33 protein-coding genes (1 of these 33 running past the window's edge) are annotated in these 50,081 nt (G+C 62.4%); 20 read left to right on the forward strand and 13 right to left on the reverse strand.

Going from position 1 to position 50,081, the window contains the following annotated elements; genetic code table 11:
• Window positions 1–296: the 3' portion of a lytic transglycosylase domain-containing protein gene (locus BM269_RS11835; RefSeq protein WP_170860353.1), read on the forward strand. It extends 187 nt beyond the left edge of the window; the window shows 296 of its 483 coding nt (coding positions 188–483); the start codon falls outside the window, past its left edge; the stop codon is at window positions 294–296.
• 16 nt (window positions 297–312) lie between these two features.
• On the opposite strand, the gene BM269_RS11840 is transcribed toward BM269_RS11835, so the two are convergent.
• Window positions 313–1,002 carry a response regulator transcription factor gene (locus BM269_RS11840; RefSeq protein ID WP_090437208.1) on the reverse strand — a complete coding sequence of 230 codons (690 nt, stop codon included), beginning with the start codon at window positions 1,000–1,002 and terminating at the stop codon, window positions 313–315.
• 200 nt (window positions 1,003–1,202) lie between these two features.
• Between BM269_RS11840 and BM269_RS11845 the strand changes: the two genes are divergently transcribed.
• Complete coding sequence (locus BM269_RS11845; RefSeq protein ID WP_090437209.1) at window positions 1,203–2,297, forward strand: type IV pilus twitching motility protein PilT; 1,095 nt, start codon at window positions 1,203–1,205, stop codon at window positions 2,295–2,297.
• Window positions 2,298–2,338: 41 nt separating this feature from the next.
• On the opposite strand, the gene BM269_RS11850 is transcribed toward BM269_RS11845, so the two are convergent.
• Together BM269_RS11850 and BM269_RS11855 are read right to left on the reverse strand one after the other, a co-directional pair.
• On the reverse strand, window positions 2,339–4,540 hold the full coding sequence (locus BM269_RS11850; protein ID WP_090437210.1) for a hypothetical protein: 2,202 nt from the start codon (window positions 4,538–4,540) through the stop codon (window positions 2,339–2,341).
• A gap of 56 nt (window positions 4,541–4,596) precedes the next feature.
• Window positions 4,597–5,109, reverse strand: a complete 513-nt coding sequence (locus tag BM269_RS11855) for a CesT family type III secretion system chaperone (RefSeq protein WP_090437211.1) — start codon at window positions 5,107–5,109, stop codon at window positions 4,597–4,599.
• A gap of 208 nt (window positions 5,110–5,317) precedes the next feature.
• Between BM269_RS11855 and BM269_RS11860 the strand changes: the two genes are divergently transcribed.
• Entirely contained in the window at window positions 5,318–6,070 is a 753-nt protein-coding gene (locus tag BM269_RS11860) for a hypothetical protein (RefSeq protein ID WP_139232720.1), read from the forward strand.
• Here BM269_RS11860 and BM269_RS11865 read toward each other — a convergent pair.
• Genes BM269_RS11865 through BM269_RS11875 form a run of 3 tightly spaced genes read right to left on the reverse strand, consistent with a single transcriptional unit; the run spans window position 6,067 to window position 9,498 of the window.
• Window positions 6,067–6,669, reverse strand: coding sequence for a PqiC family protein (locus BM269_RS11865; protein WP_229204607.1), 603 nt, complete (start codon window positions 6,667–6,669; stop codon window positions 6,067–6,069). The genes BM269_RS11860 and BM269_RS11865 overlap by 4 nt on opposite strands.
• Entirely contained in the window at window positions 6,666–8,303 is a 1,638-nt protein-coding gene (locus BM269_RS11870; RefSeq protein WP_090437213.1) for a PqiB family protein, read from the reverse strand. Before BM269_RS11870 ends, BM269_RS11865 begins: the two co-directional genes overlap by 4 nt.
• Entirely contained in the window at window positions 8,296–9,498 is a 1,203-nt protein-coding gene (locus BM269_RS11875; protein WP_373994388.1) for a paraquat-inducible protein A, read from the reverse strand. Before BM269_RS11875 ends, BM269_RS11870 begins: the two co-directional genes overlap by 8 nt.
• Before the next feature lie 177 nt (window positions 9,499–9,675).
• Between BM269_RS11875 and BM269_RS11880 the strand changes: the two genes are divergently transcribed.
• Together BM269_RS11880 and BM269_RS11885 are read left to right on the forward strand one after the other, a co-directional pair.
• A complete protein-coding gene (locus tag BM269_RS11880) occupies window positions 9,676–10,284 on the forward strand; it encodes a hypothetical protein (protein WP_139232721.1) in 609 nt (202 codons plus the stop codon).
• Window positions 10,285–10,340: 56 nt separating this feature from the next.
• A complete protein-coding gene (locus BM269_RS11885; RefSeq protein WP_090437216.1) occupies window positions 10,341–10,580 on the forward strand; it encodes a hypothetical protein in 240 nt (79 codons plus the stop codon).
• A 6-nt stretch (window positions 10,581–10,586) separates the two neighbouring features.
• Here BM269_RS11885 and BM269_RS11890 read toward each other — a convergent pair whose 3' ends face one another.
• Entirely contained in the window at window positions 10,587–11,510 is a 924-nt protein-coding gene (locus BM269_RS11890) for a TIGR03571 family LLM class oxidoreductase (RefSeq protein ID WP_090437217.1), read from the reverse strand.
• 14 nt (window positions 11,511–11,524) lie between these two features.
• Complete coding sequence (locus BM269_RS11895) at window positions 11,525–12,700, reverse strand: MFS transporter (RefSeq protein WP_090437218.1); 1,176 nt, start codon at window positions 12,698–12,700, stop codon at window positions 11,525–11,527.
• Window positions 12,701–12,875: 175 nt separating this feature from the next.
• On the opposite strand from BM269_RS11895, the gene BM269_RS11900 reads away from it, so the two are divergent.
• Window positions 12,876–14,369 carry an ATPase domain-containing protein gene (locus tag BM269_RS11900; protein ID WP_090437219.1) on the forward strand — a complete coding sequence of 498 codons (1,494 nt, stop codon included), beginning with the start codon at window positions 12,876–12,878 and terminating at the stop codon, window positions 14,367–14,369.
• Window positions 14,362–15,897 carry a hybrid sensor histidine kinase/response regulator gene (locus BM269_RS11905; RefSeq protein ID WP_090437220.1) on the forward strand — a complete coding sequence of 512 codons (1,536 nt, stop codon included), beginning with the start codon at window positions 14,362–14,364 and terminating at the stop codon, window positions 15,895–15,897. Before BM269_RS11900 ends, BM269_RS11905 begins: the two co-directional genes overlap by 8 nt.
• 8 nt (window positions 15,898–15,905) lie before the next feature.
• Here BM269_RS11905 and BM269_RS11910 read toward each other — a convergent pair whose 3' ends face one another.
• Window positions 15,906–16,715: a pre-peptidase C-terminal domain-containing protein gene (locus BM269_RS11910; protein WP_211482684.1), complete on the reverse strand. Its 810-nt coding sequence runs from the start codon at window positions 16,713–16,715 to the stop codon at window positions 15,906–15,908.
• Between the two features lie 94 nt (window positions 16,716–16,809).
• Complete coding sequence (locus BM269_RS11915; protein ID WP_229204608.1) at window positions 16,810–19,170, reverse strand: family 20 glycosylhydrolase; 2,361 nt, start codon at window positions 19,168–19,170, stop codon at window positions 16,810–16,812.
• Between the two features lie 232 nt (window positions 19,171–19,402).
• Between BM269_RS11915 and BM269_RS11920 the strand changes: the two genes are divergently transcribed.
• Window positions 19,403–20,062 carry a DUF3108 domain-containing protein gene (locus BM269_RS11920; protein WP_090437222.1) on the forward strand — a complete coding sequence of 220 codons (660 nt, stop codon included), beginning with the start codon at window positions 19,403–19,405 and terminating at the stop codon, window positions 20,060–20,062.
• A gap of 17 nt (window positions 20,063–20,079) precedes the next feature.
• Window positions 20,080–20,415 carry a copper-binding protein gene (locus tag BM269_RS11925; RefSeq protein WP_090437223.1) on the forward strand — a complete coding sequence of 112 codons (336 nt, stop codon included), beginning with the start codon at window positions 20,080–20,082 and terminating at the stop codon, window positions 20,413–20,415.
• Window positions 20,416–20,418: 3 nt separating this feature from the next.
• On the opposite strand, the gene BM269_RS11930 is transcribed toward BM269_RS11925, so the two are convergent.
• Window positions 20,419–20,937 (reverse strand): Lrp/AsnC family transcriptional regulator, encoded by a 519-nt coding sequence (locus BM269_RS11930; protein ID WP_229204609.1) that lies wholly within the window; start codon window positions 20,935–20,937, stop codon window positions 20,419–20,421.
• 122 nt (window positions 20,938–21,059) lie between these two features.
• Between BM269_RS11930 and hppD the strand changes: the two genes are divergently transcribed.
• Window positions 21,060–22,127 (forward strand): 4-hydroxyphenylpyruvate dioxygenase, encoded by a 1,068-nt coding sequence (gene hppD / locus BM269_RS11935; protein ID WP_090437224.1) that lies wholly within the window; start codon window positions 21,060–21,062, stop codon window positions 22,125–22,127.
• Here hppD and BM269_RS11940 read toward each other — a convergent pair whose 3' ends face one another.
• Window positions 22,128–22,964 (reverse strand): universal stress protein, encoded by an 837-nt coding sequence (locus BM269_RS11940; RefSeq protein WP_090437225.1) that lies wholly within the window; start codon window positions 22,962–22,964, stop codon window positions 22,128–22,130.
• 93 nt (window positions 22,965–23,057) lie between these two features.
• Between BM269_RS11940 and BM269_RS11945 the strand changes: the two genes are divergently transcribed.
• Genes BM269_RS11945 through BM269_RS11965 form a run of 5 tightly spaced genes read left to right on the forward strand, consistent with a single transcriptional unit; the run spans window position 23,058 to window position 29,776 of the window.
• Window positions 23,058–23,783, forward strand: a complete 726-nt coding sequence (locus tag BM269_RS11945) for a substrate-binding periplasmic protein (RefSeq protein ID WP_090437226.1) — start codon at window positions 23,058–23,060, stop codon at window positions 23,781–23,783.
• Window positions 23,784–23,801: 18 nt separating this feature from the next.
• Window positions 23,802–24,122: a hypothetical protein gene (locus tag BM269_RS11950; protein WP_090437227.1), complete on the forward strand. Its 321-nt coding sequence runs from the start codon at window positions 23,802–23,804 to the stop codon at window positions 24,120–24,122.
• A 54-nt stretch (window positions 24,123–24,176) separates the two neighbouring features.
• Window positions 24,177–25,406 (forward strand): TolC family protein, encoded by a 1,230-nt coding sequence (locus tag BM269_RS11955; protein WP_229204610.1) that lies wholly within the window; start codon window positions 24,177–24,179, stop codon window positions 25,404–25,406.
• Window positions 25,403–26,599 (forward strand): efflux RND transporter periplasmic adaptor subunit, encoded by a 1,197-nt coding sequence (locus BM269_RS11960; RefSeq protein WP_090437228.1) that lies wholly within the window; start codon window positions 25,403–25,405, stop codon window positions 26,597–26,599. Before BM269_RS11955 ends, BM269_RS11960 begins: the two co-directional genes overlap by 4 nt.
• Window positions 26,600–26,608: 9 nt before the next feature.
• Window positions 26,609–29,776 carry an efflux RND transporter permease subunit gene (locus BM269_RS11965; RefSeq protein WP_090437229.1) on the forward strand — a complete coding sequence of 1,056 codons (3,168 nt, stop codon included), beginning with the start codon at window positions 26,609–26,611 and terminating at the stop codon, window positions 29,774–29,776.
• On the opposite strand, the gene BM269_RS11970 is transcribed toward BM269_RS11965, so the two are convergent.
• Window positions 29,736–30,614 carry a LysR family transcriptional regulator gene (locus BM269_RS11970; RefSeq protein WP_170860355.1) on the reverse strand — a complete coding sequence of 293 codons (879 nt, stop codon included), beginning with the start codon at window positions 30,612–30,614 and terminating at the stop codon, window positions 29,736–29,738. The two genes, BM269_RS11965 and BM269_RS11970, sit on opposite strands and share 41 nt — an antisense overlap.
• 103 nt (window positions 30,615–30,717) lie before the next feature.
• On the opposite strand from BM269_RS11970, the gene BM269_RS11975 reads away from it, so the two are divergent.
• The 5 genes from BM269_RS11975 (at window position 30,718) to BM269_RS11995 (ending at window position 50,018) form a co-directional block, all read left to right on the forward strand.
• On the forward strand, window positions 30,718–31,776 hold the full coding sequence (locus BM269_RS11975; RefSeq protein ID WP_090437231.1) for an alkene reductase: 1,059 nt from the start codon (window positions 30,718–30,720) through the stop codon (window positions 31,774–31,776).
• 269 nt (window positions 31,777–32,045) lie between these two features.
• Window positions 32,046–33,698 (forward strand): ShlB/FhaC/HecB family hemolysin secretion/activation protein, encoded by a 1,653-nt coding sequence (locus BM269_RS11980; RefSeq protein WP_229204611.1) that lies wholly within the window; start codon window positions 32,046–32,048, stop codon window positions 33,696–33,698.
• A 5-nt stretch (window positions 33,699–33,703) separates the two neighbouring features.
• A complete protein-coding gene (locus BM269_RS11985) occupies window positions 33,704–48,925 on the forward strand; it encodes a hemagglutinin repeat-containing protein (protein WP_090437233.1) in 15,222 nt (5,073 codons plus the stop codon).
• Window positions 48,910–49,287, forward strand: a complete 378-nt coding sequence (locus BM269_RS11990; RefSeq protein ID WP_139232722.1) for a hypothetical protein — start codon at window positions 48,910–48,912, stop codon at window positions 49,285–49,287. Before BM269_RS11985 ends, BM269_RS11990 begins: the two co-directional genes overlap by 16 nt.
• A 20-nt stretch (window positions 49,288–49,307) precedes the next feature.
• The gene (locus BM269_RS11995; RefSeq protein ID WP_090437235.1) at window positions 49,308–50,018 is read left to right on the forward strand and encodes a hemagglutinin repeat-containing protein; all 711 of its coding nucleotides are present in this window, start codon (window positions 49,308–49,310) and stop codon (window positions 50,016–50,018) included.
• Window positions 50,019–50,081 lie beyond the last annotated feature (63 nt).

Here is a 50,081-nt window from a genome sequence, read left to right on the forward strand (position 1 = left end):
ACGGCAGCTACGATATCGGCCTGATGCAGATCAACAGCAGCTGGCTGCCGACCTTGCGCAAATACGGCGTGGAGGAAAAGGACCTGTACGATGCCTGCACCAGCATCCAGGTCGGCGCCTGGATCCTGGCGCAGAACATGCAGCGCATGGGCGTGACCTGGGAAGCGGTGGGCGCCTACAACGCGCGCGATCCGGCCAAGCGCATCAAGTATGCGCTGAAGGTGCGCAAGAACCTGCCGGAAGCGGCCCTGGCCGAACAGGCTGGCGGGGGAGGGGCGAACGATGCGGCGTACTGATGGCAAGCTGGCCGTTTTACTCCGGCGTGCACAGCTCCAGGCGGTAGCCCTGGGTGTAGGCGGTGCGGATCATGACGATGCGCTTGTCGCCGACCTGCAGCTTCTTGCGCAGCTTGTAGACGTGCTGCTCGATGGTGCGGCCGGCCACTTCGCTGTCCGTGCTCCAGATCACGGCGCCGATGGTGCTGCGCGAAATATAGACGCCGGGCGACGAGAAGAACAGCCACGCCATGCTGAATTCGCGCGGCGTCAGCTCGATCTGCCGGCCAAGGAATTGCAGGCGTCCGCTGTCGCGCTCCAGGTTGTAGCCGGCGTATTCGATGCTGCGCCGCTGCGGCGCATTGCCGCTGCGGCGCAACAGGGCGTTGGCGCGTGCCAGCAGTTCCACCGCTTCGAAAGGCCGCGGCACGAATTCGTCGGCACCGGCGTTCAGCACCTGGGCCGCCAGTTCGGCGCTGCGCATAGGCGACAGTATCATCACCGGGGTCGCATCGCCGTTGCGCATGTTCAGCCAGGACAGCAGGCTGTTGTCCGCCTCCGGCTCGCTGGCAAGGTCGATCAGGATCAGGTCGACGTCGTCGCGGCGCACGCCCCGCAGCAACGCAGTTTCCGAAGCAAAGCGCTGCACCTCGAAGCCGGCCCGCAGCAGAACGCTATGTACCAGTTCGTAGACTTCAGCACTTTGGATATGGCATGCGATCTTCATGTTCGTCCAAACTTAATAGTCACTCCGGCCTGCACGTGCTCAACAGAATTTAATTGGCAATAGTAAACACAATCTTGTATTTTTGCTGCCGCTTCCGCTATCGTGTGCGGGCGTCAGCGCAGGGCGAAGGAATGTGCCTTGCATGCGCAACTGTGTAGAATTACGTAGCCTGAATCATTTTCATCTTAGAGGTGACCCTGATGTCCAACGATACTTCGCGCGCCAGCGACTTCCAGCAGAAGTTCATGCAGCTGGTGAGCGGGCAGCAAAGCTTTTCCGATATTCACCTGGAGCAGGGTGCTGCCGCCATGGTGAAAACACCGCGCGGCTGGCAGCAATTCCATGAAGGCCCGCTGACGCTGGGCGAGCTGCGGCCTTTGTTGGACAGTATCGACGAAGACTGGGAAGACAAGATCGTCGAGAAGGCGCTGGACCGCCCCTTCGTGCTGCAGAATTGCCGCCTGCGCTGCAACGTCTACCGCCTGGGCGCCGGCGCCAAGGTAGCGCTGTCGGTGCGCCGGCTGCCGCTGGAACCGTTGCCGCTGGAGCGCACGGGGTTGCCGTCGTATGTGCGCACCATGCTGGAATCGAACAAGGGCTTGATCCTGGTGACCGGTCCGACCGGGTCGGGCAAGACCACCACCATCGCCTCCATGCTGGACTACATCAATACCAACCGTAACGGCCATATCGTCACCATCGAAGAGCCGATCGAATACACCCTGCAGCGCAAGCAGTCGATCATCTCGCAGAAGGAAGTGCCGGTCGATACCGCCAGCTTCTCCAGCGGCCTGCGCGAAGCCTTGCGGCAGAAGCCCGACGTGCTGATGGTGGGCGAGATCCGCGATTACGATACGGCCGAAACCGTGCTGCACGCCGGCGAATCCGGCCACCTGGTGCTGGCCACCATGCACACCGGGAATGCGGTCGGCGCCATCAGCAAGCTGCTCAGCTTCTTCCCTGTCGACCAGCGCGCCCAGCGCTCGGCCATGCTGGCCAGTTCCCTGATCGGCGTGATCTTCCAAAGCCTGCTGCCGTCCGAGAATGGCGAGAATTATGTGCTGGCCAGCGAGATGGTGTTCAACCACAACCAGCAGATCGCGCCTTACATCGTCGATCCGGACAAGCTGCACATGATCAGCGACTATATGAAGCGCAAGGAAGACAGCATGTCGCGGCCGCTCAACGAAGTGCTGCAGCAGCTGGTTGCGCGCAAGGAAATCAGCGCGCGCGATGCGCTGCGCGTGGCCTACAACCGCCTCGAACTGCGCGAAATGCTGGGCAATACACGCTAATGAAATGAAAGAGGTCCGGCGCTGGCCGGACCTCGCATACCCTATGGCTGCTGCGTGCTGCGCCCTTGCTCTTCGTCCGGGGGCGGCGCTTGTTTATGACGCATTTTCCCGATCGCCTTCGCCGCGCCCTGGCCAGCTTTCTCGGTCAGCACCGCGCCGGTCTGGGCCGGGAACGATGAAATGCCGCGCAAAACGTTGTGGGCGCCCTGCGGAATGCGCTTGAAGCCTGGTGGCGCTGTGTGCGTCGCCTTAGCGCCGTCCTTGAGGTAGACCGGCGAAGCGGCGTTTAGCGGGCCGGATAGCACCCGGTTGGTCAAGTCCGAGGTGCCTGCCGGATTGAGATTCTTGCCCTCAGCTGAGGCAACGATGCCGGCGAAGAATGGCATCAAGGTCAGGTAGGACTTGAAGCCTTCCAGAACAGCGTGGCAAAGCCGGTTTGCCGTGTTGCCGCCGTTCGGATCGCGGGCGCGGTCCAACGCATCGCTGGCGTAGGTCTGGACGGCAGTGGCCATGGTCATGCCGACACCGGCGCCCCAGATCCTGCTGTACAAATCCACCCGGTTGGCCGATTGGGTCAGGTCAAGCTTCTGCGACGAATTCCACATGCGCTGCAAGGCTGAACGCGGGTTGGTATGCTTGGAAAACACTCGCGTGGGCAAACCGTCGTGATGGTCCGACAAGGCCATCAGGTTCTGCGCGGTGGCCATGGCGCCGCCGCCCGCGAAGGATGCGGAAGCCCTGGCATGGATCGAGTTGGCCAGTTCCGTCGCATTGCTCAAAGCATCGCGGATCGCGTTGGCTGAAGCGAAGGAGGCGAAGCCGGCAAAGTCGCCCTTGAGGGTGCCGAAGCCGCCCTTGAGCGCGTGGTCCTGGAATTCCTTCCTATCCTTGATGCTGGCGTCGTTCAGTGCAGCGTGCTCGTCGTCGGAATGCACCTGCAAGCTGCCCTGGGTGTTGAACTCGATGCGCGGCGCATCGGGGAAGTAGACATCCGCCTGCACCGATTCGATGGGACGTATCCAGCCCCCCACTTCGGTGAGGCTGTGCAAGCCGTCGCGTGCGATATCGCCGACCAGCTTGTGCGCCGTGCCCAGCGCAACGGCTTGCGCCAGTACGCCCGCCACCAGTTCGACGGGACGGTTGACATGTCCGTTCAGGACAGCGGTGGAGGCCAGGAGCGCAGCGTTGCGAGCATAGCCCCAGTGCGCAGCGGAGGAAACGGCTTGCGGCAAGCCTTGGCCGATGGCTACCTTGGCGATCTTGGGCACGTTCTCCTTCAGGCCCTGTTCCTTGATGTTGATGGCACGGCTTTTCAGGCTTTCCAGATGCTCGGCATGCAGAATGAAGTTGCTGGCCTGGTGGAATTCCTTGAGCTCCGCTTTCGCCGCATCCAGCTTGGGTTTGGCGACTGCCGTATCGGCCTCGCGCTTCGTTTCGGGCCGCACTCCTGGCACTGGGACCTTGTTCGACGCTTTCTCCATGTCGATCTGGCAGGCGAGTGCTTTCAGTTCCAGCTGGTTTTCGCGGTCGGCGACGCGCACCTTGAAAGCCGTCTGGCTCAACTTGACGTTGCCGATCATGGCCTGGTTGCGCGGATCATCCGCTTCCAGCTTGGCGATGACGTGCCTGTAAGCGGAATCCAGCGCGGTGGCGCGGTTCGCTTCGAGGGTGACCGAACCGGGTGCACCCAGGCCTGGAGCAATCGTCGCCAGGGCCTCGGGCGGCAAGGGCGGTGGCAATTCGGGGTGGCCTTCCGGATTGATGATGGCATCGAGGGTTTCTTCGCTGACGGCGCCGCGCGTGCCGAGTGCCACCTGGCCCGATACAGCGCGCTGCAATACCGCACCTGAAGCCAGGCTGTCCAGGGCTTCCTTGCCGAGGCTGCCGCGCAGGGCCTGGCCTTCCAGCGCAAACTGGCGCGCCAGGATGTCCAGGTTGAGCGGCCCATGGCGTTCAAGGTCTTTCAGCAACGGGCCTTTAACGGCGGCCAGCTCGGCGTCGCGCGCACGCAGGGCGTCGGCAATCTCCTGGATGTGCGGCGGCAGCTGGGCATGTGCCGTAGCGCCGGCATGCGCCGGGATGCCCGGCTGCGCGCTCGAAGAGGGTTGCAGGCTCTGGTTGGTCGGCGCGTGCCTGACGGGGAGGGCACCTTGGCCCGGGTTTGCCTGGTTCTGGTTTTGCAGCCATTGGTGCATCGCGATCGTGTTGTTCAGCGAAGCGATGCCGGGGAAATTTCCAAACATGGGATCTCCTTCGGGACGAATGTATAAGGACGGTGAAAGAAAAAGCGCGACGTGTCTTATGCCGGGCTGCTTTCCGCCCCGTTACCGGATTGGCGCAACTGCGCGTCAAGGCGCGAGCGCGCGCCCTGGGCCGTCTTGCCCCCCTTGTCGTTCGAGGTGTCCTTTTCGTCCAGGAAGTAAGTTGTGCGCCACTGTTCGGCGACGGCTGCGAAGTGGCGCAGCATGGCCAGCGTGAGCATGCCGCTGGACTGGTCCAGCGGCAGCATGCAGTACAAGACGACCTGTTTGATTTCGGTGTTGTAGCCGAAGGTGGCGTTGTGGCCTGACCCGGCCAACAGGAGGTTGGTCTCCAGCAGCCGTTGCAGCACGAGTTCGCGCGACTCCGCCGGTAACGGGCCTAGGCCGCAGTAGATGTTGACGATATGCGGCGCCTGCTCGCCGCCATGGCGCAGCAGGAACTGGGTGCCGCCGATATCGAGTTCGGCCTTGTCGTACAGGGCGCGCGGGTCGGGGATCTGCGCGTGCTCGCAGATCTGGTTGATCAGGTTGCGGTAGACGTCGATGCTCATGTTCACTCTCCAGTGATGGGTTGGGGGACGCGATGCTGGAGATGAGTAGGGAATGCGCGGCGCCGGTTCCACCGGAGACGGAGGGGAACTTTCCGCCGCTCCGCGCTACACATGGGGAATGCCTCGTCACCGAAAGAAAGGACGCACCATGCTAGGTAGGCTTGCAACCGCTGTGGGAACGGCCGCCGCAGGCGCCGTGCTGGATCGAATGGCCCATCGCAACGAAGCGCAGCAACAGCAGCAACCGGCGCAGCCGCAGGCATTGCCGCCAAGGCCGCCGCATGCGGTCCAGCAGTCGGGCACCGGCAACGAACGCTTGGGCAGGCTCGGTGACGCCATTCGTGGACCGATAAATGGATCGCCGTTTTCCAGCGGTGTCAGCGGGCAGTTCGGCAAGATGCAGCAGCTGGGAGAGGATGCCAGGACGGTGGCGCAGAATCCCGTCTTCACCGCCGAGGAGCTCAAGCAGTTGGCAGAACGCGTGCAGGATGACGCCAAAGCCACATTCGGCGCGGCCAAGGTAGTCAGCGGCCACGCGCCACTCACCGGCGGCGATGCCGCGCGGCTCGGCAAGGCCGCAGTGAAGGACGCGGTGGACAATTTCGATCCCACCAAGATGGTGGAGACCGCGAAGAAGGTTGGTGATACGGCCTACGCCGCAGCGACCACCAGCAAGGAGGGCATCGACCAGGTGACGGGCGCGATGCAGGACAGGTTGAAGTTCGAAGCGCAGGCAACGGCGGCGGGCACCGCGGCCGTCCACATCGGCGCTACCGCGATCAGCATGCTGCCGTTTCCCGGTGCGCCACTGGTCGGCGCCGCGGTGCGCACGGTCGGCACCATGGCCGCCGGCGCCCATATGTCGGCAATGATGCGCGAGATCGGCGGCGAAGGGCAGGGCAAGGACAGCGCCCTGCGCCAGGAGGCGACGAAGATCCTGATCGAAAAGTCCGGCAGCTAGGAAGGGCAGGCCGCCTTGCCCGCCGCGTGACTGCGCACGGCCGTGGCGATGTCCGCCGCAAGCCTGGCCACGGCGCGGCGGTGGCCCATCACCAGGGCGTCGTAGCCGGCGCCGACTTCTTCACGGGCGGTGCTGCGGCAGGTCAGGACCTGCGCGCTGCCCGCCAGGCGCACGCTCCAGACGGCGTCGAGCAGCGCATATTTCCCGGGTGCCGATTCGAAACGCTGCACATTGGTGCTGATGCGGTAGACCGTTGCTTTTTCCGGCGGCTGTGTGCGGAATACGTCGATGGCGCCAAGTTCGCCGGAGATTGCCAGCGACAGCGCCTGCCCGATTTCCGATGCAGGGGGTGAAGACCAGCGCTCCTGCTCCAGCAAATCGATGCGGCCTTCGCCGGAGGTCACCACCAGTTGGCTGCGCGCCACCTGCTGCGGCACGGTAACGTTCTGCACCTCGATGTAGTAGCCGGGATTCGGCACGCTGGCGGCGGCCTGCATGCCGTTGCTGAGGCTATAGAAGCGTTCCGGCGGCGGACTTGCACAGCCGGCCAGCGACAATGCAAGCACTACACATCCAGACAGGGCATGCCGGCGCATCATTTGTTCTCCTTCGCGGGCTGTGGTTTGGCGCGGATCAGCGCTTCCGGGTGGCGCTGAAGATAATCGGACAGTTCGTTCAGCGATTGCAGCGTTTGCGTCAACTGCTGCAAGGCCGCGCGCAGGTCGGACTGCACCGGCGAATCCTGCTGCAGTACCTGCTGCGCGGCGCCGAAGGTCTGGCGCGCTTCGCCCAGCGTGGATTGTAGTTCCGGCACAAGCTGCGAGTCGACCTTCTTGAACAGGTTGTCTGCGCTCTTCAGCGAGTCGCGCAGGTTGTTGCCGATCTGGTCGAACGGCACCTTATCCAGCTTGCGCGCGATGCTGGCGATCTGCGCCTGCAGTTCATCCAGCGCGTTCGGCACGGTCGGCACTTCGATCGGATAGGCATTCATATCCAGCTTGACCTGTGCCGCGTTGGGGAAGAAGTCCAGCGCGATATACAGTTGGCCCGTCAGCAGGTTGCCGGTGCGCAGCTGGCCGCGCAGGCCGTGGCTGACCATGCGTTCGAGCACCAGCGGGCCGGCGTTGCGGTCCTTGTCGTCGGTGACGGTTTCCTGGAAGCGTCTGCCCAGGCGGCCCGGGTACATGTCCACCGTGACCGGCATCCGGAAGTCCTTCTTGACCGGATCGAACTCGACGCCCACCGAACGTACTTCGCCCAGCACGATGCCGCGGAAATCGACCGCCGCACCGGGCGACAGGCCGCGCAGCGACTGGTTGAAGTAGAACACGGTCGTAATCGGGGCACCATCCGGCTCGCGCATGGCACGGGACTGGTCGGCGGCTAGCGGGAATTCGGTGTTGGGGGCAGCGACGGTATCCGGCTTGCGGCCGGTAACCGATTCGAAACCGATACCGCCCACCAGCAATGCCGCCACCGATTGGGTATTCAGTTTGAAGCCGCCGGAATCGAGCTGCAGGTCGACCCCGCTGGCATGCCACCAGCGCGTATTCTTGCCCACGTACTGGTCGTACGGCGCATTGACGAAGACCTTGATCGCCACGCCCTTGCCGTTATTTTCCAGGTCATAGCTGATGACCTGGCCGGCCGGGATGCGGCGGTAAAAGACCGGGGAGCCGGTGTCGATCGAGCCCAGCGACTCGCCGTGCAGCGTGTAATACGTGCCTTTCTGGTCGCCCGCCACTTGCGGTACCTTTTCCAGGCCGGTGAACTCGCTGCTGCTGTCCTTCGATTTGCCGGCATCGACGCCGATGTAGGCGCCGGACAAGAGCGTGCCTAGGCCGGATACGCCGCTCACGCCGATGCGCGGTTTCACTACCCAGAACCGCGTATCGGTGGCGGTGAAGCGGCGCGCGTCCTTGTTCATGTCGATGGTCACCAGCACCTTGCTGAGGTCCGGCGACAGCGAGATTGCACGCACCTGGCCCACGTCCACGTCCTTGTACTTCACCTTGGTCTTGCCGGCTTCAAGCCCTTCGCCGCTGCGGAAGCTGACCACCACCGTCGGCCCCTCGTCGAAGTAGGACCTGGCGACCAGGCCGATGCCGATCAGTGCCGCAAGCAGGGGCACCAGCCACACCAGCGAAGGCAGCCAATGGCTGGCCTTTTCCAGCTGTGGTTCGGGCAGGGGAGCACCGGCGGTGTTGGCTGGGGTGCCGTCGTGTTCAGGCATGTTTTTCTCCATTGGGCGGGACCGGGTCCCAGATCAGGCGCGGGTCGAACTGCATCGAAGCCAGCATGGTCAGCACCACGACGGCGCAAAACGCCAGGGCTCCGGGCCCGGCGGTGATGGTGGCAAGGGTCTGGAATCGCACCAGGGCCACGGTCAGGGTAATGACAAAGATGTCCAGCATCGACCAGCGGCCCACGAATTCCACCATGCGGTAAAGCATCGTGCGCTGCAAAGGGCGCCAGCGCGAGCGGCGCTGCGCTGTCCATGCCAGCAGGGACAAGGCGGCAAGCTTGAGCAGCGGTACCACGATGCTGGCGACGAAGATGATCGCGGCCAGCGCGGGCGAGCCGCTGTCCCAGAAATACAGCACGCCGCTGATGATGGTGTCGTCCTCCGTCCCGAACAGGGAATGGGTGTACATCACGGGCAGCAGGTTGGCGGGAATGTACAGGATGGCGGCGGCAATCAGCAGGGCCCAGGTGCGGCCCAGGCTATCCGGCTGACGGCGGTGCAGCCGCGCGCGGCAGCGAGGGCAATCCTGGTGCGACGTGCCGTTGTCCGCGGAAACCAGCCCGCAGACGTGGCATGACAAGGCAGCTTGTGGAACGGGCGGCGGAACGTCCGGCTGCGGCGTCATGGTGTCGCCCAGGTTCCATAACATTTTCGGATCGAACGACACCACGATGGCCAGCATCAGGGTCAGCGCGGCGAAGGCAAACAGGCCGGGTTCCAGCACCACTGTGGCAAGGCTGGTCATCTTCACGATGGTGATGAGGATGCCGATCATCAGCACCTCGGTCATGCCCCAGCGCCGCGCAAGGTGAATGGCATACAGCAGCAGATTGAACGATTTCGGCTTGTGGCCGCCCGCCAAAGACAGCGTCACGTGCAGCAGGGACAGCAGCTCGATGGCCGGCAGCAGGATGGTAAACAGGAAGACCGCCGCAGCCACCAGCGGCATATGCCCCTGCCACAGCACCACGATAGCTCCCAGCAGCGTGGCGCGCGAGGCGTTGCCGTTCACGTCCAGTTCGACGATTGGAAAACACTGGGCGATCAGGTACACGATCAGGGTCGCCAGGGTGATGGCCGCCATGCGTCCTGCGTCGGAATGGATGCCGCGATACATCACCGAGCGGCAGCGCACGCAACGGGCCTTCTCGCGCGGACGCACCGGGCGCCGGCGATGCAGCACGCCGCAGTCATGACAGCTAATCAGATCGTATCGATGCACACGTTCAGGGCAAGTTCAAATATGCCAGCATGATACGACATTTGATACGCAAGCCCGGAGTCGTGACTATTCGATAGACTTCCAGGGTCCCGGTTCGGCTAAAGTCTGCGCCCACCGAAAGCTTGAACCGGAACGCCATTGAAACAGGCGCAAAAAAGAATGAAGAATATACGCTTGGTTTCGTCCGGAATTGAATTTGCGCTCTACGCCAGCTTTTGCCATGCCGCCGACTTCGGCGGCAAATCATGGGGCTATGCATGGGCCGATACGCCCCAAGGCAAGTTCGAATGCATCAACGACGATAGCACGGACAACTTCCAGGTGCTGAAGCTGAATGGCCGGGTCGTTTTTCGCCAGACGGTCGAGTCGAGCTGGATCTCGGAAGGCGATACGCTGGCCAACGGTATCCGGCAAAGCGGCGTTGGCTGCCCTTCGATCATTGCAAATGAACGTGGCTACGTGGTGATCGTGCGCGACACCCAACCGCCGCACTATGGCGTGCAGGGCTATGCCATCATCGACTTCAACGAGAAAGAGCCAATCCTGATCACGCTCGCCGAAGGGCAGCGTCCCCAGGACGAAAAAGTCGCGCGCAGCCAGCGCTTTGGATGGTCCGCCAAGGGCCTCAGGTTCCGCTATTTCGGCTATTTGCCGGATCAACCGAGCAGCACTGCCGGCTCTGCAAAACCGCGTCACCACGAGCTTTTCCTCGATTTTTCTTCAGATATTGTCGACGTTACCAAATAAGATGAACCGCCGCGCCTACCTCGTGAGCGAACAGCCGGACGGCATGGACGACGGGGGTGTGGAAGGTATATGCGGCGAATGGAAAGCTGTCCTGGTCAGGCTATGACTTTATCCCCGCCAGCGACCCGAATTACCGGTACGCGGACCTGAATACGCCAACCTGGATGCCCAACGGCGAATTGGTGGCAAACGCCTCGTGCAGCTCCGACCCGGACCGTAAATGGAAGGTCAAACTGGTCAAGAACAATGAGCAATGGGACTGGGCACCCCGCAAGAAGTGCCCGGCCTCGAAATAACACGGCTTAAGCGTGGAACAGCGGTAATACGTGTTCGGCGATCTCGTGGAAGGTTTCGCCAAGCGGGCGGCGGTTGCGGCGGAAGTGCAGGCCGACATGGCCGATGCCGGCCGCGCGCAGCGCGCTCAATTCACCGATCAGGGCTTCGCGGCCGCCGCGGAAGCCGAAGCGCCAGCGCTGCATCGGTTCATCGGCGCGTTCGCTCAAGTCCAGGTGGATGAAGGTGGCGTAGGGCTTGTCGCCGGCCACGGCGCGCCAGGCCGCCACGCGCCGGGCGTGGTCCTCCGGGGTGCCTGGATAGGCCAGCGTGCCGTCCATATGACGGCCGACCCAATCCGGACTTTGCTGGGCCAGGCCCGCAACCAGCAGCGGCAAGGGCGCTTCCATGCGCGGCAACACATCCAGGCCACGCGAAAGGCTTGACTGCGCTCCGTCGCGCAGCAGTGCGAGCTGTTCGCGGAAGCTGTCCCCGCGCTGGGCGAAGTCGCGGCCGAACAGCGGATACTCCACCGGCCGGTCGCCGCTGGCCACGCCCAGCAACAGGCGGTTGCCGCTCAGACGCTGGATCGTAGCCGCCGATTTCAGCGTGAGCAGCGGTTCGCGGATCGGCAGCACCACGGCAGCCGTGCCAAGCCAAATATCCTTGGTGATGCCGGCCAGGTAGCCGAGATAGGAAAACACTTCGAACACCTGGGCCGCATCGCCAAACGAAGCGTCGTACATTGGCACGTCGCGTACCCACAAGGCGCGAAAACCCAGGCGGTCCGCCAGTTGGGCCAGATCCGCGTGGCGCTGCAGGTCCGGTTCGCCCGGCAGGCGACCGGCCTGTTGCCTTGCCTGCTCGCCGGCATGCGTCCAGTCGTTGTCCAGCGGAGCCTCGATGCCGATGCTGAAGCCGCCCTCAGTCAGGCGAGCCAAGGTAGCACTCATGGAACTCCCCTGGTTCAGATGGAGGAAGTGGCGGAAGGCGATGCGCTGCGGCGCCCAGCATTGCCAAGCCAGACCAGCGCCAGGCCGCCCGCAGCCAGTGCCGCGCCAACCAGTGGCACCGCGGCATAGCCCAGGCCCTGGCCGATCACCACGCCGCCGAGCGCAGCGCCAAGCGCGTTACCCAGGTTGAAGGCTCCCACGTTCACCGACGAGGCCAGGCCGGGCGCCTGTGCTGCTGCCTGCATCACCCGCATCTGCACCGGCGGCACGATGCCGAAAGCGGCAGCGCCCCAGACCACCAGGCCGATGGCGGCGCCAACTTCAGTCGTCATCACCAGCGGCAGGACAGCCATGGTCACGGCAAGCGCTGCGAGAATCAATTTGGTGGCGCCATCGAGGGACCAGTCGGCCAGGCGTCCTCCCAGGCTGTTACCGAGAGTGAAACCGATGCCGATCAATACCAGGGCGAAAGCCACGAAACCGGGGCTGGCATGGGTGATCTCGGCCAGGATCGGCGCGACGTAGGTGTAGAGCGCGAACATGGCGCCGGAACCCATCACGGTCGTGCCCATCGCCAGCAGCACTTCGGGGCGCGTCAGCACTTTCAGCTCACGGCGCAGGTTCGGCGGCGTGCCCGCTTCACCCTTGGGCAAGGCCAGCCAGAGCGCGGCAATGGTGACCAGCCCCAACACAGCGGTGCCGGCGAAGGCCACACGCCAGCCGACTTGCTGGCCGATCCAGGTGGCGGCCGGCACGCCGCCGATGTTGGCAAGGGTCAAGCCCATGAACATGGCCGCAATCGCGCTGGCCTGCTTCTCTTTTGGCACCACGCTGGCGGCCACCACGGCGCCGATGCCGAAGAAGGCTCCATGGTTGAGGCTGGTGACCAGGCGCGACAGCAGCAAGGTGGTATAGCTCGGTGCGAAGGCCGACAGCAGGTTACCGACCGTGAAGATCAGCATCAGCGCCATCAGGGCGGCACGTTTGCCGAAACGGCTGAACAGCAAAGTCATCACCGGTGCGCCGGCCATGACGCCAACGGCATACGCTGATACCAGCATGCCCGCAGTGGGAATGCTGACGGTGACGCCGTCGGCAATCACGGGCAGCAGGCCCATCGGAGTGAATTCGGTGGTGCCGATGGCGAACGCGCCAGTGGCAAGTGCTAACAGGGCGGTAGAGGATCGCATTGTGAGGTCTCGTAGAGTTTTTCAATGGATCGCAGTGTACCGGCGCAATATTTGCAGATTAAGCCCTGTATTTGCTAAATACTTTTGATTCAAAATCAAATATGCGGCAATCGAAACAAGCCATTCGGCAACAGGTGCTAAAGTGTCTTATCGACAATCTTCGTGCAGGATCGACATGCTCCAGCCGCAGAACCAGCAGACCAATGTTTTCATTTCAACCGGCATCACCGGCCTGGATTCGATCCTGGCGGGCGGCCTGACCAAGGACCGCTTGTACCTGCTCGAAGGCGAGCCTGGAACCGGCAAGACCACCATGGCACTGCAGTTCCTGGTGGAGGGGGCACGGCAAGGCGAACGTGTGCTCTATATCACGCTGGCGGAAAACGAAGTGGAACTGCGTGCGGTCGCGCAGTCGCACGGCTTTTCGATGGAAGGTATCGCCGTGCACGAAATCATTCCTCCCGAAGGGGTGCTTGATCCTGAAGAGCAGTACACGGTATTCCATCCGTCCGAGGTCGAATTGAGCGAAACCAACCGGCTGATCCTGACGCAGATCGACCGTCTCAATCCCACCCGCGTGGTGCTCGATTCACTGTCGGAATTGCAACTCCTGGCTGGCAACCCTTTACGCTACCGGCGCCATGTGCTGGCCCTCAAGCAGTATTTCGCCAGGCGTGCCTGCACCGCGCTATTCCTGGATGACAAAACGGCCGTGGGCGGCGACCAGCAGGTGCGCAGTATCGCCCATGGCGTGATTTCGCTGCAACAGGTCGAATCGGGGTACGGCGCCGAACGCCGCGTGCTGCGCGTCGTGAAGTACCGCGGCATCGATTACCGGCGAGGACCGCACGACTATGCGATCATCGCCGGCGGCGTTATTGCGTATCCGAGGCTGATAGCTTCCGAGTCGCGCGAGATCGCGCTGCGGCAAAAGGTACCAAGTGGCTTGTCGTCCCTTGATACCTTGATTGGGGGCGGGTTGGAAGAAGGCTCAAGTACCCTGGTCTCCGGTCCGCCCGGGACCGGCAAATCCAGTCTCGCGGCCCAGTTCGTCAAATCCGTCACGGACCACCAGCAGAAGGCAGCCATGTTCGTCTTCGAAGAGTCTTTCAACACTTTGCTGAATCGTACGGACGGCATCGGCATGGACTTGCGCAAGCCGCTGGCAGCGGGCCTGCTGCAGGTAAACCAGATTGACCCGGCCGAACTGTCGCCTGGGCAGTTCGCGCATATGGTGTGCAAGGCGGCTGACGAAGGCGCCAAAGTAGTGGTGATCGACAGCCTGAACGGCTACATGAATGCGATGCCGGAAACGCGCTTCCTGACCACCCATTTGCGCGAGATACTGACGTACCTGGGGCAGCGCGGTGTCGTGACCCTGCTGGTCGGCGTTCAACATGGCGTGATCGGCCCCATGGGCAGCACGGTGGACGTGAGCTACCTGGCCGACAACGTGCTGCTGTTGCGCTATTACGAGGCTGGCGGTGCGGTGCATAAGGCCCTGTCGGTATTCAAGAAGCGCGGCAGCAAGCACGAGACCACGTTGCGCTCCTTCGCCATTACCGAAAAAGGCATTGAGGTAGGGCCGGTGCTGAAGGGCTTCCGCGGAATTCTGACAGGGGTTCCGGTGAAAGTTGCCCAAGGCAGGGACGAACCAGAGCATGAATGACCTGGAGCAGCGCATTGTCGTTTTCGCCCCGATCGGCAAAGACGCACGCCTGATCGAGGAGGTATTGACCCCGGTACGCCTGGTCTGCCATAACTGTCCGGCACTGGGCGACGTGGTCAATGAATTGCAGCAGGGTGCTGCGGCACTGTTCGTCATCGAAGAAGCCTTCAACGACGATTTCCTGCGCGAGCTTACCGGTTTCCTTGCCGCACAGCCGGCCTGGTCGGATTTGCCGGTGCTGGTCTTGAGCAAGGAAGGGCTGGATTCCCCCGGTATCCAGAGAATCTTCGAGCGGGTCGGCAACGTCACTTTGCTGGAACGGCCCGTGCGACGGGCGACCCTGGTGAGCGCCGCGCTGTCGGCCAGGCGGGCGCGCCGGCGCCAATACGAAATGCGCGAAGTCGACCGCCGCAAGGATGAATTCCTCGCCATCCTCGGCCATGAGCTGCGCAATCCGCTGGCGCCGATCCGCACCGCGATGGACGTGCTGAATACCATACCGAACAGCGATCCCAAGGTGCGCAGCATCACCCAGGTGGTTGAACGCCAGGTCGTTCACCTGACCCGCCTGGTGGACGACCTGCTGGACGTGGCGCGCATCACCAACGACAAGGTTGCCTTGAAATGCGAGCGCGTCAGCGTTGCGACCGTGCTGCAGCATGTGGTGGAAATCTGCCGCCAGCAGATCGACGCGGGCGGCCATACTCTCGACCTGCGCCAGCCAACGGGCAGCGTTCTGCTGTTTGGCGACCGGGCGCGCTTGGTCCAGAGCCTGGCCAATGTGTTGGGCAATGCGGTCAAGTTCTCCCCGCCGCGCTCGACCATCCACCTGCGCGCCGAAGCGGATGGCGAGGATATTGTGTTCGTGGTGCGCGACCATGGCGCCGGGCTCGAGCCGGAGGCGCGTTTACGCATCTTCGACCTATTCGTGCAGGGGCAAGCAGGACGCGTGCATTCACTCGGCGGCTTGGGTATCGGGCTTAGCCTGACCCAGCGTTTTACGCGCATGCATGGAGGGAATGTCTCCGTTACCAGCGAGGGCAGCGGCAGGGGCTGCGAATTTGTGCTGCGCATGCCGATTGTGGTGCCGGAGCGGCGCAGCAGGGAGCGGCCGGCTTCTGGCGCCGCCAAAATCCATGCCGACGATACTTTGCGCATCATGGTCGTCGACGATAATGAAGACGGCGCTGACATGCTGCGGGTGATGCTGGAAATGGAAGGCTACACGGTCGCCAAGGCCCACGATGGGCAGGGGGCGATTGCACTGGCCCCGCGCTTCCACCCGCACGCCGTCCTGATGGATATCGGCCTGCCCGATATGCCGGGCTATGAGGCGGCGCGCCGCATCCGTGAAATGGAAGGCTGCGAGGACATTATTTTCATCGCCATGACGGGGTGGGGGCATGAGGAGGCGCGCCAGCACGCGTCCGACGCCGGCATGCAGCATTACCTGGTCAAGCCGGTGGACTTGAACGTGCTGCGCAAATGCCTGTCCGAGATCTCCGCACAGGCATTGCAGCGCGCCTGACCGCGTGCTTACTGGACCGCGCTGGCGTTCAGCGAGACACCACTGAAGGTTGTGTAGGAACGGATGCCGATGTGCCAGGTGCCTGCTTGCGGGTTGCTCAAGGCGCAGGATTCGGTGTTGCCGTTCTTGTAGGGACGGCAGGCGTAATCGTTGGCAGTCGGCTGCGCGCCGACGCGCACGTACAGGTCGCCGTCGCCACTGCCGCCACTCATATTCACGTTCAAGGTATTCGCGCATTCAGGCACGTTGATGGTGAAATACAGCCAGTTGCCTGCCGTGGCGGTCAAGCTGGACTGGTTCAGCGACACGCTTGCGCATGGCAGGTTCAAGCTGCTTGGCAGCGAATGCAGCAGGGTGGTGGTCACCGCGCCGTCGGCAGCGAACGTTACCTGGTACAGGCGGTCGAATTCCGTTTCCGCGATAGCGCTGCCCGGATCGCCGCCCAGCTGCCGGATCAGGTCCGGCGTGGTGTCGGAATGGCCGACCACCAGCGCATTGTCGGGCAGGGCGCGCAGTTGTTGTGCGAACGCCGCAAGCTGGCTCGGGTCGTAGGCGGTGACCGGCAAGTTCAGGTAGGTGGCCAGGGGCTGCGCGGTCTGCTGCGTGCGCTGGTAAGCAGTCGAATAGACATGCTTGACCCGGGCATCTTTCAAAGTCGCGGCAATGTTGGTGGCGCGTACCTGTCCTTCCGCCGTCAGTACAGGATCGGTGCCGGTGGCCGATTTCTCAGCGTGGCGCGTCAGGTAGATGGTGTTGGCGCTGGCTGGAAAGTGCACTGCGCAGATTGCCAAGGCGAGGCCGCCCAATATCTTCTTCATGTAGTCTCCCGAAATGAATAGTTTCTGAATGTTGCACTAAAAGCAATAATGCGACGGCGAGGATACGACATTTCGGGAGATTGCTGTGTTTCTTTTAGCGATTGTCGATGTGCGATATCCCTCCGCGCCTGCCATTGCGATCGAAGGCCGCCACCTGGATCAGGGCGCGTTCGGCTATCGGGCCTTGTACCAAGGGGCTGGCGGCAGTCGGTTCGCTGCCGTCGCTGGTGTAGCGCAAGGCGAAGCCGGGCAGGGCGTGGTTGGCGTGGACCTTGTCGCCATCCTTGGCCAAGCCCGGTGGTGCGATGCGGTAGTTAACCGGGCCTAGCGGCGATTGCTCCAGGTCGAGGCGCGGCAGCACGCGCTGGCCGAGGACGTTGACGAAGCCCGGCCAGCCGTCGGCCTGCGGCGGGGCTGCCCACGCGCGTTCGGCGACCGCCAATAGTCGCGGCATGAGCAGGTACTCGATCAGCGCGGGGTCGCGGATGGTCTCCGTCCACAGGGCGGCTTCCAGCCCACGGATGCGTCGCATGCCGGCATCGGTCAGACTCTTGTCCAGGGGGACGAAGTTGTAGACGTCGTCAAGTTCGATGTAGGCGGCCCAGTTGACGCCAGGTTCATCGGGATTCTTGTTATGGCTCATGTCCAGGTATTGCCTGGTGGCCGGCGCCAGCACCACCTCGTAGCCGGCGTTGGCCAGGCGGTAGCCCAGGTCGGCCGCGTCGCCGACATTGTTCCAGACGTAGAGTGTGAAACCGCGCTGCGCGAAGTGGGGATTGGGCTTGTGCTTGCGCGCTCCCAGCTCCTCCCAGCCGGAGGTGGCCAGGCCATTGCGGCGCAGGATGGCGTCGACCCGGTCGTAGAAGTAGTCCCACAGCGCGCCATGGGTCTGCAGCTTTTTGCTGGCCATCAGCTTGCGGCTGAGTGGCGACTTTTCCCAGGCGCCGTTGGGCAGCTCGTCGCCGCCCACATGCAGGGTGCGCAGCGGGACGCCGGCTTCGCGGTGCAGGATGGAGACCTGCTTCACGACGTGTTCGATGAAGGTGAAGGTGGACTCGAGGCCCGGATTCATCACGTTGTCGTTGTAGTACTGCGCGGACTTGTATTGCGAGCGGTCGTCCAGGTCGTGCAGCAGGTACTTATCGGCGCCAGCATGGCCGGCTGCTTTCATGCGGCGGTAGCGCGCTTCCATCGCCTTGACGGCAGCGCGCGCGTGGCCGGGCATTTCGATTTCAGGGATCACTTCGATATGGCGCGCCGCCGCATAGCGCAAGATCTCCAGGTAGTCGGCGCGGGAGTAGTGGCCGCTGCCGTGCGGATCGGCGGCGCTCGGGCCGGAGCCGTAGGCCGGCGGCAGGCGCACGCCCGGCTTGGTGCTGTGGCCGCGCACCGCGCCGATGCTGGTCAATTCCGGCAAGCCGGGAATTTCAAGGCGCCAGCCTTCGTCGTCGGTCAAATGGAAATGGAAGGCGTTCAGCTTGAAGCGCGCCATCAGGTCGAGCAGGCGGAAGATGGTTTGCTTTGGCTGGAAGTTGCGGCTGACGTCCAGCATCAGTCCGCGATAGGCGAAGCGTGGGGCGTCGGTGACTGTCAGCATGGGCAGGTCGACAGCTTTCTTGCCGCCCGCAGCGGGCAAAGGCAGCAGGTCGCGCAGCGATTGCAGGCCGTGCGCGACGCCGGCTGCGCTGTTGCCGGTGATCGTGATGCCGGCCGCGTCCACGGCCAGGGTGTAAGCCTCCGGAGACGCTTGTCCGGCGACCGGGCCGAGCGAGAGCCGCAGCGTTGCGCTGCTAGCTTGCGGCGCGTTCGCCGGCAAGTATTGTTTCAGCAAGCTGTCGGCAACGCCGGCCTCATTCTTCAAACCGTCGCCGGCAACGATGGCCGGCGCGGATGCCAGGTGCAGCACGCCAGTCCCTTTCTGCAGTTGCAGCGGAGTGGGGAAGATGGGCGGCAAAGCTTCGGCGGGTAGCGCGACGGTTTGTGCATTGCGTTGGTACAGGTCCTGTGCTGTGACGGCCTGGCCTTGTTCCAGTTGGTCCGGGCGCGGCAGTGGCAGCAACTGGTAATCCCTTATCGCTTGCGCCTTGTCCGGCATCGTTTCATACACGAGGTACAAGCCGGAAGGGGCGCGGTACACCTTGGCATCCGCGCTCGATGCGCGATAGGCCGCATCCAATGCCTCCCCTGGGGCCAGGCCGCCGAAGCCTGGCGCTGGACGCAGGCGATACAGGTCGCCCCCGAGTTCATCGATCGCCAGCTGGCCTGCCAGCGGGCCTGCGACAGCGCATTCGATGCAGTTGAAATAGATCGACCATCCTTGCGCGGGCAGGGGATGGCGGTCCTGGTTCCTGATTTCAAGCCGGCCGCCCTTGCCGGCGTCCTGCTGCTCCCAACGGACCTTCAGGTGCTCGCCGCCGGCATATCGGGGCGCCGCATGGGCTGTGGAAAGCGCCATTAGCAGCGCCAGGCAAACAACCGAACTGTTTGAAGTCATGGAATCAGCTTGTCACGTGTTATGGGTTCGTCAAGCTAACACAAGTCCCCAACTTGTTAACGGTTTCTGTGGAAAAGTCTGTTAACAAGGAAAGGAGCCGCGCGTTAAGGTCATGATTTGACTGCGAAAAATCCTGCTGCGCAAATAAGTGGCAGCGCTGGCATAATTGCATGACTTTTAAGGAGACTGGGTTATGCACAAACGCTGGCTGTTCATCCTTGCGCTGGGTTGCGCTTCCGCCGGCGCGGCCGAGATCAAGGTCGGTTCGCCGCTGCCGCGCATCGCGATGGTGAAGGAGGGCACGCACCACTGGCTGCGCTATGTGCGCAATGGCGAGGTCAATACGCCAATCGATATCTGGACGCGCGAAGTGCGGCAGGCGCCGGAAGGGATGCACATCCGCCAACGGTGGGATGGCTTTAACAACAGCCTCGTATTGCTCGACTCCTGGTTCGACAAGGACACCTTCAAGCCGCGCACGCACCAGCGCATCCGCGAGAAGGAAGGCAAGCGCACGGTGGAAGACTACGATTTCACCGCCTACGAGCCGACCTTCAATTTCGAGACCGATATCGAATTCCTGCAGGCCTTGCCGCTGGCGGCAGGTTATGAAGCGACCATCATGTTCTATCATCCCGGCGGCCCGGCACCGGCGCGCTATACCTGGAAGGTGGTGGGCAGCGAAACCATCCAGGGACCGCAAGGGGCAGTCGACTGCTGGCTGCTGACCACCGACTACAACCGCCCGGGCACTGTCGCCAAATTCTGGCTGGCGAAGGCGACGCAACTGCTGGTACGGCAAGAGGCCGCCGCACCGGACGGTAAAATAATGGTGAAGTCGTTGATCGATTAAATCAAAGGAGAGAGCAAATGAAAGTATTTACCACCACCCTGCAAGCGGCGATCCTGGCGGTGGCATGCGTGGCGGGCGGACCCGCGCTGGCACAACATTCGGCCACGGACCACGCCCAGCAAGCCGTTGCCGCCGACACGACCGACGGCGAAATCAAGAAGGTCGACAAGGCTTCCGGCAAGCTGACCATCAAGCATGGCGAGCTGAAGAACCTGGGCATGGGCGCGATGACGATGGTGTTCCGCGCCAAGGATGCGGCCATGCTGGACAAGGTGAAAGCAGGCGATAAAGTGCGCTTCACCGTGGAAAGCGCGAACGGCGCAATGACCGTCACCTCGCTCGAAGTGAAGTAACTCCTAGCTGCGGGCGAACTCGATGCGCTGTTTGCGCGGGTTCGGCCGCACGATATGCTCCAGCGGCAGCACGGTGGACTGCTTGATTTTTTTCAGCGCGATATTGGATTTGACGTTCACCACGCCGGGCAGCAGCAGGAGCTCTTTCATCATCAGGTCGGCGAACGAGGCCAGGTCGTGCGAGACAACGCGCGCCACATAGTCCGCTTCGCCGGTCACGGAAAAGCATTCCATCACTTCCGGCACGTCGCGGATCGCCTTCTCGAAGGCGTCGCCGCGCTTCTCGCCATGCCGGTCCAGCGTGATATGCACGAAGGCCATCACGTCCAGCCCCACGGTTGACGGTTCCAGCACGGCCGCATAGTGGTCGATGATGCCGGCCTCCCGCAGGCGCTGCACGCGCCGCCCCACCTGCGACACCGATAAATGCAGCACTTCCGCCAGGGCGGCGTTGGTCGCCTCCCCATTGCGCTGGAGTTCGTTCAGCAGGGACAGGTCGTGGCGGTCGACGGTAATCATCATCAGGTCCTTATGTCGTGCGCAGAATGCGCATATTTGACTGCGCCAAGTGTGCATAATGCGCAAAAAATCCAGTATCAGTGCGTAGTATATCCGTTATCTACACACTTTTCCGGAGACAGCAAATGACCGATTCCCTGTGGGACAACCCGATGGGCACCGACGGCTTCGAATTCATCGAATACGCGGCGCCGGACCCAGTCGCAATGGGCAAGACCTTCGAAGCGATGGGCTTCACTGCCGTGGCGCGCCACCGCAGCAAGGACGTGACCCTGTATCGCCAGGGCGATGTCAATTTCCTGCTGAACGCTGAAAAGGACTCGTTTGCGCAGCGCTTCGCCGAACTGCACGGCCCATCCGTCTGCGCCATCGGTTTCCGGGTGAAGGACGCAGCCTTTGCCTATAAGCGCGCGCTGCGCCTTGGCGCCTGGGGCTTCGAAAGCAAGGCTGGTCCGATGGAACTGAACCTGCCGGCCATCAAGGGTATCGGCGACTCGCTGATCTACCTGGTGGACCGCTGGCCTGGCAATGGCAACATCAGCATCTACGACGTCGATTTCGAGCCGATTCCAGGTGTCGACCAGAATCCGAAAGGCCATGGCCTGACCTACATCGACCACCTGACCCACAACGTGCACCGTGGCCGCATGGGCGAGTGGGCCGAGTTCTATGAGCGCCTGTTCAACTTCCGCGAAGTGCGCTATTTCGATATCGAAGGCCAGGTGACCGGCGTGAAGTCGAAGGCCATGACCAGCCCTTGCGGCAAGCTGCGCATCCCGATCAACGAAGAAGGCACCGACCGCGCCGGCCAGATCCAGGAATATCTCGATGCGTATCGCGGCGAAGGCATCCAGCACATCGCCATGGGCAGCGACAACCTGTACGCGACCGTCGACAGCCTGCGCGGCGCAGGCGTGAAGCTGCTCGACACCATCGACACCTACTACGAACTGGTCGACCGCCGCATTCCCGGCCACGGCGAGCAGCTGCAGGCCCTGCGCGAGCGCAAGATCCTCATCGACGGCAAGCCGGGCGACCTGCTGCTGCAGATCTTCTCGGAAAACCAGCTTGGCCCGGTATTCTTCGAGTTCATCCAGCGCAAGGGCAACCAGGGCTTCGGCGAAGGCAATTTCAAGGCCCTGTTCGAATCGATCGAGCTGGACCAGATGCGCCGCGGCGTGCTGACCGCCTGATCAATGCGCCATCAATACTGGCAGCGTTGCAGTTGCCAGTATGCTGCGCGTGGCGCCGCCCAGCATCATCTCGCGGAAGCGGCTATGGCCGTAGGCGCCCATCACCAGCAGGTCGACGTTGAAGTCGGCCGCCAGCGACAGGATGGCCTTGCCGGGATCGGCCGGCTCAGCCCTGCGCAGGACTTCCACTTTCACGCCGTGCCGGGCAAGGTACAGGGCGATATCGGCACCGGGCGATTCACCCAGGGTGTCCGCACTGTCGCCCAGCACCGCCAGCGTTACCTGCTCGGCACCGCGCAGCAAGGGCAGGGCAGCGGTGACAGCCTTGGCCGCCTCCACACTGCCATTCCACGCCACCATCACGCGCTTGCCGATGGTCGGAAAGCGTCCGGTGCGCGGCACCAGCAGCACCGGGCGGCCGCAATTCAGTAGTACGTAATCCGGCAAGTCCGGCAGCAGGCTGTCCTCATTGCTGTCTGCGGCGGCGGCCTGACCCAGTACGAGCAGGTCGGCGTAGCGCGCCTGCATGCACAGGCCTGCATATTCGTCGTCATTGCTGCTGCGCGCTTCAAACGAAGGAACGCCAAGGCGCTCCGCGATGCCCTTGAACTGTTCCAGCGCCTGTTGCACACGCTCTTCGGCACGGCGCAGGTAGTCGGCCAGGAATACGCCGCTGCCTTCGTAATTGCGGCCGGCGAGCATGGAGCGCGGCATGCCTGTCATCGCGGCGCCGACCAGGTGGGCTTCCTCGCGCAGCGCGATGGCCGCTGCCAATGCGATGCGGGCTTCGGCATTGGCTGCGCGGTCGGCATGGACTACGATGGTGCGGTAAGACATGATGTCCTCCTGTGTTGGTGTTGACACAAGTGTGCCCCTGATCGCTGCGCGCAATCCATGACTTGGGTCAAGCCTGTCTGATATCATGTCTTTATGTTACGTTCTCGTCTTGCGCCACTCTGCCTGCTGCTTGCCTTGAGCCCTGCAGCAGTTGCTGGCCAGGGGGAGATGGTCTTTATAGCGGCGACCAACCACAATATGCCGCTGTCCCGTTTCCAGGACGGGGAGCTGGCCGACGGCCTGCTCAAGGACCTGGGCGACAGCATTGCGCAACGAATGGGGCGGCAAGCCCGCTATATCAGCGTGCCGGCCAAGCGGGTTTCCGATTACCTGGCAAGCGGCCGTGCCGATGGCGTCTGCTATGTGCTGCCGCGCTGGCTGCCTGGCCCATTCAACTGGAGCCAGCCCTTGATGCCCGATTCGGGCGTACTGGTATCCCGCCCGGAAGCACCTGCAATCAGGTCCCTGTCGGACATGGCGAACAAACCGGTCGGCACGGTGCTTGGCTATTCCTATTCGATGATCGATGCGGCACTTGGAAGGGCCTTCGTTCGCGAAGACGCACCTTCCATGGAATTGAATATCTCGAAAATCCAGCACGGACGCATGCAGTACGCGATCATGGGACGCATGACGGCTGAATACCTGATGCGTTCCGGCCCCCAGCACAAGCTGCGCATCGATTTCGAATTCGATCCATTCAAGGCGCAGTGCGCGTTCTCGCAGAAGTCCGGCATCCCATTTAGCGAGGTCCAGCGCGCCATTGGCGGCCTGGCGTCCGACGGCACGATCGATCGTCTGCTACGCCGCTACCGTTAGTTGCTATAATCCGGTTTCATGAATATCCGGCGCTTTCTCGTTATCCTGCTGTTGTTGGTGCTGCCGCTCCAGGCGACCCTGGCGGCAACGGATAGCTGCTGCCTGAAAATCAAGGTAACGCAACTCGAAGAGCACGTTGCCTCGGCGGCCGATACGCAAGGCTCGGACAGCGCCTGCTGCACGCAGTGCGATTTCTGCCACCATTCCCACGCGCCGTTTGTCGCCACCCTGGCCGACGGGCGCCAGCAAGCCGATTCGATCGCTCCGGTGCCTTCGCCGGAGCCGCCTATCCATTCCTTTATCCCGGATATTCCTCCGCGTCCCGACAGGCTCCGCTGATTGATCCGGCCGCTGCATGCGGCCGTCCCCCATCAATCATCAAGGAGCAACATCGTGAAAGCTATTTGCGTGCCTTTGCTGGCGGCCATTTGCATGGCCCCGGCGTGGGCGCAACCATCATTGACGCTTGCCGAGGCACTGGAACGTGCGCGGCGAAGCAACCCGGAACTGCAGGCGCTGGCGCTGGAAGCGTCGGCCGTCGACGCGGCCGGACGCCAGGCGTCGCTGCTGCCCAATCCTTCGCTGGACTATCTGCGCGAAGGGAAAACCAGCGAAGGCGGATCTTCGACCGTCCAGCTATCGATACCGCTTGAACTGGGCGGCAAACGTGCCGCCCGCATGGAGGCGGCGCGGACCGGCAGCCGTGCGGCGGCGCTGGACCTGGCCGTTGGCCGGGCGCGGATCGAGGCGGAAGTGGTCGCCGCCTATCAACAGGCCTACCTCGCCCAGCAGCACGTCGCCCTGGCCGCGCAGGTCAGCGAAACCGGGCGCCGCTCCAGCGATGCGGCGGCGCGCCGCGTATTGGCCGGCAAGGTGTCGCCGGTCGAAGAAGCGCGGGCACGGGTGGCCGAGGCCAATTGGCGCATGGAAGGCGTGACGGCCCAGCGCGAACTGGACGAGGCGCGCATCAAGCTGGCCAGCCTGCTTGGCGATACGGGACGCGAGCTCGTGAACCTGGCGGCACCAGCTTCGCCGGCCGAAGCCGGGCTCCACGGCGCGCAGCTGGAGGGCTTGATCGCCTCCGCGCCCGCCATCGAGCGGGCCGTCGCGGAAGTCGACGCTGGCGCGGCATCGCTGCGCATGGAGCGCGCCGCACGGGTGCCCGATGTTTCGCTGATCGTCGGCAGCAAGCGCAGCGAAGGGCCGGAGCGTGACCGCGTGCGGCAGAACATCATCGGCCTGTCCGTCCCGCTGCCGCTGTTCAACCGCAACCAGGGCGCGATCCTGGCGGCCGAACGCCGCACGGACAAGGCCCGCGCGGAACTGGAAGCAACCCGCCAGCGCATTCGGGCGGAGGCAATGCAGGCCCATGCCCGTATGCAGGCAGCCACGCAACAGGAGCGCCTGGTGCGCGAGGACGTACTGCCGGGCGCCCAATACGCGGCCGAGGCGGCGATGAAAGGCTTTGAAGCCGGAAAGTTCAATTACGTGGAAGTGCTCGATGCCCAACGCACCTGGGTGCAGGCCCAGGGCCAGCACCTGCGGGCCATTTCAGACTTCTACCGCGCCCGGGCCGACCTGGCAAAGCTGGTCGGCAACCTGGATACCAAGGATTCAAAATGAACAAGCGTCAGAAAATCACGATTGCGGCCATGGTGGCCGCTGCAGCCCTGTTTGCGGGAGGCGTATTGGGCTGGGAGCGCATCTCGCCTTCGACGAAGGCCGATGCCGAGGCCGGCGAACACCATGACGAGCACCCGGCCGGCACAGCCACCACCGGCGGCGCACTGCCGATTGCCTTTACCGACGCCCAGGTTGCGGCGGCCGACATCCAGCTGCGCACGGCCGGCGCCGCGCGCCTGGAAACGTTCGTTCGCCTGCCGGGCGAAGTCAAACTGAACGAAGACCGCACGGCCCACGTCACGCCGCGCGTGGATGGAATCGTGCAGGAAGTGCAGGCCAATCTTGGCCAGCAGGTACGCAAGGGCGAGCTGCTGGCAATCGTCGCCAGCGCCGACGTGTCGGAGCAGCGCAGCGGGCTGGCAGCGGCGGAAAAGCGTGCGGCATTGGCGCAATCGGTCTACGAGGCCGAAAAGAAGCTGTGGGAAGGCAAGGTCTCCGCACGCCAGGACTACCTGAAGGCTGAACAGGAATGGCATGAAGCCACCATCGCCGTGCAGAATGCGCGCCAGAAGCTGGTGGCGATCGGCGCCGGCAGTTCGGGCAAGGGCCCTTTCAACCGCCTGGAAATTCGTGCGCCGTTCGATGGCCTGATCGTCGACAAGCATATTGCCGTGGGCGAGGCGATTGGCGCGGAAACCAAGATATTCACGGTTTCCGACCTGCGCCAGGTATGGGCGGAAGTGGTGGTGCCGGCCAAGGACCTCGAGATCGTCAAGGTCGGCACGGATGCCGTGCTGCATTCGGCTGCCTCCGGCGCCGCAGTCAAAGGCAAGGTGAGTTTCGTCAGTGCCTTGATCGGCGAACAGACCCGGGCCGCGCGCGCCCGCGTGGTGCTGGAGAATCCGCAGCTGGCCTGGCGTCCGGGCCTGTTCGTGGACGTCGACGTGGTCACCGGTTCGGCCGAAGTGCCGGTCGCCGTGGAAAAGGAAGCGCTGCAAGTCCTGAACGGCACGCAGGTGGTGTTCCAGCGCGACGGCCAGGCCTTCACGCCCGTGCCGGTCACGGTCGGACGTTCCGACGGCAAGCTGGTGGAGATCACTTCCGGCCTGCGCAAGGAGGCCCGCTACGCGGCCGCCCACAGCTTCACCATCAAGGCGGAGCAGGGCAAGGGCGCTGCCGAGCATGAAGATTAAGGAGCCGCCATGTTAAGCAGAATTATCCAGGCTTGCATCGGCCACCGCTGGCTGGTCATGTTCGCCGTGCTGGCCATGGCCGTGCTGGGCGCGGTCAATTACAAGAAACTGCCGATCGACGCCGTGCCGGACATTACCAATGTCCAGGTGCAGATCAACACCGCCGCCGCCGGCTATTCGCCGCTGGAAGTGGAGCAGCGCATCACCTTCCCGATCGAATCGCTGATGGCGGGCCTGCCGCGCCTGGAGCAGACCAGGTCCCTGTCGCGCTACGGCCTGTCGCAGATCACGGTGGTGTTCAAGGACGGCACCGACATCCATTTCGCCCGCCAGTTGATCAGCCAGCGCATCCAGGACGCGCGCGGCCAGTTGCCGGCAGGGCTGACGCCAACCATGAGCCCCATCGCCACCGGCCTGTCCGAAATCTACCTGTGGACGGTGGACGCGGCGCCGGATGCACGCAAGCCGGACGGCACGCCTTACACGCCGACCGACCTGCGCGAAATCCAGGACTGGATCATCAAGCCGCAGTTGCGCAACGTGCCCGGCGTGACGGAGATCAACTCGATCGGCGGCTACGACAAGGAATACCTGGTCGCACCGACACCCGCCAAGCTGGCGTCGTATGGCCTGAACCTGTCGGACGTGGTGACAGCGCTGGAGCGCAATAACGGCAACGTCGGCGCCGGCTACATCGAGAAAGAGGGCGAACAGTACCTGCTGCGCGCCCCGGGGCAGCTCAAGTCGGTCGCCGACATCGGCAATATCGTAGTCTCCACCATCGACGGCGTGGCGGTGCGCGTGGCCGACGTTGCAACGGTGGGTGTCGGCGCGGAACTGCGCACCGGTGCCGCTACCCGCAACGGACGCGAAGTGGTACTGGGCACCGTGTTCATGCTGATCGGCGAAAACAGCCGCGCGGTGGCGCTGGCGGTCGAGAAGAAGATGGTCGACATCAACCGCAGCCTGCCGGCCGGCGTCTCGGCCACGCCGGTGTACAACCGCACCGTGCTGGTGGAAAAGGCAATCGACACCGTCAAGCGCAACCTGCTGGAAGGCGCGGTGCTGGTGATCGGTGTGCTGTTCCTCTTCCTCGGCAACCTGCGCGCGGCGCTGATTACCGCCATGGTGATTCCGCTGTCGATGCTGTTCACCTTCACCGGCATGGTGGCCAACAATGTCAGTGCCAACCTGCTTAGCCTCGGCGCGCTCGATTTTGGCATCATTGTCGATGGCGCCGTGGTGATCGTGGAGAACTGCGTGCGGCGGCTGGCGCATGCACAGCATGACGCCGGAAGGCCGCTGACGCGCGATGAACGCTTTGCTGAAGTCTTCGCTGCGGCACATGAAGCGCGCAGGCCGCTGCTGTTCGGGCAGTTGATCATCATGATCGTCTACCTGCCGATCTTCGTCCTGTCCGGGATCGAGGGCAAGATGTTCCATCCGATGGCATTCACCGTTGTCACGGCCTTGCTGGGCGCAATGCTGCTGTCGATTACCTTCGTGCCGGCCGCCGTGGCCCTGTTCATGAACAAGCCGGTGAGCGAAGAAGAGGGGCGCCTGATGCTGGCGGCCAAGCGCCGTTATGGCCAGCTGCTGGACTATGTGATGGCCAACCGCCCGGTGGTGTTCTCCGCCGCCGGCCTGCTACTGGCCCTGTCCGTGCTGCTGGCAACGCGCCTGGGCACCGAGTTCGTGCCCAACCTGAACGAAGGCGACTTCGCCGTGCTGACCGTGCGCATTCCCGGCACGGGCCTCGGCCAATCGGTGCAGATGCAGCAGCAGATCGAAAAAACGCTGGTGGCGAAGTTCCCGGAAATCGCCAACGTCTTCGCCCGCACCGGCACGGCGGAAATCGCATCGGACCCTATGCCGCCAAGTATATCGGACGGCTACATCATGCTCAAGCCGGAAAAGGACTGGCCGAAACCGAAGCGCAGCCGCGAGGAACTGCTGGCAGCCATCCGCACCACGCTGGAACAATTGCCCGGCAATAGCTATGAGTTCAGCCAACCGATCCAGTTGCGTGTGAACGAGCTGATTTCCGGCGTGCGCAGCGATGTGGCGGTGAAGGTGTTCGGCGACGACCTCGACGTGCTGAATGCGAAAGCCACCGAGATTGGCGCCATCCTCGGCAAGATTCCGGGCGCCTCCGGCGTCAAGGTCGAACAGACCTCCGGCCTGCCAATGCTGCAGATCCAGGTCGACCGCGAACGCGCCGCACGCCTTGGCTTGAACGTCGCCGAAGTGCAGGAATTGATCGCCACCGCCACGGCGGGCCGCGAAGCCGGCGCCATGTTCGAAGGCGACCGCCGTTTCGACATCGTGGTGCGCTTGCCGGAAACGCTGCGCTCGGATATCGAACTGCTCAAGCGCCTGCCGGTGCCGCTGCCGAAGAAAGAGGGCGCCCGGCCGGCCTACGTCACGCTGGCCGAAATCGCCACCTTCGATACCGCGCCCGGCCCGAACCAGCTAAGCCGCGAGCAGGGCAAGCGCCGCGTGGTGGTCACGGTCAATATGCAGGACCGCGATATCGGCTCTTTCGTCGAAGAAGCGCAGCAAGCGATCCTGAAGGGCGTGAAGCTGCCGGCCGGTTACTGGCTGGCCTGGGGCGGGCAATTCGAAAACCTGCAAAACGCCGCGCAACGGCTGAAGGTGGTGGTGCCGGCATCGCTGGCGCTGGTGTTCGCGCTGCTGTTCCTGATGTTTAACAATGCCCGCGATGGCGCGCTGGTGTTCACCGGCATTCCGTTTGCGCTGACCGGCGGTATCTTCGCACTCTGGATGCGCGGCATTCCGATGTCGATATCGGCGGCGGTCGGCTTTATCGCGCTTTCCGGCGTGGCGGTGCTGAACGGGCTGGTGATGATTTCCTTCATCCGTAGCCTGCGCGAGCAAGGACAGCCGCTGGCCGACGCGGTACGCAACGGCGCGCTGGTGCGCCTGCGGCCGGTGCTGATGACGGCCCTGGTGGCATCGCTCGGCTTCGTACCGATGGCGATTGCGACCGGCACCGGGGCGGAAGTCCAGCGTCCGCTGGCGACCGTGGTGATTGGCGGCGTGTTGTCCTCGACCGCGCTGACGCTGCTGCTGTTGCCCTTGCTATACCGCCTGGCCTATGGCCGCAAGGAGGAAATCAGCCCGGTGCCGCCAGCCGCTCTCGCAGGAACTCGATAAAGCGTTGCGTCTTGGCCGGGACCAGCCGCGTCTCGGTCAGGGCGTACACGGGCGTGGGCTTGCCATGCCATTGCGGCAGGATGCGCTGCAAGCGTCCTGCCGCGACATCGTCGGCGACGATTTCGTCCGGCAGCAGGATGATCCCCATATCGAGCGTCGCCATGCGGCGCATCAGGCCAACGCTGTTGATGGCAAAGCGGCTGCTGACAGCGATCGGCACGCCTTGCTCGCCATCGAGCAGGGTCCAGGTGCTGGACTTCACCAATCCCAAACAGGAATGCTGCGCGAGGCTGGCCGGATCGGCCGGTTCGCCATGCTGCGCCAGGTAGCCGGGCGAGGCATACAGCTTGGGCGTCAACAGGGCAAGCTGGCGCGCGATCAACTGCGAATCAGCCAGTTCCCCCATGCGTATCGCCACGTCATACGGTTCGCTGACCAGGTCAACGCGGCGCGGCGTCAGGTCCAGGTCAAATGTAATGCCGGGATAGTGTTGCGCGAATTCCGCGATCAAGGGGGCGAGATAGGTCTGCGCAAAATCCACCGGCAGCGAGGCGCGCAGCACGCCGGTCGGTTGCGCCAGCATGCCGCCCAGTTGTTCGTGCGCCAGGCGCGCTTCATCAATGATGCGCTTGCAGCGTTCGAAATAGATCTGGCCAGCTTCCGTCAGTTCGATCTTGCGGGTCGTGCGATGCAGCAGCCGCAGGCCGATGGACTTTTCCAGGGCGGCGATCCTGCGCGAAATCGTGGAATTCGGAATGCCCAGCACTTCCCCTGCACCGCGAAATCCCTTGGCCTTCACCACTTCCACGAACAAGGCCATGTCGTTCAAATACTCCACTGATTGCTCCATCCATGGATCAATGTTCTGCAATTTACCATATTTATCTCATTTCGAAGGTGGTGGATGATGGCGTATCTCCAATCACTTGCAGGAAAACGAAATGAGCAAACTGTTCGATACCGTCCGTGTGGGCCGCTATACCCTGGCCAACCGCCTCGCCATGGGCCCGATGACGCGCAGTCGCGCGCAGTACGACGGCACGCCGGGCGACCTGGCCGCTGAATACTATGCGCAGCGTGCTGGCATGGGCCTGATCGTGACCGAGGGCACCCAGCCTTCGGAAGACGGCCAGGGATATTTGACGACGCCGGGCATCCATACCGATGCCCATGTGGCGGGCTGGAAGAAGGTGGCGGATGCCGTTCATGCCAAGGGTGGCCGCCTGTTCATGCAGTTGATGCATGCGGGCCGCATGTCCCATCCGGACAATACGCCGCACCACAGGCAGGGCGTTGCACCTTCCGCCATTGCGCCGAATACGCCGATGTTCACTCCGGCCGGCATGCAGGAGATTCCAGTGCCGCGCGCGCTCGGCACCGCCGAAGTGCGCCAGACCGTGGACGACTTCCGCATGGCCGCCCGCCGCGCAATCGAAGCGGGAGCCGACGGCGTGGAAATCCACGGCGCCAACGCCTACCTGGTGCAGCAGTTCTTCGCGCCGAGCGCAAACATGCGTGACGACGAATATGGCGGCTCCATCGTCAACCGCGCGCGCTTTGCCATCGAGATCGCCAAGGCCATCGCAGATGAAATCGGCGCCGACCGCACCGCCATCCGCCTGTCGCCCGGCATCACGCTGTGGGGCATAGACGAGGGCACGGAAGGCCCGACGTTGTATCGCTACCTGGTCGCGGAACTGGACAAGCTTGGCTTGGCCTACCTGCACATCATGCACCAGGGCGACGAAGCGCTGCTGACCGATATCCGCAAGCTGTGGACGGGTACCCTGGTGCTGAACCGCCCCGGCCGCCCGCGCGAGCAGATCGGCGCCGACGTCGAATCCGGCCTGGCGCAGTTGGAGGCTTACGGCCAAATGGTGCTGGCCAATCCTGATTTGGTCACCCGCCTCAAGACCAGGGCCCCGCTCAATGCCGCCGACCGCAACACCTTCTTCGGCGGCAGCGCGGCAGGCTATACCGACTATCCGACGCTGGTTTGAGGGGGCGGTACTCCAATAGTAGAGGCACTCTTCAAATTAACCACAAGTCATTGATTTTATGGAATTTGTGATTATTGCAGGGGGCTTGGGGAGATTTTAACCAGATTAATTCTCTCCAATTGTCACGAAACCCCATCTTAGTGCCGCATATCTATCACCAAATAATAAATATATATAAGCGAAACATCTCGTTACGAGAGATACACAGCTATACTTTTGGGCTGCAAAAAAATACCCAAGAGAAATAGATGTTGTGTAAAAGAATAGAATTGGCCGCGCAGATTGCGATTGGCCTTGGCGCAGCGTTGCCTGCGTTCGCGCAGGTCGATCCTGCGTTGGCAAACCAGGAACTGCAGCGCCAGGAGCAGCGTGAGCGCGAGCGCGCGCGCCAGGACGAGGCCAAGCCGGACGTGCGCCTGCAACGCGACACCAGCTCGGCGCAGGCAGCCTGGCCGGAGAACGAGTCGCCGTGCTTCCCGATCCGCCGCGTCTTCCTGGAAGGCGAACTGGCCGGTCAATTCCAATGGGCGCTGGCAGCCGCCGACGGTGCGCTTGGCCGTTGCCTTGGCAGCGCCGGCATCAACGTCCTCGTTGGAGAGGTCCAGAACGCACTGGTGGCCCAGGGCTATGTTACCGCCCGCGTGCTGGCGGCCCCGCAGGATTTGCTGAGTGGCGAGCTGCACCTGAAACTGGTGCCGGGCCGCGTTCGCGCGCTGCGCTATCCGGAGCAGCAGCCGGCGTTCAACAACGCGCTGCCGGTGCAGGCTGGCGAGTTGCTCAACCTGCGCGATATCGAGCAAGCGCTGGAGAACCTGAAACGCGTACCGGGTGCGCAGGCCGATATCGAAATCGTGCCCGGCGAGCAGCCTGGCGAAAGCGACCTACAGGTGAAGTGGAAGGGCGGCCGCGCCTATCGCTTCAGCGCATCGGTGGACGACAGCGGCAGCCGCTCGACCGGCACCTACCAGGGCGGGCTCACACTCTCAATAGATAATCCTTTCGGCTTGCAAGACCTGTTCTACCTGACCCTGAATCGCAACGTGCCGGGTGACAGCCCGGGCGGCGAATATGGCACCAGCGGCTATGCCCTGCATTACTCGGTGCCGTTCGACTATTGGCTGCTCTCGCTGCAACTGAACGATTACCGTTACCGCCAGACGGTGGCCGGTGCCTTCCAGGACTATATTTATCGAGGCACCAGCAATACCGCCGAATTGAAGCTCTCGCGCCTGGTGTACCGTGACGCCACCCGCAAGACCACGCTGTCGCTGCGCACCTACCAGCGCGGCAGCCGCAATTACATCGACGACATGGAAGTGGAAGTGCAGCGCCGCCGCATGGCCGGCTTCGTGGCAGGTATCGCGCACAAGGAATTCATTGGCCCCGCCACCCTGGACAGCAACCTGACCTGGAAGCTCGGCACCAGCTCCTACGGCAGCCTGCCCGCGCAGGAAGAGGCCTTCGGCGAAGGCACGGCGCGCCCGCGCATCTTCAATGCCGACTTCACGCTGAACTGGCCGCTGACAAAGTCCCTGTCTTACCAGGCTGCCTGGCGCCGCCAGTGGAACCGCACCAAACTGATTCCGCAGGACCGCTTCTCGATCGGCGGCCGTTACACCGTGCGCGGCTTCGACGGTGAAGCCAGCCTCTCGGCAGAACGCGGCTGGCTGCTGCGCAATGACTTGAACTGGACCATCCCCGAGACCCGCCACCAGCTGTACTTCGCGCTGGACCACGGCGCAGTTTCCGGCCCCTCTGCGGCGCTGCTGCGCGGCACCCACCTGACCGGCGCTGCCCTTGGCTGGCGCGGCCAGTTCGGCGGCCTGAGTGCCGACTTCTTCGCGGGCAAACCGGTAAGCAAGCCGCACGCCTTCCGCACCGCCAGCGTTGCCACTGGCTTCAATCTGAATGTCGAGTTCTGAGCATCATGAATAAACTTCGCTACCGTATCGTTTTCAACAAAGCACGTGGCATGCTGATGGCCGTGGGCGAGAGTGCCCGCAGTTGCAGCAAAGGCGCCGGCCAGACCGACGCTCTCGATAGTTCGGCACCTGCCGCCTTCGGGCACCCTGCGTTGCGCCGACTGACTTTGCTGTTCGGGGCTGCTTTCGGCGGATTCCTTTGGGCCAGCCACGTACAGGCGCAGATCATCGCCGATCCGAAGGCGCCAAGCCAGAACCAGGCCATCGTGCTCAAGGCGGCCAACGGCGTGCCGCAAGTAAACGTGCGTGAGCCAAGTGCGGCCGGCGTATCGCGCAACGTCTATTCGCAGTTCGACGTGGCCAAGGGCGGCGCGATCCTGAATAACGCGCGCTCGAACGTGCAGACGGAACTGGGTGGTTGGGTTGAGGCCAATCCTTGGCTGAAATCGGGCGCCGCGAAAGTGATCCTGAATGAGGTGAACTCGAACAACCCGAGCGCACTGCGGGGTTACATCGAAGTGGCGGGCCAGAGGGCGGAAGTTGTGATCGCCAACCCGTCCGGTATTTCCGTGGACGGTGGCGGCTTTATCAACGTGAGCCGCGCGACGCTGACCACCGGTTCACCGTTCATGACCGATGGCAGGCTAGCAGGCTATGAGGTGCAACGCGGCCAGATCGTGATCGATGGCGCCGGCCTGGATGCGAGCAAGACCGACTACACGGCCCTGATCAGCCGATCGCTGGTGCTGAATGCCGCCCTGTGGGCGCAGCGCCTGAACGTCGTGACCGGCGTGAACAAGGTTGCGGAAGGCGAATCGCCATCGGTGACGGGGGTGGGCCAGGCAAGAGATTCCGCTCCGCAGTTCGCGATTGACGCATCGCGCCTGGGTGGCATGTATGCGAACCAGATTTTCCTGGTCGGTACCGAAGCGGGTGTCGGCGTTCGAAATGCCGGCGAAATCGGCGCGGCGGCAGGGCAACTGGTTGTCACAGCCGAAGGGCGTCTTGAAAACACCGGCACGCTGGCGGCATCGAAGGGTATGCAGGTTGCGGCGCGCGGTACGTTAGACAACAAGGGCAAGTTGCAGGCGGGCGAAGACCTGGCGCTCAAATCGTCCGCCGTGACCAATGGCGGCAGCATCAGCGCGGGCGGCCAACTGCTTGCCGCGGTGGCCGGCGATGTCGATAACCGTGGCGGCGCGATCGAGGCGCGCCGCGTTGAGTTGGGCAGCGCGAATGGCGCCTTGCTGAACGCGGGCGGCAAGATCGTGCAAGGCGGCTCGTCGGCACTGACCGTGAACGTTGGCAGCGCCAATAACTCGGATGGGGTGTTGGGACAAGCTGCAAGCGCCACGGATAGCGGCACGGGCGGCACTGGCACCGGGACCGGTGGCAGCACCGGCGGCTCCGGAACTGGCGCCGGCACCAACACCGGCGCAGGCGGCACGACCGGCTCCGGCAGCACGGGCGGCAGCGCCGTTCCTGCGTTGCCAGCCGGCGAGATTAAGTTCGCCGCAATGGACAACCAGCACGGCCTGGTCACCGCCACCGGCGGCATCAACCTGGAAACCGCCGCATTGGTCAACCAGCGCGGCCAGGCCAACCTGCGCACGCTGAAAGTAGACGGCGGCACCCTGGACAACAGTCAGGGCCAGATCGGCGTACAGCAAGACACGACCCTGCTCGTCTCTACGCTGAACAACCAGGCAGGCCGCTTGCTGACCGGTGGCGCCTTCAACGCCACGCTCGGCGAATTCGACAACAGCAATGGCCTGCTGCAAGCAAACAAGCTGTCCATCGACGTCGCACGCTATTTGAACAATGACAGCGGAACTTTGCTCAACCTGGGCACCGGCGATGCCACCATCAACGTCGCAGGCAAGTTCCAGCAAGCCAGCGGCAAACTGGAAACCGCCGGAAACCTGACGCTTCGCGCTGGCGAAATCGCTGGCACCGGCAGCAAATTGAACGTCGGCGGCAACTTCGCCCTGAACAGCGGAACCACCATTTCCGAACAAGGCGACTGGCGCATCGGCGGCAGCGCGCAACTGGAAACCGGTGCGCTGACCAATACCTCCGGCGCCATTGCCGCGGCTGGCGACCTGTCGCTGAAAGCCGCTGCACTCACCAACCAGGATGGGCAACTCGCGACCGGCGGCCAGGTAGCCTTGGAAGTGACGGGCGACGTGGACAACACGTCCGGCGTGGTCCAGGCCAGCAAGGGCCTGCAACTGAAATCCGGCGGCACGGTGCATAACGGCGAAGGCACCATCGAAACGCTGGGCGGCCAAGGCAGCCTCTCAGTGCATGCCGCCGCAATCGACAACCGCACCGGCAGCATCGTCAACGCCGGCAACGGCCCATTGGCGTTGAAAGCTGCAGCGATCGGCAATAGCGGCAAGATCGGCGGCAATGGCGCTATGCATATCGACGCCGAGTCTCTGACCAACACGGCGCAAGGCCGCGTAACGGCCACCGGCGACGTCAACATGAACGTCGGCTCCCTGTTGAAAAACGAGGGCAGCATCGGCAACGGTGGCAGCTTCACTATGACGCAGGCCCAGTCCGCGCTGGTGAACTCCGGCGAGATCCTCGCAAAAGGCCCGTTGAAGATCGAAAACCGTTCGATCGACAATCGCGAAGGCACGATCGCCACTGCCGAAGGGAGTACCAGCCGCGTCGACCTCACGTCCGGCTCCCTGCAGAACGACGCCGGCACCATCCGCGCCGACGGCAGCGCCTCCGCGCGCATCGCCGGCGATGCAAGCAATGCGGGTGGCTACCTCGGTGCCGGCGGCGCGCTGGACTTGCGCGCCGGTGCGGGCATCAACAACGACTTCGGCCGTATTGAAAGCCGCGACGAAATGACCGTGACGGGCGACACCCTGACCAACAGGGCAGGCAGCATCGTCTCCGCCAGCGTCGGCCAATCGTCGTTCACAATCAATCGTTACATCGCAAACAATGGCCTGATCGGCAGCAACGGCGCCCTGACCGTCAATACGGAAAGCCTGACCAATGGCACCGGCGGCACCGTCACCGCCATGTCCGACCTGGTCTTGAAGGTGCGTTCTGAATTGAACAACCTCGATGGCCAAATCAGCACCCAGGGAAAATTCAGTTTCGACCTGCAAGATGCCACGCTGCGCAACAGCGGCTCCATTTCCTCGAAAGGCGCGGTAACGCTGAATGCGCGCGAGGTAGATAACCGCGCCGGTCAAATCATCACCGCCAGCGGCTCCGCCATCTCGGCCAACATTGGCAAGCTGGATAACCGCAGCGGTATCGTCAGCTCCGGCGCCGACGCAACGATCACCGTTGCCGGTGCCCTCGACAACAGCAACGGCGAAATCCAGACCGCGCACGACATTCAGTTGAGCGCGGGCGGCGCGATCACCAACGCCGGTGGCCTGGTCCAGGCGACCGGGGCAGCTAGCACCACGCGCTTGAATGCCGCTTCGATCGACAACACGACCGGCCGCATCATCAACGTCGGCACAGGCAATACCACTGTGACCGCGACTGGCCACATTGCAAACAGCGGCCAGATCGCCGGCAACGGAAAAGTGGACCTGTCCGCCGACAGCCTGCGCAACCAATCGCAAGGCACCATCAGCGCGGGCGGCGACATGTCGCTCGCCGTGCAGTCTTCGCTGGACAACGCCGGTACCGTCAGCAGCGCCGGTGACCTGACGACGAATCAGTCAGCCTTGGCGTTGCGTAACAGCGGCACCATGGTCGCTGCAGGCGCTGTCAACCTGACCGCCGCAAGCATCAACAACGATGGCGGCAAGCTCGCCACCACCCAGGGTTCGAACGCCGGTGTACATCTCACCGCCCAAAATGCCAGCAACCAGGCCGGCACGATCATCTCCGACAACAAGGTGGAGCTGCAAGTCACGGGCGACGTCGACAACCGCGGCGGCCTGCTGCAAGCCCGCACGGACCTGCAGCTCGAATCCGGTGGCACCGTTAAAAACGGCGGCGGCATTATCGAGTCCATCTCTGCTACGAGCGCCTTGAACCTGAAAGCCGGCGACTTGGCCAACGACACGGGCCGCATCGTCAACGTAGGCACCGGCGCCACGACGCTGGATGCCGACCATGGCATCGCGACCAACGGCACAATCGCTGGTAATGGCGCGCTGCAAATCTCTGCCGCCACGCTCGAAAACCAAGCTGACGGCATAATCGCGTCCGCGCAAGGCATGACCGCCACGGTGACCGGTTCGTTGGCTAATGCCGGTACGATCAATAGCGGCGGCAAGTTGCAGATCAACGCCAACGGCGCGACTGTCAGCAACAGCAAGGTGCTTGTTTCGCAAGGCGAGATGACCCTGCACGCAGGAGACGTCAACAATGACGGCGGCCAGCTCGCCACCGCCAAAGGCTCTGGCGCGGCACTGACAATCGAAGCAACCTCGATCAGCAACCGCAGTGGGTTGATCATGTCCGACGCAGCGGCAATGATCGACAGCGCCGGCAAGCTCGACAATACGCAAGGCACCATGCAATCCGCCGGCTCGCTGGGCATCGACGCCGCAGGCGCCATGAGCAACAACGGCGGCGTGGTGGAGGCACTCGCCCTAAACGCCACGCTCGACCTGCACACCGGATCGCTGGCAAATGGCACCGGCCGCATCGTCAACGTCGGCACCAACGCGACCACCGTGAATGTCGACACCTCGTTGGATACTGCTGGCCTGATCGCAGGCAATGGCAACCTTGCCATGTCTGCAGCCGACCTGACCAACCGCACCGGCGGCAGCATCGCCGCATCGGGCGGAAAGCTGGACATGACGGTTGGCCACGGCATGGACAATGCAGGCGCGATCAGCAGCCGAAGCACCTTCACGCTGAACGCAGGCGGAAAAGCCGTAAGTAACAGCGGCCAGCTTGTCAGTGGCACCGATGCGAACCTCGCAACGGGCGCTTTCAATAACAATGGCGGTCAGTTGGTGACCGTCAAGGATGGCGGCGGCAACCTGCGTCTGGACTCTGACAGCATCAGCAACACCAGTGGTGTCATCGTTTCCGACGGCAGCGCAAACATCACCTCGCGCGGTGCCTTGGGCAACCAGGGCGGCGTGATTGAATCGTCGACACAGAACGGCACGCTCGACATCGCAGCCAGCGACATCAACAACGGCACCGGCCGCATTGTCAATGTAGGCACGGGTGCGACCAACTTGACCGCAACTGGTGCCGTAACCAACAACGGCCAGATCGCCGGCAACGGCACGCTCAACGCGGTCGCATCCACGCTGGACAACGCCAGCGCCGGCAGTATTTCCTCCGCCGGTAACCTGAATTTCGGCGTGCGCCAGTCCCTGAATAGCGCCGGCAAGATCAGCAGCGGCGGAACATTGACCTTCGAGCAGGCAGCCGCGCAGTTCAGCAATAGTGGCCAGATCGGTGCGGCCGGCGCGATCAACGTCCACGCCGCTACCATCAGCAACAATGGCGGCCAAATCGCAACTGCCACTGCTGGCGGCGCAAACATCACGCTGGACAGCTTAGGCTCCATGAGCAACCGCAGCGGCGCAATTGCAGCCGCAGGCAACACGAGCGTGGTCTCGGGCTCAAACTTCGACAACACCCAAGGCCAGGTGCAGGCCGCAGGAAAACTGTCTGTCACCGCCGGCGGGGCGCTGACCAACAACAGCGGCGCGCTGGAAGCACTGAGCGCAGGCTCCACGCTGGACGTGCAGGGCAACGCGATTAGCAACCTGGTGGGCCGCATGGTCAACGCAGGCAATGCGCGCACCACTATTACCAGCGCGAGCAGCATCACTAATGGCGGCACCATAGCCGGCAACGGCGCGTTGGTACTGAACGCAAAGAGCTTGCAGAATCAGGCCGGCGGTGTGATCTCCGCCGCTACCACGCTCGACCTGGCTGTGCGCCAACAGCTCGACAACCAGGGCGGCGCGATCAGCAGCGGCGGTGCGCTGACGTTCAATCAGGCCGCAGCCTCCTTTGCAAACAGCGGACGCCTGGCATCCGGCGGCGAGATGAGCATCATCGCCTCCAGCATCGCCAACAATGGTGGCCAGCTTTACACGGTGAGCGGCACCGGCCGGGGCATCACCCTGCAGGCTGGCAGCCTGTCCAACCTCGGCGGCGCAGTTTCCGCCGACGGTCAGCTGCTTGCAACGATTGGCGGCACTGTCGGCAACAACGGCGGCATCTTGCACGCTGGCGGCGACCTGACCCTGAATGCAGCCGGCGTATTGAATAACGGGAGCGGTACCATCGAAGCTGCCGGCGCGGCCTCCAAGCTGACTGCCAATGCGCAATCGGTTAGCAGCAGTGGCCGCATCGTCAACGCGGGCAGTGGCAACACCAGCGTCACAAGCGCTAGCAGCATCACAAACAGCGGCAGCATCGCCGGCAACGGCGCAGTGGACCTGCACACCAACACGCTGGATAACCAGGCCGGGGGGCAGCTCAGTTCCGGTGCAGCCATGCTGCTGGACGTGAATCAGCAACTGAATAACCAAGGCACCATCGGAAGCAGTGGCACGTTGACCTTCGACGAAGCCTCAGCGTCCTTCACCAACAGCGGCCAAGTGGCGACCAAGGGCAGGGCACTGATCAACTCGTCCTCCTTCACCAATGGCGGCCAGATCTCCACCGTGGACGGATCCGGCGCTGAGCTGGCAATTACGACGAGCAGCTTCACCAACAGTGGCCAGCTCGTGGCAGATGGCAAGGCTATGCTCTCCATCGGTGGCACCACAAACAACGTCGGCGGCATCGTTCAAGCCGGCACCGACTTGCAGTTGACGTCCGGCAGCGCACTGTTGAACAATGGCGGCGTGATCGAAGCGATTGGCGCAGGCAGCAACCTGACCAGCAACAGCGATTCCATCGACAACGGCACCGGCCGCATCGCCAACAAAGGCAGCGGCGCCACCAGGCTCCAGAGCCGCGGCGGGATCACGAACCACGGCTCCATTGCCGGCATGGGCAACTTGCTGTTGTCCGGCTCCACCATGTGGAATGGCGTCTCGGGCATCATTGCTTCCGGCCAGGGCATGGACTTGGCGATTACACAGCAACTCACCAACCAAGGCAAGGTAAACAGCGGCGGCACGCTGACCTTCAACCAGGCCGGTTCGGGCTTCGTCAACAGCGGCCAGGTGCTCTCCGGCGGCAACGCCTACATTTCCGCGCAATACGTCAATAACGACGGCGGCAGCCTTGGCACCGCGGGCGGTTCCGGCGCCGACCTGACCCTGAATACCCCACAATTGAGTAACTCGGGTGGCCGGATTGCAACCGACCGCGATTTGAGCGTATCTGCCGGCACAGTCGGCGCTCTGGGCGAAATCTTCGGCGGCCGCGACCTTGCGATGAGCATGAACGGCGACTTCGTTCAAGCCGCCGGTGCGCAACAGGCCCACTCCAATCGCGACCTGAGCCTGACCGTTACTGGCAACATCACCAACGCCGGGCCCCTTGGCGCGGAAGGCGCGCTGACACTGACCGGCAACCAGGTGACAAACCAGGCCGGAGCCGTGATCGAGGGCGGCGCAGTTGCCATCCGCGCTGCCGGCGACCTGGCCAACTCCGGTGAGATCAACGGCGAAAGCGCGCTCGACCTGGTCGCCGCCAACATCAGCAACACCGCCGGTATAGTCGGCGGTAACGTGGCTGTCCGCACCGGGAACCTCAATAACACCGGCGCCAGCGCCTTGATCGGCTCCACTGGCAATATGGCGCTGGGCGTGGTCGGAACGCTGAACAACCTCCAGGGCGGTACGCTGTACAGCGCCGCAAGCATGTTTATTGGCGCTACCAACGGCGGCTTGAGCGCGCAGGTGAATAACGTTTCGTCCACTATCGAGGCGAGCGGCAATTTGGAGTTGAATGCGGCCACGTTGCAGAATATTCGGGACAACGCATCGATTGTCCAGGTCACCAGAACGGAAACGGTGAATATGGCAATGCCGTCCTGGTATAAACCTGGCGGGAACCCCAACGGCTACGATCCTGGGTCCAGTAACTACACGCCATGGGAGGTTTATTTCGTTAATCCGGCAGACATTCTGGAATCGGAAAAACGTATCACGCCCGATGGCTATGAGATTACCCGAGCGGTGATACGCACCCATGCCAACGACTCAGCGTTCTTCAGCGCCCTCAGTGGTTACTTTGCCAAATGGGGTTCGCGTAGCCGCATTCCAACGAGCGATGGCGTAAGGGTCATTTATTATTACGAAAGCCGTACTGCGACCAATCCTGACCAAGGTGGCGCCGCAAGGGATGCATATCAGCTGCCAGACAGTCGTCAGGTTGAGTGGAATACGCCGGAGTACAACTTCTCCAGTGCATATGGCAGCTGTAGCACCAACTGCCTCCGCATTGTGACCCAGCCGGCATATGATGATCCGGAACATACGATCCTGCGCCATACGGAAAGGCATACTGGAACGCAGACTTCCGATCAACTGGAAGAAAAGCGAGTGGCAAACCACACTGTCGTCGAGGACCAGATCTCCCCGAGCGCTGGCAAAGCTGGCCAGATCCTCTCCGGTGGAAATATGCGTTTGACGATCACCAATACACTGGACAACACCCTCAGCGAGATCAAGGCCCTTGGCACCTTGGACGTAGCCGGCAGGCCCGCCATTTCCAACGACGGGACCAAACTGATTCGGAGGCACAGCTTCAGCGGTACGTTCACGACGTATACCGGCCGTTACACTGCTGCCTGGAGCAATCCGGATATCAACCAGGAGATTGGCGCGATTAGCGGAACGATGTTGGGTGCGCAAGGTGTGTTCATCAGCGCTCGCAGCTTCCGCAATGTGGACTATAGCGCAGGTACCGTAGGCAATTTCCGCGACACCGTCAATGTGATCGGGAGCGGCGCAAATAGCGCCGCCAGCGCCGGTGCGTATGCCAGCGCTGGCGGTGGAAATGGTGGTGGCGCTGGCGGCAACGTGTCCGGCAGCGCAGCTGGCGCACATGCCAACCTGGCAAGTCAGCTTGGATCCAGCGGAGCGGGCGCTAACCTTGGCGGCGCAGGCCAGGCAGGTAACAGCGGCAATTCCAACCAACTGCTGGCTGGCAGCACGGCATCCGGCAGCGGCGCCGGCAACAGCCTCGATACCGAAGGAGCCGCACAGTTGGGAGGCCCCGCACGCGAAGGCATACTGTTTGGCCGTGTATCGAACCAGGCTCGCAACAGTACGCTGGGCAACGTCAACACTGCGGCCGGCGATGTTTTGGGGCAGTCTGCTTCCGCAGTGCGAGGCGAAAGCATCAGCGGTGTGAGGAAAATTTCGCCGGGCGGCCTGTTCCTGTGCAACCCTGACCCGAAAGGCGAGTACCTGTTCGAGACGCGTCCGGAATTCGCAAAGCAGGACCAGTGGACCAGCAGCGACTACCTGCTGGACAAGCTGGCAATGGACCACGCCACCACGCAGAAACGCCTCGGCGACGGTTTCTACGAACAACGCCTGGTGCGTGAACAGCTGTCCGAGCTGACCGGCCGTGCTCCAAGCGCCGGTCCTGGCGATGACGCGCTGTACAAGAAAATGTTGAACGACGCAGCCAGCTTCGCGCAGGAATTCGGCCTGCGTCCCGGAATTTCCCTGAGCGCAGAGCAAGTCAGCCACCTGACCAGCGATATCGTCTGGCTGGAGAGCCAGACGGTGCAACTGCCGGATGGCTCCATTGAAACTGTGCTGGTACCGAAGGTCTATCTGGCACACGTCAGCGCGAACGCGGTCAAGCCAACCGGTGCCCTGGTCACCGGCGCAACCGTGACGATCGACGTCAGCGAGTCCATCATGAACCAAGGTGGTGTGATCGATAGTGGCAATGGCCGCACGATCCTGCTGGCTGGCGAAGACATCGTCAACCGTGGCGGCGCCGTCAAGGGCGGTGACGTCGCCCTGCAAGCTGGCCGTGATATCAAGAACGAAACCATGACCGTTGACAGCAAGTGGTCGTCCAAGGTGAACGGCGGCAGCTATACCTCGCTCTCCAACCAGGCGACGATTAGCGCCACCAATGGCTTGATCATGGACGCCGGTCGCAACCTGACTGACCTGGCAGGCACGATTAACGCAGGCGCCAGTGCCTCCATTTTCGCTGGAAACAACATCAGCTTTGATACGGTGAGAACCGGCAGCAGTTACCATGCGCTGATCGATGGGAATGCCGAGAATAATAGCGCCGTATACAACCAGCTCAGCCGAGTCAATGTGGGTGGAGACCTGATGATTGCAGCTAGCGGTAATCTGAATCTTACCGGCACACAGGTTTCAATTGGTACCAAGGGTAGCGGCACTGGCACACTGATGGCCGGCGGCGCAGTGAACATCAACGCGGTGGTTGATGAAGTTAAGACTAGCCTGCAGGACGACAAGACCAAGAAGAACTGGGGTAAGGATATTCACGAGAGCCAATCGGTCGTCGGCGCGCGTGTGGCGTCCACCGGGGACTTGCTGGTCAGCGCTGGTGTCAGCCAAAGCAGTGACCTGAATATCAAAGGCAGCGTGCTTGCCGTTGACGGCACGCTGACAATGAAGGCAAGCAAGGACCTGAATATTGGCAGCGTCGCCGAAACTCACTTGTCCGACTTTGAGAACCACAGCAAATCGGGCAACAAGCTCAAAAAGCGCAGCAGCGACATCACCGATTACAACGCCACCACGCTGGCAATTGGCAGCAGCATCAAAGGCGGCAATGTCGTTGCCACCAGCGGCGGCGACACCCTGATCAAGGGCAGCACCGTGCTGGCCGACAAAGACCTCAGCATCGACGCCAAAGGTGGTCTGAGTATCGTCAGCGCCGAGGAAACCAGCAAGACATCGAGCACCAGGCAGGAAAAGAAATCGGGCTTCAGCGTCAGCTACTCGTCGGGCAACCTGAGTACTGGCTATGGCAAATCGAGCACTTCCTCGCAAAGCGCGCAGGAAAGGGTGACCCAGCTCGCATCCAGCATCGGCGCCCTGGGCGGCAGCGTCAAGCTCAAGTCCGGCGAAACGCTGCAAGTAGTCGCCTCCGACATCGCCGCCAAGGAAAACCTCACCCTGATCGGCAAGAACGTCGACCTGGCTGCCGCGCAGAACACCTCGCAAAGCCAGTCGAACGCCCAAGGCAAGTCGTCCGGCTTCGGAGTTGGTTTCACAGTCAACCCGGTGGCGGCCTTCAAGGACGCCTACAAATCCAGCACCGAAAACTCCAAGTCCGGCAGCTCCATTGGCAAGGCATTCGCCAAGGCAGAAGGAGCGGCAGAAGGCACCATGGCTGCGCTGTCGGTCGTCAACGCGCAATTCAGCAAAAAGAGCACCAACAGCACGCAAAACCACGCCACCAGCGAAGCGCGCACCAGCACCCTCACTGCCGGCAAGGACCTGACCATCCTTGCCACCGACGGCTCGATCACCAGCCAGGGCACCCAGATCAGCGCCGAAGGCAATGCCCTGATCCTGGCCAAGGACAACATCAAGTTCGACGTGGCCCACACCACGGAAAGCAGGTCGCAGGACTCGAAGAAATCAGGCTTCAGCATCGACACCCGCTCAACGCAGGTGGTGGGTATGCTCCACAACAATGGCAAAGGCAACGGCGCCACCGACACCGTAACCGGCACCAAACTGTCGGTTGGCGGCAGCACCACCATGGCCACGCAAACCGGCGACATCACGCTGACCGGCGCCAACGTGGTCTCGGAAGGCAACCTGTCGATCAACGCCGCGCGCGACCTGACCATCACCAGCGCGCAGGACACGCTCCACAACGCCAACCAGAGCAACAACAAGGCAATCGGCAAGGTAGTTATTTCCGACACCGAGCGCTTCTCCGGCTATCACAACGAAAAGCACAAAGACAATAGCGACCAGGTGACCCAGGTGGCTTCAAACGTCTCCAGCCTGAAAGGCGACGTGAACTTGACCGCAGGCCAGAAGTACACCCAAACATCGAGCAACGTGCTGGCCGGGAATGACGTCAACATCACCGCCAAGACGATCGACATCACGGCGCTGCAAAACACCGGCAGTCACCAGGAATCGAACAGCGACCTGAAGATCGGTACCTTCGCCCGCATCAGCTCACCGCTGATCGACTTGGTCAACAACGTGAATGCAGCGCGCAAATCTGACGACCGCCTGAAAGCGATGCAGGGCATGGCCGCCGCCGCCAATGGCTACCAAGCCGCCAGCGCGGCCAGTGCCTTCCTGGGTGGCCCAGGCAGCGGGGTCCTGGTCAAGGGTGAGGCCGGCATCGGCTTCGCCAGCAGCAGCAACTCCAGCAATGGTAACGACAGCACCGCGCAGGGCAGCACCATCAATGGCGCTCGCAACGTCACCCTGACGGCCACCGGTGGCGACATCCACGCCACCGGCGCCACGCTCAACGCCGGCAAAGCTCTCAGCCTGGATGCAGCACAGAACATCGTGCTGGATGCCAGCCAGAGCACGCTGCATAGCGACGGCAAGAACAAGAGCTCCGGCGTTGAAGCCGGCGTTGGCTTCCAGGTTGGCGCACAGACTGGCGTGTACGTCTACGCCGCCGCCAACATGGGCAAGGGCCACAACAAGAGCGACAGCACGGTCAATAACAACACCGAACTCAAAGCCGAGACGATCAACATCAGCAGCAAGGGCGACACCACGCTGAAAGGTGCCACTGCAACCGCCAACACGATCAACACGGACGTTGGCGGCAAGTTGGCCATCGAAAGTGTACAAGACACCAGTGAGTTCGATAGCAAGCAAACCAACACCGGGGTGCGCGTGCAGGTAGGCTTCGGCGTATGGAGCGCCAACGGCAATCTGTCGCAGCAAAATGGCAAGGGCACCTACGCGGGTGTGGAACAGCAATCGGGCATGTTCGCGGGCGACGGAGGCTACCACGTCAAGGCCGACACCATCGACTTGAAGGGCGGCGCCATCGCCAGCGCAAATGCTGCTGCGTCTGAGCTGATGACCAACAAGCTGACCACGTCGAACATCGAAAACAAGATGACCTACTCGGCCAGCAACGTGAGCATGGCGGGTGGCGTCAGTGGCAGCAGCGAGTTCGGCGCGAAAAACGAAGACGGCAGCACCAAGACCTGGAGCGAACAAAAGCAGCTGTTCGGCACTAGCAAGGGCGGGAATACGACGCCTGGTTTGCCAATGGTGGAAAAGGGCAGCGACAGCTCCACCACTTACGCCACCATCACCGACGGCAAGATCACGATCGGTGGTGTGACGACCAATTCCGTTAAGGACTTGGGGATCAACACCGACCTGAGTAAGGCCAGCACTGCGTTGGACAAATTGCCTGACATGCAGAAGCTCCTGAAGGATCAGCAAGCCATGTCGGCTGCGGCGGGCACAGTAATTGCCACGGGTAAGCAGATTGCGGACGACATCGCGAAAGAAGCCGCGAAAGCGCAAAAATCGGCACAAGCGACGCTGGATGACCCGAAGAGCACGGCCGAGCAGAAGTCGGCTGCGTCGAAAGCAAGTGAAGAAGCCCAGCAAACTCTGAAAGAATGGGGCACCGGTGGTATTTACAGCCGTGCGCTGAATGCTGGCGTTGGTATCTTGACCGGTGCGCTGGCTGGGCAAGGCAACGGGCAAATCGCTGCCGACGCTATTGCCCCAACGGTCGCCAAAACGGTAGGCGACATTGGCGGTTCACTTGCAAAGGAGGCATCGGCCAAGGCGAGTGAATATCGGGACTTGGCTGAGAACGCCGCGCGTGCCAACAATCCAGCGGCCGCAGCTGAATATACGGCGAAGGCAAACGAAGCAGTGGCGACTGCAACGAACTGGGGCGAGAACGGCATCTATCGCGTCGGACTGCATGCCGCCACGCAAGGCATGCTCGGTAGCCTGACAAACGGCCATGCCGGTGCAGTGCAAAGTGCAGCCGGAGTTGTTGGCGGGAATCTTGGCCAGCAGCTCGCGGCGGAGCTGGGTGAGGCTGAGGCGCAAAAGCTTGGCCTGCAAGGCCGAGAGCGCGACGCCTTCGTCAACGCATTCCAGAGTACTGGCGCAGTTGTGGGCGGCATGGTTGCAGGTATTGCAGCTGGAAACGCAGCAGGCGGCAAAGCAGACTTTGGCGCCTTGATGGCAGCGGCGCAAGGTGGCCAGGCAGCAGGAACTGTTGATACGTACAATCGGCAGTTGCACCCAGACGAAACTGCAAAGCTCCAACGGCTGCAAAAGGGTAGGCCCGTGGATGCGCAGCAAAAGCTTGCAGACGCGGCCTGTGCGTTAGTGCATTGCGCCGCGCAACTGTCAGACTATGACCCGCGAAAAGACGCTGCAGAAAAGCAAGAAGCGCGAGGCCAGACATACCATCAAGAATTGTCTGAACTGAGAAGTGAAAGTCTTTTCAATTACGATGAGTACAAAGATGGCTTAAGGGATAAGGCTGCAAGTTTGGCAATGGATGTCCGTTTGAGTCTGCAGGCGATGCGGTACGGCTTGGAACACATCAATCGTAAAGTGGGTGAGACGATCGTCTTGGTTGGTGTAAATGGACCTTACGGGAACGTGCAGGTCCCGCCTGACCTGCCGGATGATTTCGGTGGGCCCAAAGGCAGTGGTGCCGTAGTCGGAGGCACGGTACTTCCGACAGCTCCCCTGTGCTTGCGACCACCGTTCTGCACACTTTCGCCAGCAATTGCGACGCCTACTAACCGAATATACGTGCCTAACAGTGTCTTGCAGTCATCTGGACAAGATAGTGGTGGGGCGGGCGTTAAGAATGAAGGTCAAGCCGATGTTAACGCAACTGAGGGAGCCAAGGGCTCAAATAGTTCAAGTGCTGGAGCTTCGCGTGGTGGCCCGGGCGCGAATGGGGCAAATAGCACAGCGGTATCGGAGCCAGTTTTATTTGATAATAAGTTCCCTCAGGATAAGATAGCAGATCCAAAAATTGTTCCGACGGTAGCGCTGAAGACCATGAGCGGGAACCTGAATTACGTCATACTCGAAGACGGCTCTCTTGTTGTTGGGAAGTCGCCGCATACAAGCCTTACGAATAATATGCGTGTGCAGGCGGCCGGCGAAATTCAACTTTATAACGGGAAGGTCAAATGGCTAGATAACGCATCTGGGCATTATCAACCAAATGGTCCGCAGATTCAGAGCATTGCTGAATCCGCCTTTGCTAAAATTGGCCTGGATGTGACCGGTAAGTTTGAGTTTAAAGTCTGGAAGTTTGATTCTTCGTTGGCGAGAGGTGGAAAATGGGTGAAACAGTGATGATGAATGCGCTAAAGAGCGAGTTACTGGCAGCAGAAAATATATTGAACACAGAGTATTCGTTTGAAAGAGCGGAGCCGAATTACGTGCGCTGCCTTGAGATCATCGGGGGAAACCCCGAAATGAGGCCTCAGTTTTCTGAACTGCTAACCTCCCTTTTTGATGCCGGTCTAGTAAGTGACGAGCCCTTGGCATTCCTGATGCATGTCTTGCGCTGGTCTGAGGTGCGAGAGTGGGCCGAAATCAGCATACGGCAGATGCCAAACCCGGTTGCAACAGGTCGTCCATTAGAAAAAGTGATTGAGGCATTCGGCGACGACTGGGAGAACGAGGAGTTTTATTTAATGTTTTCCAAAAAATAGTCATCTCCTGACAGCGGACCGTGCGGCCGGCAAAAGACCTGAGCATCGACGCCAAAGGTGGTTTGAGCATCGTCAGCGCCGAAGAAACCAGCAACACCTCCAGCACCCGGAATCAGAAGAAGTCGGGCTTCAGCGTCAGCTACTCGTCGGGCAACCTGAGTACTGGCTACGGCAAGTCGAGGACCTCCTCGCAAAACGCGCAGGAGACAGTAACGCAGGCAGCTTCCAGCATCGGCGCCCTGGGCGGCAGCGTCAAGCTCAAGTCCGGCGAAACACTGCAAGTGGTCGCCTCCGACATCGCTGCCAAGGAAAACCTGACCCTGATCGGCCAGAATGTCGACCTGGCCGCAGCGCAGAACACCACGCAAAGTCAGTCGAACACCCAAGGCAAGACGTCCGGCTTCGGCGTAGGCTTCACGGTCAATCCGCTGGCAGCCTTCAAGGACGCCTACAAATCCAGCACCGAAAACTCCAAGTCCGGCAGCTCAATTGGCAAGGAATTCGCCAAGGCGGAAGGAACGGCAGAAGGCACCATGGCTGCGCTGTCGGTCGTCAACGCGCAATTCAGCAACAAGAGCACGAACAGCACGCAAAACCACGCCACCAGCGAAGCGCGCACCAGCACCCTCACTGCCGGCAAGGACCTGACGATCCTCGCCACCGACGGGTCGATCACTAGCCAGGGCACCCAGATCAGCGGTAAGCGTAAAGCCAGCGCCGTCTGGACGTAAGAATCGCTCCCAGCCATGATCGAATTTTGGCACAGCAGTTGTGCCCACAAATTCAATTATGGA

Origin of the sequence: Duganella sp. CF458 (assembly GCF_900113115.1) — a bacterium.
Taxonomy (GTDB): Bacteria; Pseudomonadota; Gammaproteobacteria; order Burkholderiales; family Burkholderiaceae_D; genus Rugamonas.

Coding starts and splice junctions, on each gene's coding strand:
- BM269_RS11915 (WP_229204608.1), bottom strand. CDS start 19,170: ATGGCGCTTTCCACAGCCCATGCGGCGCCCCGATATGCCGGCGGCGAG.
- BM269_RS11925 (WP_090437223.1), top strand. CDS start 20,080: ATGAAAGTATTTACCACCACCCTGCAAGCGGCGATCCTGGCGGTGGCA.
- BM269_RS11900 (WP_090437219.1), top strand. CDS start 12,876: ATGCTCCAGCCGCAGAACCAGCAGACCAATGTTTTCATTTCAACCGGC.
- BM269_RS11945 (WP_090437226.1), top strand. CDS start 23,058: ATGTTACGTTCTCGTCTTGCGCCACTCTGCCTGCTGCTTGCCTTGAGC.
- BM269_RS11905 (WP_090437220.1), top strand. CDS start 14,362: ATGAATGACCTGGAGCAGCGCATTGTCGTTTTCGCCCCGATCGGCAAA.
- BM269_RS11950 (WP_090437227.1), top strand. CDS start 23,802: ATGAATATCCGGCGCTTTCTCGTTATCCTGCTGTTGTTGGTGCTGCCG.
- BM269_RS11910 (WP_211482684.1), bottom strand. CDS start 16,715: ATGAAGAAGATATTGGGCGGCCTCGCCTTGGCAATCTGCGCAGTGCAC.
- BM269_RS11975 (WP_090437231.1), top strand. CDS start 30,718: ATGAGCAAACTGTTCGATACCGTCCGTGTGGGCCGCTATACCCTGGCC.
- BM269_RS11985 (WP_090437233.1), top strand. CDS start 33,704: ATGAATAAACTTCGCTACCGTATCGTTTTCAACAAAGCACGTGGCATG.
- BM269_RS11965 (WP_090437229.1), top strand. CDS start 26,609: ATGTTAAGCAGAATTATCCAGGCTTGCATCGGCCACCGCTGGCTGGTC.
- BM269_RS11860 (WP_139232720.1), top strand. CDS start 5,318: ATGGCCCATCGCAACGAAGCGCAGCAACAGCAGCAACCGGCGCAGCCG.
- BM269_RS11845 (WP_090437209.1), top strand. CDS start 1,203: ATGTCCAACGATACTTCGCGCGCCAGCGACTTCCAGCAGAAGTTCATG.
- BM269_RS11895 (WP_090437218.1), bottom strand. CDS start 12,700: ATGCGATCCTCTACCGCCCTGTTAGCACTTGCCACTGGCGCGTTCGCC.
- BM269_RS11930 (WP_229204609.1), bottom strand. CDS start 20,937: ATGATGATTACCGTCGACCGCCACGACCTGTCCCTGCTGAACGAACTC.
- BM269_RS11840 (WP_090437208.1), bottom strand. CDS start 1,002: ATGAAGATCGCATGCCATATCCAAAGTGCTGAAGTCTACGAACTGGTA.
- BM269_RS11890 (WP_090437217.1), bottom strand. CDS start 11,510: ATGAGTGCTACCTTGGCTCGCCTGACTGAGGGCGGCTTCAGCATCGGC.
- BM269_RS11870 (WP_090437213.1), bottom strand. CDS start 8,303: ATGCCTGAACACGACGGCACCCCAGCCAACACCGCCGGTGCTCCCCTG.
- BM269_RS11960 (WP_090437228.1), top strand. CDS start 25,403: ATGAACAAGCGTCAGAAAATCACGATTGCGGCCATGGTGGCCGCTGCA.
- BM269_RS11920 (WP_090437222.1), top strand. CDS start 19,403: ATGCACAAACGCTGGCTGTTCATCCTTGCGCTGGGTTGCGCTTCCGCC.
- BM269_RS11865 (WP_229204607.1), bottom strand. CDS start 6,669: ATGATGCGCCGGCATGCCCTGTCTGGATGTGTAGTGCTTGCATTGTCG.
- hppD (WP_090437224.1), top strand. CDS start 21,060: ATGACCGATTCCCTGTGGGACAACCCGATGGGCACCGACGGCTTCGAA.
- BM269_RS11940 (WP_090437225.1), bottom strand. CDS start 22,964: ATGTCTTACCGCACCATCGTAGTCCATGCCGACCGCGCAGCCAATGCC.
- BM269_RS11850 (WP_090437210.1), bottom strand. CDS start 4,540: ATGTTTGGAAATTTCCCCGGCATCGCTTCGCTGAACAACACGATCGCG.
- BM269_RS11855 (WP_090437211.1), bottom strand. CDS start 5,109: ATGAGCATCGACGTCTACCGCAACCTGATCAACCAGATCTGCGAGCAC.
- BM269_RS11990 (WP_139232722.1), top strand. CDS start 48,910: ATGGGTGAAACAGTGATGATGAATGCGCTAAAGAGCGAGTTACTGGCA.